Here is a 57671-nt window from a genome sequence, read left to right as displayed (position 1 = left end):
GGGAACTTCACGTACGCCTCGCACCAGGCGATGTTCGCGGGGTTCCTGCCGACCCCGGCCGCGCCCGGACCGCATGAGCGGCTGTTCGCCGCCCGGTTCGCGGGCAGCGAGTCCACGGCCCCGGCCACGTACGTCTTCGACACCCCGGACCTGGTGTCCGGCCTGGCGGCGGCCGGGTACCGCACGGTGTGCGTGGGCGGCGTCGGCTTCTTCAACAAGCAGGGGGCGCTCGGCGGGGTGCTGCCGGGGCTGTTCCAGGAGAGCCACTGGGAGCCGGAGTTCGGGGTCCCCTCCCCCCGTTCGTTCGAGGCGCAGGTCGAGTGCGCCGAGCGGGTCGTGGCCGGACTCCCCGCCGCGCGGCGGCTGTTCCTCTTCGTGAACGTGTCGGCGCTGCACCAGCCGAACTGGTTCCACACGCCCGGCGCGACCCACGAGGCGGGCGACTCGCGCGCGACGCACGCCGCCGCGCTGGAGTACGTCGACCGGCACATCGGGCGTCTCTTCGCCGCCGCGAGCAGCCGCCGGCGATGCTTCGCGATCGTCTGCTCCGACCACGGCACCGCGTACGGGGACGGCGGATACACGGGCCACCGGCTCGGCCACGAGGCCGTCTGGACCGTCCCCTACGCCCACTTCTTCCTCGAACCCCCCATCCCCGAAGAGGCCCGATGAGCACGATGGAGACCGCGGCCGCCACGGCCGTCGCGGCCGCGCCCGTACGCCCGTACCAGAGCTACGTCTACGCGTACCCGCACAAGACCGCCTACCGGCCGCTGCGCCCCCGGCCCGCGCTCGGCGAGCTGTGGGCGGGCGAGGACCAGCGGGCCCTCTCCCTCTATCTGCACATACCGTTCTGCGAGGTGCGCTGCGGCTTCTGCAATCTCTTCACGCGCATCGGCGCCCCGGGCGGCCTGACCACCGCCTATCTCGACGCCCTGGAGCGGCAGGCGGGCGCGGTGCGCGCGGCGCTGGACGGCGGGGCGCGGTTCGCCGCCGCGGCGTTCGGCGGCGGCACCCCCACCTTCCTCACCGCCGCCGAGCTGACGCGGCTGTGCGACATAGCCGAGCTGCGCATGGGCGCGGACCTGCGGGCGGCGCCGCTGTCGGTGGAGGCGTCCCCGGCGACCGCGACCGCCGACCGGCTCGCGGTGCTCGCCGAGCGCGGCGCCACCCGGCTGAGCCTCGGGGTGCAGAGCTTCGTGGACTCCGAGGCGCGGGCGGCGGTGCGCCCGCAGCGCCGCGCCGACGTGGAGGCGGCGCTCGGCCGCGTCCGGGAGGCCGGCATCCCCGTCCTGAACATCGATCTGATCTACGGCATCGACGGGCAGACCGCGGACAGCTGGCGGCGCTCGCTGGACGCCGCCCTCGCCTGGCGCCCCGAGGAGCTGTATCTGTACCCGCTGTACGTGCGTCCGCTGACCGGTCTGGGCCGCCAGGGGGACGCCGGGGCCGCGGCGGACGCGCGGTGGGACGAGCAGCGGCTGCGGCTGTACCGGCAGGGCCGCGACCAGCTGCTCGGCGAGGGGTACGAGCAGGTCTCGATGCGGATGTTCCGGCGCGCGGACGCGCCGGGGAACGAGAGCGGGCCGAGCCGGGAGGACGACTACGCCTGCCAGACCGACGGCATGGTCGGTCTCGGCTGCGGGGCCCGCTCCTACACCTCGTCCGTCCACTACTCCTTCGACTACGCCGTGGACATGCGGCAGATCCGCTCGATCATCGACGACTATGTCGCGCGGCCCGCCGAGGAGTTCGGCCGCGCCGAGGTCGGCCACCGGATGTCCGGCGACGAGCCGCGCCGACGCCACCTCCTGCAGTCGCTGCTCCAGGCCGAGGGCGCGTCCCTCGCCGACTACCGCGCCCGCTTCGGGACGGACGCGGGCGCGGACTTCCCCGCCGAGCTGGCGCGGTTCGCCGCGCGCGGCTGGCTCGACGAGTCGGCCGCCCCGGACCGGCTGCGGCTCTCGCCGGAGGGGCTGGCGCACTCGGACGCGCTGGGCCCCGAGCTGTTCTCGCCCGCGGTGCGCGCCGCGATGGCCGACTACGACCTCAAGTGAGCGGGCGTCACATGACCAGCCTTCATCCGCCGGTCGGCGGGCGGGACTTGACGCTCCTGTACCGGGGGCCGCTCGCCTCGTGCGACTACGACTGCCCGTACTGCCCCTTCGCCAAGCGCCGCGACAGCACGGCCGCGCTCAGGGCCGACCGCGCCGCGCTGGAGCGCTTCACCGGCTGGGCCGGCGAGCAGCGCGAAGACCGGTTGTCGGTGCTCTTCACGCCCTGGGGCGAGGGCCTGGTCCGGTCCTGGTACCGGCGCGCGCTGGTCGAGTTGAGCCGCCTGCCGCACGTGCGCAGGGTGGCGATCCAGACCAACCTCAGCTGCCGCACCGCATGGCTCGCCGACGCGGACACGGACACCGTCGCGCTGTGGTGCACGTACCACCCGGGCCAGACTCCGTACGGGCGGTTCCTGGACCGGACGCGGGAGTTGGCGGCGCTCGGCGTGCGCTTCAGCGTCGGGGTGGTCGGCCTCCCCGAGCATCTGGAGGAGGCCCGCAGGCTGCGCGCCGACCTCCCCGGCCATGTCTATCTGTGGGTCAACGCCGCCGAGGGCCGCGCCTACACCGACGCGGAGGCCGGGCTGTGGACGGCCCTCGACCCGCTCTTCCCGTACAGCCGCCATCCGCACACGAGCCGCGGACTGCCGTGCCGTACGGGCGAGTCGGTCGTCTCGGTGGACGGCGACGGCACGGTGCGCCGCTGCCATTTCGTCCGTGCCGAGCTGGGCAACCTCTACGACGGCTCGTACCGCGCGGCGCTGCGCCCGCGCCCCTGCCCGCTCGCCGTCTGCGACTGCCATATCGGCTATGTGCACCTGGAGTCGCTGCCGCTGTACGACGTGTTCGCGGGCGGTGTGCTGGAGCGCGTGCCGGCGGCGGCGCCGGCTGGTCAGCCCTTGCGGCCCACACCTCCGTAGAAGGCGACGCGGGAGAGCTCCTCGACGGTGGGCGGCGCGCCGTCCGGCCGCCACAGCGGCGCCTGGACGAGGCCGGGGTCGAGGAGGTCGAACCCGTCGAAGAACGGCATGATGCCCTCGAAGTCGCGCACGGTCAGCGAGGCGGTGGCGTTCTTGTACGCGTCGGCGGCGTCGCCCTCCACATGGGGGTGGAAGTCACCGGTCCCGTGGGTGAGGACGAGATAGCTGCCGTCGGGCAGCGCCTCGCCGAGGGTGGCGACGATGCCCGCCGGGTCCTCCGCGTCCGTGACGAAGTGCAGGACGGCGACCAGCAGCAGGGCCACCGGTTCGTCGAAGTCGATGAGCCGCCGGATGACGGGGTGTTCGAGGATCGTCTCCGGCTCGCGGACGTCGGCGAGCACGAAGCCCGCGTTGCCCGCGTTGGTGAGCTTCGCGCCCGCGTGGACGGAGACGATCGGGTCGTTGTCCACGTAGGCGACCCGGACGTCGGGTGCCTCCTCGCGGGCCACCTCGTGGGTGTTGGGCGAGGTGGGGATGCCGGTGCCGATGTCGATGATCTGCCGGATGCCGCCGCGTACGACCTCCCGCACGGCGCGGCGCAGGAACGCCCGGTTGGCGCGGGCGCTGGGCCGGGCATCCGGGATGATCTTGATGACCTGTTCGGCGGCCTCGCGGTCCACCTGGTAGTTGTCCCAGCCGCCGAGGTAGTAGTCGTACATCCGGGCCGGGTGAGGTCTGCTGGTGTCCAGCTCCTCGGCCGAGAAACCGCGCTCGCTCACGTGCTCTCCCTCACTCGCCGCTCATGCTCGGCACCACGAGCAGGAAGTCGGCCTCGCCGGCCTTCGCGCCCTGGATGAATGTCTGGATCTCGTGGTGGGTGTAGATCAGCGCGGGCCCGTCGGGGTCCGTCGACTGACGCAGGGCCACCCTGCCGTCGCGCAGCCGCATGGCCTCGACACAGCTGCCGCCGTTGCCGCCGCTCCACGGCTTGTGCCAGCCCTCGCTTCCGAGGTCCTTGGCGGGCATGCCGTTGTATATGCGACCCATGGTTCAGATCTCCTTACGAATGCCACCCAGGTAGGCCTCGGTGGTGTGTGCCGGCGCGGCCTGCGCGCACATGCGGTCGAGCGCCTCCAGCAGGGTGGAGACGTCGTCGCGCTGGTCGAAATAGACGGCCCCGACGAGGTTCTCGGCGTAGGCGATGTCCGGCAGTTCCTGGATGGGGAACCGGAAGATGTGGAACGGCCCGTACATCGCCGGGTGCGGTCCGGCCGCGAACGGGATGACCTGGAGCCGTACGTTGGGCATGGCGGTGGCCTCGATGAGCCGGTCGATCTGCTCGCGCATGACCTCGGGGCCGGCGATGCGCCGGCGCAGGACGGTCTCGTCCATGACGACCCAGAGCAGGGGCGCGTTCTCGCGGGTGAGGAGCGACTGGCGCTCCATGCGGACGGCGACGCCGCGGTCGATGTCGGCCTCGGCGGCGTGCGGCATCCCGGCGCGCAGCACCGCGCGGGCGTAGCCCTCGGTCTGCAGCAGTCCGGGTACGTAGTGCGGTTCGTACGCGCGGATGAGGTTGGCCTCGCCCTCCAGGCTGACGAAGGCGCTGAACCAGTCGGGGAGCACGTCGCGGAACCGGTGCCACCAGCCGGGCTGGTTGGCCTCGCGGGCCAGCGCGACGAAGTTCTCGATCTCGTCGGAGTCGACTATGCCGTAGATGCCGAGGAGCTTCTCGATGTACGGGATCTTGAGCCCGACCTCGGCCTTCTCCATCCGGCGGACGGTCGCGTGCGTGACGTCGAGAGCCTTGCCCGCCTGTTCGTAGCTGAGCCCGGCCTTCTCGCGCAGGTCCTGCAATCGCTTGCCCAGCACTACCCGAAGGACGGTCGGAGCGCCTACCGGCCGTGCGTCCGCCACTGTCCATCCCCTCCAACTGATGTCATATGCCTAGCAGTGTGTCACGCAGCTGGTTGAGCTAACAGACTGTGCTTGCGATTCTGCAATTTACAGATTGAACCTTGCCACACGTGACTCACATCGCACATAGTTGACGCGTGGCCTACTCCTATGACGCAGTCTCGTTAAGGCGCCGAGGCGGTTCGTCCGTCCAGCACCTGCAGGACGCGTTCCACCTGCCGGCCCGGAACACCTCGGTGGCCGAAGCGCGAAGACGAGTTCTCGCGCGGCTCGGCGAGTGGGGCGTGGCGCAAGTGGTGTGCGAGGACGCCGAATTGGTGGTCTCCGAGCTCTTCACCAATGCCGTGCGGCACACCGACAGCGACAAGGTGAGCTGCCGGCTGCACGTCACCGGCGACCGCCTGCACGTCGAGATCGCCGACCAGGGTTACGGTCCGGATCAGCCGCGAGCCAGGCTCAGCGGCGCGGACGAGGAGAGCGGGCGCGGCCTGCTGCTGGTCGGCGCCGTGTCGGACGCGTGGGGCGTACGCCCCGGCGAGATCGGCCGGGGACGCGTCGTGTGGGCTGTTCTGGCGGGCGCGCGCCCGGGGTGCTGAGGGCGCCGAAGGATCCGCGCTCGCGCCCGGAGCCTGTCGCGGCGCTCGGGTCCGTCCGGCCCGATAAGCCGGACAGACCCTGACGACGCCCGCGCGCTCAGCGGCGCGACGGGCGAAATCCGCAGGTCAGAGCGGCAGCAGGTCGGGGCGCTTGGGCTCGACGTGGTCGCCCGAGGACTCCCCGCGCAGCCGGCGGCCGATCCACGGCACCAGGTACTCGCGCGCCCAGTGGATGTTGTCACGGCGCACCTCGGCGGGCGAGCGCTGGTCCTCCGACGGCCATGCCTGGTCGGGGTCGGCGGGCACGTCCAGGCCGAGCACCTGCGCGGCGCGCAGCGCGACGCGGGTGTGCCCGTCGGGGGACAGGTGCAGCCGGTCGTCGCTCCAGGCGCGGCGGTCCTGCACCGAGCGCAGCGACCACAGGTCGAGCACCGGGCAGTCGTGCCGGTCGGCGATGGCCCGTACGTGCGCGGTGTACGTCGCGATCTTGCCGCGCAGGTGCCGCAGCACGGGGATGCCGCGCGTGTCGAAGCCCGTGCACAGCAGCACGGTGCCGACGGAGGACGTGAGGTCGGCGACGGCCGCCTCATAGCGCGCGGCGACGTCGTCGGGGTCGGTGCCGGGGCGCAGGATGTCGTTGCCGCCTGCGCAGAAGGTCACCAGGTCGGGCCCGAGCTCCATGGCGCGCGGCACCTGCTCGGCCACGATCTGGTCGAGGAGCCGGCCGCGGACCGCGAGGTTCGCGTAGCGGAAGCCCGCGGGGGCCTCGGCGCCCTCCTCGGCCTGCGAGTCCGCGCGCCGGTCGGAGAGGAGCACGGCGAGCCGGTCCGCCCACCCGACGAAGGTGTCGTCGGGACCGGGGTCGCCGACGCCCTCGGTGAAGCTGTCGCCGACAGCCGCGTACGACCCGATCGGGTCACTGTTGAATGTCTTCGAATCCTCTGCCACGACTCCCCATCTTTCACCCCAAGCAGTGACCTACGCCACCGTAACCAGGGGTTGACGTGCAGTGATGTATCCCACCTCGATCATTCTCCATCAATGCGGCGAAGGTGGAATACGGCGGCGGCCAGGTCACCGCTCAGCCGTGTGCGCAGGCCGCGATGGATGAGGACCGCTCCGCGGTGCGTCTCGCCGCGGTCCGGATCCGCGTAGCGGGCCGCCGGGTCGAGCCCGCGCAGCCGCAGCGGCGGCGGCCGCTCTCCGTAGCGCTGGGCGGGCAGCCAGGCGAGAACGACGCTCTCGTCGCCGCGTACGTACTGGACGGCGGCGAGACCGTCGCCGGGCGGCCGGAGCCGGTAGAGGTCGCCGCCCTGCACCAGCGGGCGGATCCGTTTGTACAGTTCGATCCACTTCCGGGCCTCGTCCAGCTCCGCGGCGCTCCACCGCGCCACGTCGCCGCCGACGCCCAGCACGCCCGCCATGGCGCTCACGAAGCGGAAGCCGAGCGGGCTGACGCGCCCGTTCATCTGATCGTTGGGGCTGTCGGTGACCCAGGCGGCCATGATCCGGACCGGGTGGAACTGACTGAATCCATGCTGGATGGCGAGCCGGTCGACGGGGTCGGTGTTGTCGGAAGTCCACATCTGGTCCGTACGGGCCGCCATCGCCAGGTCGACCCGCCCGCCGCCTCCCGAGCAGGCTTCGAGCGCCACGTGCGGGTGGGCGGCGCGGAGCCGGTCCAGGAGCCCGTACAGGCCCTCGACGTGTTCGGCCCACAGCCGCTGCGGGTACGGGTCGCCGGGCCAGCCGGCGTCCGTGAAGGAGCGGTTGAAGTCCCACTTCAGATAGTCGACGGGCGCGCCGCGCAGCAGGCCGTCGAGCCGCTCCCACAGATACGCGCGCACGTCGTCGCGGGCGAGGTTGAGCACGAGCTGATGGCGGAATTCGGTGCGCCGGCGGCCTTCGTGGTGCTGCACCCAGTCGGGGTGCGCGCGGTAGAGGTCGCTGTCGGGGTTGACCATCTCCGGTTCGACCCAGACGCCGAACTCCATGCCGAGGCGGTGCACTTCGTCGGCGAGCGGCTTCAACCCGCCGGGGAACCGGTCGGGGTTGGGGGTCCAGTCGCCGAGCCCGGCCGCGTCGTGGGTGCGCGCCCCGAACCAGCCGTCGTCCACGACGAACAGCTCGACGCCCAACCCGGCCGCGCGGCGGGCGAGTTCGCGCTGTTGTTCCTCGCCGACGTCGAATCCGGTGGTCTCCCAGGAGTTGTAGAGGACCGGCCGCGGCCGGTCGGCGGCCGGGATGACGTGTCTCCGCTGCCAGGCGTGCCAGGCGCGGCTGGCGGCGCCGAAGCCGCCGTCGGTCCACAGCCCGGCGAAGACGGGGGTGGTCCAGGAGTCGCCGGGCGCGAGCCGCAGCAGGCCGGAGTCGTCGTGTCCGGCGCCGCCGACAGCCTGCACCGCTCCGTCGAGCAGCAGCTGCACCGCGATCCGCCAGGACCCGGACCAGCCGAGCGCGCATCCGTACACCTCGCCGCTCTCCTCCCCCGCGTCGCCCGCGTCGAGGGCGATCCAGGGCAGGTGGGCGTGGCCGGTGTGGCCGCGACGGCTGCCGATCAGCTGCTCGCCCGGGGTGAGGGGGCCGCGGACCAGGCGGCTCTCGGCGCCCCAGCGGCCGTGCAGGTGGGACAGGCGCCAGGCGTCGCGCGCGGGCAGCGACCAGGCGGCGGAGTCGGCGCGCAGCAGCTCCAGGGGTACGCCGTCGTCCGCACGGGTACGGGCGTGGGTGAGGGTGGCCCAGCGCTCGACGACGTCCGAGCCGGCGCGCACCCGGTAGTGAAGGGTGAGGGCGAGATGGTGCAGCCGGTCGTGGAAGCGGAGCCGCAGTTCATCGGCGTCGGTCTCCCCTCTGCCGAAGGACCACTCGGTGCCGCGCACGCCGTCGGCGCGTACGGACAGGGCGGGGCGCGCGAAGCGCGGACCCCCCTCCACCGGGTATTCCTCGCGCCCGTCGAGCGGTGATTCGAATCCGCGCGCGGCGGGGATCTTCTCTGCGGCGAGGGCCTCGGCGTCCTCGACCGTGATCCGCGGCCCCCAGTGGAGGTGCAGCAGCTCGTCGTCGTCCGTGAGGTGCAGTGCGTAGCCGCTCCGGACGCCGGTCAGGAGCCATATCCGACCGTTTCCGCCGACCTCGATCACTGAGCCCCCAATTGAGCACCCCAATGCCGACAGGTCCGAACATCATCGGGTCGAAAGCGGTCCGGAGGCAATGCCGGTGCGGCGCGAAGCCGAACTGATTGCCCCTGGAACGCATGTCGTATGGTCGATTCAGCTGCCTCGTCGACGAGCCGCGTCGACGGACGGAACCGAGGAGCGCCCGTGACGCAACAGTCGCCGCAGATCCCGTCGACCGAGCCGGAGCTGGCCGGCGTCCGCAACTTCCGGGACGTGGGCGGGCTGCCCGCCCTCGACGGACGGCGCGTGCGACACGGCGTCCTGTTCCGCAGCGGTCACCTCGCGCACGCGACGGAGGACGACGCCCGCTACCTCGGGTCGCTCGGCCTGCACACGATCTTCGACTTCCGCAATTCCTCCGACATCCGGATCGAAGGCCCCGACGTCGCGCTCACCGGCGTCAGGAACGTGAACATACCGCTCAGCGACCCGGCCGACGGCAAGGAGTTCTGGGCGATGGTCCGCGACGGCCACCTCGACGAGCTGCGCGTCGTGCTCGGCGAGGGCCAGGCCGTCGGCCGGATGTCCAGCTCGTACCGCTCCATCATCACGGAGCGCACCGCCGAGCACAGCCGGGTGCTGCACACCCTCGCCGAGGACAGCGTGCCCGCGCTGATGCACTGCGCCGCCGGGAAGGACCGCGCGGGGCTGTCGATCGCGGTCACCCTGCTCGCCGTGGGCGTGGGGCACGACGCGATCCTCGCCGACTATCTGGAGTCCAGCGCCCCGCACCGCCGCTACAAGATCCGGCGCGGCGACAACTCGGCCGCCGCGCTGTCCCCCGAGGTCATGGAGCTGCTCGCGCCGCTCTTCGACGCGCGGGCCGAGTATCTGGCCGCCGCCTTCGAGACGATCGAGGAGCGCTGGGGCACCACCGACCGCTATCTCGAAGAGGGGCTGGGCCTCTCCTCGCACACCCGCGAGCTGCTGTGCTCGCGGCTGCTGACGGACTGAGCGCCGGGCACCACACCGGGAAGGCCGGTACGGATCCGAGAAAGAACGATCCCCTCACCGGCCGACCGGCTCGTGCGGCGGCTGCGGGGCCGCCTCAAGTACCGGCGCGTCGTCGGAGTGCTCCGCCGCCGGTACGCCGTCGGCGTGCCGCGACTGCCGGGAGAACTGCGTGCGGTACAGCTCCGCGTAGAGCCCGCCCAGCTCCAGCAGCTCCTCGTGGGTGCCGCGCTCCCGTACCCGCCCCTTGTCGATGACGAGGATCTGGTCGGCGTCGCGGATGGTGGACAGCCGGTGGGCGATCACCAGTGAGGTGCGGCCCGCCAGCGCGTTCTTCAGGGCCCGCTGAAGGGCCGCCTCCGACTCCGAGTCGAGGTGCGCGGTGGCCTCGTCCAGGACCACGATCGGCGGGGCCTTGAGCAGCAGCCGCGCCATGGCGATGCGCTGCTTCTCGCCGCCGGAGAGCCGGTAGCCGCGGTCGCCGACCATGGTGTCGAGGCCGTCGGGCAGCGACTGGATCAGGTCCCAGATCTGCGCGGCCTTGCACGCCTCGGTCAGCTCCTGGTCGGTGGCGTCCGGCCGGGAGTAGGTCAGGTTCGCGCGGATCGTCGTGTGGAAGAGGTGCGCGTCCTGGGTGACCATGCCGATCGTGTCGTTCAGCGAGCGGAGGGTCACATCGCGGAGGTCGTGCCCGCCGATGCGGACGGCGCCCTCCACCGGGTCGTAGAGCCGCGGCACCAGGTGGGTGCTGGTCGTCTTGCCCGCGCCCGAGGGGCCCACCAGCGCGGTGAGCTTCCCGGCCGGCGCGGTGAACGACACGTCGCGCAGCGTCCACGCGTCGTCGGTGCGCTCCTGCATGGGCTGGGCGACGGACTCCAGCGAGGCCAGCGAGACCTCGGACGCCTTCGGATAGCGGAACGACACATGGTCGAACTCGATGTCCGGCGCCGAGCCGCTCCCGGCGGAGACGGCGGGCAGCTCCTTCGCGTCCGGCTTCTCCGCGATCAGCGGCTTGAGGTCGAGGACCTCGAAGAGCCGGTCGAAGCTGACGAGCGCGGTCAGGACGTCCGTCTGCGCGTTGGAGAGCTGCCCGACGGGGGCCATCAGCCGGGTCAGCAGCGCGGCGAGGGCCACCAGCGAACCGAGCTGGAAGGCGCCGTTGACGACGAGGCCGCCGCCGATGCCGTACACCGCGGCGGTGGCCAGGGAGCCCACGAGCAGCGTCGTGAGGAAGAGCAGCTTCATCGCGACGGAGTGCCGCACGCCGATCTCCCGCCCCCGGCCGGCCAGCCGCGAGAACTGGGCGTTCTCCCGCTCCGGGTGACCGTAGAGCTTGACCAGCAGCGCGCCGGTCACGTTGAACCGCTCCTGCATCGTGGCGCCCATCTCGGCGTTGATCTGCATGTGCTGCCGTACGAGCCGCTGCAGCCGGCGTCCGATGAGCCGGCCGGGCAGGATGAAGAACGGGATCAGCGCCAGGGACAGCAGGGTGATCACCCAGGACAGGTACACCATGGTGATCAGCACGAACACCAGGGTGAGCCCGGCGGAGAACACCGTCGACAGGAGCTGGGTGACGGCCTGCTGGGCGCCGACCACATCGGTGTTCAGCCTGCTGACGAGCGCGCCGGTCTGCGCCCGCGTGAAGAACGCGAGGGGCTGGCGCTGCACATGGTCGAAGACCTTGGTGCGCAGATCGTAGATGAGCCCCTCGCTGACCCGCGCCGAGAACCACGCCTCGGCGAAACCGAGCCCGCCCGCCAGCAGCGCCAGCGCGGCGACCGCGAGGGCGCACCACACGACGACCGACATGTTGTCGCCGGCGACGCCGTTGTCGATGAGGTATTTGAGCAGGACGGGCGGCGCCACCACGCTGGCGGCGTTCAACGTCGTGATGATCAGAAGAAAGACGATGCTGCGGCGGTGCCTCCCGAGGTACGGGAGGATCCGCTTCGCCGTGCCGGGCGTGATCCGCTGCTTGATGATGGAGGGATCCGGCGCGTCCCCCTGAATGATTACCGGTCCGGGGCCACCCATCATGGCCACAGGTACCACCTCTGTCTCGTCGTCAGGGTTTGGGCCGGCCGGGCCGGTGGGACCGTGAGGCCGACGCGGCCGGCGTCTTGGCGTCCGGTCCGCTTTCCGTGTCCGGCGCCGGTTCCGTCCCCGGGCCGGTAGCTGTCATGGCCGCCGGGCGGCGAGGAAGTCGACGATCGCGGAGTTCACCGCCTCCGGCCTTTCCAGATATCCGTAGTGGCCGCACCCGGATATCTCCGTGTACGCGCACCCGGGGATGGACTCGGCGACCTCGCGCCCGAGATGCGGGCGGACGACCAGGTCGTCGCGGAAGGAGATGACCAGGCAGGGGCGCCGGACGCGCCGGTACGCCGGCAGCCGGTCCGGGATCGCCTGGAGGCTGAGCTGGTGGCGGACCTCGGAGGGGTCGACCGCGGACATCTCGAAGATGTCCAGCCAGCTCTGGAGCTGCCGCTCGTCGTTGAGCGTCGCGGGCGAGAGGTTCTGGATCGCCTGCACATAGGCCGCGTAGCGGGGCGGGATCTTGACGTCGCTGTCGCAGAGCTCGATATCGGCGGCGGCCATGGCGGAGACCAGCACATCGGCCCTGCCGCAGGTCGCCATCAGCACGGCCCGGTCGATGAGTTCGGGCCGGGCGAGGAGCAGTTCCTGCACGATGACCGCGCCCAGCGAGAACCCGACGACGCGGCACGGGCCGACGCCGAGGTGGTCGATGAGACCGGCCACGTCCGCCGCCATGTCGTCGAGGGTGGTGCCCTCCGCGCACGGGCCGCTCGGCGGAATGCCCCGGTTGTCGAGCGTGATCGCCCGGTACCCGGCCGCTCGCAGCGCGGGCACCTGGTGCGAACGCCAGACGCGGCCGGGGGCCGCGGTCCCGGTGACCAGCACGACCGGTTGCCCGGCGCCGTACACGTCATAGCCGAGGGTGGTTCCGTTGATCGTCGCCACCGGCACGGGATTCTCCTTTCAGCTGTCGTCGTGTCGCGGGCGGGGGCCGCAGGGGCCGTACGGACGCGGGGGCGGGGCCTGCCCGTACGAGCCCGTACCCCCGTACGCGCGGTGCGCCCCGTCGGCGGCCCCGGCCGTCATCGGCGCCCCGCGAACCGGCCGACCTTCGCGATGACGTCCTCGTCGTAGAGTCGCAGGGCCTGCTGGAGGGCGAACTCGGCCATGTAGCGCCGGAATTCGTCCGGCGACTCCTCCGCGAGGTTCAGCATTCGACGGTTGGCGACGACCGCCGGAGCGCTCAGCCGCTCGACGCCTCTGGCGACGGCCGCGTCCATCTCCTCCGGCTCCACGACCTCGTCGGCCACCAGCCGGGCGTCGGGTTCGCTCGCCCACAGCCGCCGTCCCTGGAGGATGACCTGCCGGGAGACGCGCGGTCCCGTGTGCCGGCCGAGCCGGAAGTTGCCGGCGCCCGGCACGATGCCCTCGCGGGCGGCGGGCAGCGAGAAATAGGCGTCGGCGGCGGCCACCACGTGGTCGAGGACGAGGAGGAGCTGCATGCCCCCGCCGATGGCGAAGGTGTCGACGGCGCCGATCCAGGGCTTCTCGACCGTACGCGCGTGCCACGCCCCGCCGCCGTCGGCGCGCACTCCCCGCACGAGCTTGTGGAGGTAGCCCAGTTCGCGGCGGAGCAGGAAGTCGACCAGCGAAATGTCGCCCGCGTGCAGGCTCTTGAGGTTGATGCCCGCGCTGAAGACCCGTTTGCCGCGGTAGCGGGGGTGGGTCATCTCGCCGCCGCGCACCACCCCCACGCGCACCTCCGGGTCGAGGAGCGCGAGGTCGACGGCGATCTCCATGTCGTCGACCTGTTCGACGTCCTCGGCGTTCAGGCAGTCGTCCCGACACATCGTCAGGTAGGCGGCGCCGTCCAGTCGTTGTACGGTCACCGACCGCGTCCGCGCCTCGCCGGTACGGCGGAAGGCGGGCAGCAGTTCCAGGGCGCGCGGCGTCGGCAGCAGCATGGTGTCGAGCAGATGCGGGCCCGCGACCGGGGAGCCCAGGACCGCCCGCAGGAAGATGCCCTGATCGATCTCGTGCCCCTCCTTGTCCGCCTGGCGCCGCTTCCGGTCGTCGGCGAGCCGGTCGGCCGAGGGGACGAGGGAGGGGAATTCGACGGCGGCGGCCTCGACCAGTTCGGCGAGGCGCAGCCCGACGGTGCGGCCCGCGGTGAGCCGGTCGTACACGTCGTCGGCGTGCGTCTCCAGGAAGCGGACCCGCTCGGCGCGGGCCGCGTCCTTCGCCGCGGCGGCCGCGGCCCGCTGCTCGGGCGAGCGGGAGCCGGGCTCCGGCAGCGCAGCCAGCAGCTCCTCGGCGCGGGCCGCGGCCTCGTACAGGCTCGGCCAGACGCCGCCGGCAGTCGCCGTGGAAGGCCGGACGATGGTCATGAAGCCTCCCGCGCGGCGCTGCGCAGCACGCGGTCGCAGGCGGCCAGGTGCGGGCCGAGCGCGTCCTCGAAACTCATCGTCCTGGCGTCGAGCAGGAGCTGCCGGCGGATCGCGAGATCCTTCCCCGAGAGGCCGCTGACCAGCCCGGCGGCCGCCGCGACCGCCTGTTCGGGGTCGTCGACGAGCCCGTCGACGATGCCGAGCGTGCGGGCCTCGGGCGCGTCGATCGGCAGGCCGAACAGGACGGCCCTGCGGGTCCGGGCGGCGCCCGCCAGCTGTACGAGCCGGAAGCCGGCCATGCCGGGCCAGGTGGCCGAGCCGTCGCCGTGCACCAGGAGCCGGGTGTCGAGGGCGGCCACCCGGATGTCGGCCGCGAGGAACGCGTCGAGGGCCGCCCCGCCGCACTCCCCGTGGGCGAGGGCGAGCGTCGCCATCGGGAGCCGCTCCAGCCTGCGCACGGCGCGTTCCCACTTGCTGACGAGCATGACGTCCAGGCCGCTGCTCCAGTCCCCCGCCGGAGCCCCGGTGACCTGCACGATGACGACGCCGGAGCCGCCCCGGTCCTCGGCCCGGTCGCAGAGGCCCGCCAGGGCCTTGACCGACGCGGTCGACAGCGGCTCCGCGCCGTCGATCTCCACCATGAGCGTGTGGTCCATCGCACCCTCCGGGTTCACCATCGGATCAGCGCCGTCTCTAGCGTGGAGCCGGGCCCCATGGTCATGAGCACGCCGTAGTCGCCAGGCGCCGCGACGCCTTCGTCGTGGAGCCGTTCGTAGGAGAAGAGGAACGAGCCGCTGGAGACATTGCCGTGGTCGCGCAGCACGCCGGTGGTGTGCCGCACGGCGTGGCGGGTCAGCCCGAGGTTGACGACGACGGCGTCGACGACCTTCTTGCCGCCCGAGTGGACGAGCCAGTGGCCGATGTCGCTCCGGCGCAGTCCCGTCCCCGAGAGCAGCCGGTCGACGACGATCTCCGCGTGCGCGCCGACCACGTAGGGGATCAGCGGATCGAGGTAGAAGCTGAACCGCCCCAGGTCGCGGTCCCACTCGTAGCGCATGGCGTCGACCGCGTCGGGGATGATGCAGCTCGCGAACTTGAGGATGCCGGGGCCGCCGGAAGCGGCCGCTGCGGGCTCGCCGGCCGGCGGTCCGGCCAGGGTCAGCGGGATCTCCGTAGGGTCCGTCAGCAGCGCCACGGCGCCGGCGCCGTCCCCGAACAGGCTGTTGACGACGGCGGTCCGCATCGTGGAGTCCATCGCGTACGCCGCGGAGCACGCCTCCACGCACAGGACGACGGCGAGGTCGCCCGGGTTCGCCGCGGACCAGCCCGCCACCACGTTCAGGGCGTTGAGGCCCGCGTTGCAGCCCATGCCGACGATGTCGGAGCGGCTGCAGTGCCGGTCGATGCCCAGTTCGCGGATGAGGAGCGCGCTGATGCCGGGGGTGAGGAAGCCGGTGGAGGTCACACAGCACAGATGGCGCAGGTCGGACAGGTCGGCGCCCGCCCGGCGCAGGCAGTTCAGCAGCGCCTCGGCACCCATGTCGACGGCCATGCGCTTGTGCTTGTCGAGCAGGTCGCCCTGCGGTTCCACGGGCCGCACACCGTCGTCGTCCGGGTCGGGGAGGCTGAGGTTGCGCCGTTCGATCGCGCTGTTGAGGAAGACGGAGCGGATGCGGGGATCGGTGATCCCGAAGGCTTCGAGCACCTCTTCCTGGGTGTAGGAGGTGGGGCTGGTCGCCGTGCCCACCCCGACGATCCGGGGCCGGGCCAGCACCGCCCTCGGTTCGCGGACGCCGATCGCCGGGGCCGCGGCGCCGAGCGGCGCCGGGTCCAGCAGCGCCACGGATTCCGCGCTGTCCATGCCTTGCGGCCTGTCTACGCTGACGGTCATCGGAAGGTCCATCCCCACATACGTCGTTTGGTGCGCGGCCGCTGTATGCCACGGACACTGATCACTTCGGTCGCCCTTCTCTTGGGCACCCGCCGGGCGCGAATGAAACGGGTGAAGCGGTGAAGCGGTGAAGCGGTGAAAGCTTTCAGGAGGGTGCGCTCGCCGCCTCGATGAAGCGTGCGAGCCGCGCCGTTCCCTCGGTGATCTCACTGGGCGTCACATAGCTGATGGAGAGCCGGAGTTCGCGCACTCCGCCGCCCTCGGAGCCGCCTTCGGAGCCGCCTTCGGGCCCGTCCCCATGTCGGCCTCCGAGATCGCCTCCGAGTTCGCCTCCGGGGTAGAAGTAGCTCATCGGGGTCCAGATGACGCCGAACTCCTCGGCGGACCGGACGAGCGCGGCGTTGTCCGCGCGGAACGGCACCCGCACGCCCAGGAAGAAGCCGCCCGAGGGCTCGTTCCACCGCACGCCGAGAGCCGCTCGGCGGTCGGCCGGCAGCCGCGCCTCCAGCTCCTGGAGCGTGTGCCGCAGGGCGTCGTCGTAGTGGACGGCCGCCTTCGCGTTCAGCTCCGAGAGCCGGCCGCGCGCGGCCAGCAGGGCGCCCGCCACCACCGCCTGGCTCAGCGACGGGGTGTTGACCGTCACCATGCTCTTGATCTTGGCGAGTTCGTCCGCGAGCAGCGTCCTACGGCCCGCGTCGTCCACGACCGGCTGGTCGGCGACGACGAAGCCCAGGCGGGCGCCGGGAAAGACGGTCTTGGCGAACGAGCCGATGTGCACGACCCTGCGCGCCCGGTCCAGCGACTTCAGCGTCGGCAGCGGCGGGCCGGGGCTGACCAGGCGGTACGGGCTGTCCTCCACGATGAGGAGGTCATGGCGCGCCGCCAGCTCCAGCAGTTCGGTACGGTCCCGCAGCCCCATCGTGGTGCCGGAGGGGTTGGAGTGGTCCGGGATGACGTAGAAGGCGCGCGGTCGCCGCCCCCGCGCCCGCTCCTGCTCGATCACCGCTTCCAGCGCCTCGCGGCGGAACCCGTCCGGTCCCTCCGGCACCGGGGTCACGGGGATGTCGAGCAGCCGGGCCGCGCCGGTGATGCCCATGAAGCAGGGGCTGGCGACGAGGATCGCGTCCTCGGGCCCGCCGACGAGCGCCCGCAGCACGAGCAGCATGGCCTCCTGCGCGCCGACGGTCACCACGACGGACTCGGGCGGTACGTCGATGTCCTCGTCCACGCGCAGCCAGTCGGCGACGATGTCGCGGATCTGCCCGGCGACGGGCCCGTACTGGTACATGAGGGTGCGGATGCGCTCCGGCGAACTCCCTTGCGCCTCCTCGTGATCGAGGTAGCCGCGGAGGTAGCCGAAGATCTGCTCGGTGTCGAAGAAGCCGTCGTACGGGCGGCCGGGTGCGAAGGAGATCGCGTCCGGGTAGCGGAGCGTGACCTCGTTGAGGAAAGTCATCGTGTCCAGGACCGGGTCGCTGACGCTGGAGTGCAGCTCGCCCTTGCGCAGCCGCACGCCGGGGCCGAATGAGGTCCCGGTCCTGGCCCCGGCCCCGGGACCGTCTCCAGTCCCCGCCCGGTACGCGGACGCGGTCATAAGGTCCGTACGTTCATGGTCCGGCCGTACACAGTCGTCGGCGCTCTGCCCATCCATCGAATTCCCCCCGCGACACCGGTGATCGAAAAAGACTTTTCCGGTGGCCATTTCCCCAGTTCTATTCCAGCAGCTCGCTCCGTGATCCCCGCTGCCGCCACCTCTCCCGGAAGCTCGGATCAAGCGCGGGCAGCGTCGAAGAGCCTCGAACGGAAGGAGCCTCGAACAGCATAAGCAGATACGGCCTGCCCAAGGGCCCTGTCCAACCAACCGAATTCTCCACTTGGGCAGGGCACCGAGAATTCGGAACACTCCCCCACGCCGCACCGGCCGCGAAACCCACCGGAACCCGCACCTCCTACCAGGCGACCGGCAGCGTCTCCACCCCGTACTGCGGGGCGAACGGCCGGTACCGCAGCTCCTCGGGCCGCACGCCCAGCCGCAGCTCGGGGAAACGCTCCAGCAGCCGCGCGAAGGCGATCCGCATCTCCATCCGGGCCAGCGACGCGCCGAGGCAGAAGTGGACGCCGTGGCCGAACGCCACATGGGCGGCGGTTCCGCGGGTGATGTCCAGGCGGTTCGGGTCGCCGGGCGTCTCCGCGCGGTTGGCCGCGATCAGCGAACAGCCCACGGCCTGACCGGCCTTGACCACCTTCCCCGCCATCGGCACGTCGACCACGGCCGTGCGGGGCGAGGCCGTCGAGACCACCGACACGTACCGCAGCAGCTCCTCCACCGCCCCGTCCATCAGCTCCGGCCGCTCCCTGAGCAGCGCGAGCTGGTCCGGGTGGAGCAGCAGCGCGAGCAGGCCCAGCCCCAGCATCTGGGCGGTGCTCTCCACTGCCGCCGAGACGAGGAAGGTGGCGATCCCCGCCAGCTCGTGGTCGGTCAGCTCCTCGCCGTGCTCGCGGATGAGCATGCCAAGGAGGTCGTCGCCGGGGTCGCCGCGCTTCTGGATCATGACCTTGACCAGGTACCTGTCGAGCGCCTGCACCGCCGCCGCCTGCTTCTTGGCCCGGCTGGTGGAGCGGATGTCGAGCATGCGCGCCAGGTCGGCCAGGTCGTCGCGGGGGAGGCCGAGCAGCCCGCAGACGACCTGTCCGGGCACGGGCCAGGCGAAGTGGCGCAGCAGGTCCGCCGGCTGTCCGGCCCGCTCCAGGACGTTGAGCCGGTCCGCCACGATCTCCTCGATGATGGGCTCCATCCGGCGCATTCGCCGCACGGTGAACTCGGGTGTCAGCATCTTCCGGAGCCGGGCGTGGTCCGGCCGGTCGTAATGCAGCAGGTTTCCGGTGTCGAAGGGCTGCCCGTCCATGGTGTGGGCGGGGCGCGGTTTTCCGGTGAACCGCTCCGCGTCGCTGAGAACCGCCTTGACCTCGGTGGGGCCCGTAGCGATCCAGTCGAGCACGGCGGAACCGGAGACTTCGACGAACGGCGTCTCCTCGCTCATCCGGACCAGCTCGGGCAGGGGGTCGATCCCGTTGCGACGCTGGTACACGGGAACATTCGATTCCTTGGGCATCCCTGGACTCCTCTCATTCCTCGTGTTGCGTTTCTCGTGCTGTGTTCGTCTCCGTGCCGTGCTCGTCTCGTGCTGCGTTCGTCTTGTGTTGCGTTCCGCGTGCCGTGTTTGTCTTTTCGCGCTCGTCGTGCTGCCTTCGCCGTCGTTCATTCCCAGGCGAGCGGCAGTTTCTCGATTCCGTAAATCGGCCGCGACTGCGACCGGAACCGCAGTTCCTCGCGGGGTACGGCCAGCCGCAGCCGGGGAAAGCGCTCCAGCAGCCGGGCGAAGGCGATCCGCAATTCCATCCGGGCCAGCGGAGCGCCGACGCAGAAGTGGATGCCGTGTCCGAAACCCACATGCGTGGTGCTGCCGCGGGTGATGTCGAGGTCGTCCTGCGGCGCGTCGGGGTACTGGGTGCGGTTCGCCGCGAACAGCGAACAGGCCACGACCTCGCCGGCCTTCACGGACCGGCCCGCGAACTCCACATCCACCAGCGCGGTACGGAAGTTGGCGAGCGGCACGACGGCCACGTACCGCAGCAGTTCCTCGACCGCCTGGCCCATCAGCTCCGGCCGCTCCCGGAGCAGGGCCAGCTGTTCGGGGTGGTCGAGCAGCGCCAGCGTGCCCAGCCCCAGCATCCCGGCCATGTTCTCCAGACCGGCGCCGATGGTGGCGTCGATGAGCCCCACCAGGTCCGCGTCGGTGATGCTCTCCCCGTGGTCCCGGAGCAGCATGCTGATCAGGTCGTCGCCGGACGGGTCCAGGCGCTTGCGCGCGACGAACCGGTCCAGGTAGTCGGTGAAGGCGTGCTCCGCGGCCATCACCTGCTTCCGCGGCCCGTCGCGGCGCTGGCCGAGCAGCATGTTCCGGGTCAGCTGGGGCTGGTCGTCGCGCGGAATGCCGAACAGCGCGCAGGCGACCAGGCCGGGTACGGGCCAGGCGAAGTGGCGCATCAGGTCGGCCGGCTGCCCGGCCCGCTCCAGCGCCCCCAGCCGGTCCGCCACGACCTCCTCGACGACGGGCTCCATCCGGCGCATCCGCCGCACCGTGAGTTCCGGCGTCAGCATCTTCCGGATGCGGGTGTGCTCGGGCGGGTCGTTCTGGAGAGGGTTCCCGGCCTGGGCCAGCCGCCGGGACTCCGCCGCGGTGTCGGCGACCGGGTTCGTACTGAACCGGTCCGTGTCGCCGAGGATCGCCCGGACCTCGTCGAGGCCGGTGGCGATCCAGCTGTCCCCGACCGGGCTCACGCCGCGGACGAACGGCGTCTCCGCTCTCATCCGGCGCAGCTCGGGCAGCGGGTCGAGCCCGTCCCGCCGCATGTGCACGGGTACGTCCGTCGGCTTCGGCTCATCCCGCCGCTTCCGCGGCGGCGCTTCTTGAGGCTTCGTCATACGCGGTCACCTTTCCGGTCGTACCTCTCTCGCCCGTGCCGCCCACTCCGTGGGGCGGTCGGCGCCGACGGGCGCGGCGGGCGGTGGACGACGGGCCGTACCGTCCGCCGCGCCCTTCGACTCACCTTCTCCTGCGCGCTGTTCATTAGGAATCGCTGTCGGCGCGTCAACCGCCTTTGTCTTACGTTCCGTTCGGCCTGTTCGCCCCGCGCAGCTTCTCCGCGACGATCCGCCCGATGTGCGAAAGGTTGGCCGCCTGGAGCAAGTCGTCGTGGCCGGCGTCGATTTCGTGCGTGGCGATCTCGCCGCCCGTGTACGGCCGCCAGCTCGCGACCGCGTCCGGCACGCCCATCCCTTCCGGCCGGTCCCCGGCCGCGACGAACACCGTGAGATCACCGGGGAAGAAGCGCGGCTCATGGCGCTTTCCCAGCTGGTAGGTGTGGCGCATGATCTCCTCCATGTTCGTCACCAGCGGCCCGCTCACGCCCGGCGGGTAGGCGCCCTCCGCTCCGAAGACACCGCCCGCGCCGCCGTCCTCCTGTCCCCGGTAGCCGCCCCGTTCGTCCTGGTTCTCCAGGTCGACCACGGAGACGGTGCCCATGGAGTTGGGATAGCTGTCGAGCAGCGCGAGGAGCCCGACCTTCTCCCCCAGCTCGGCCAGCCGGGCGGCGACCGCCTGGGCGAACAGCCCGCCCGCGGACCAGCCGAGGAGGTGGTACGGGCCGTACGGCTGGAGGCCCCTGATCCGGTCGGCGTAGTCGGCCGCCATCTCCTCGACGCTCCCCGGCAGGGGCTCCGGCCCCGCGAGCCCGCGCGCCTGCACGCCGTAGACCGGCTGGTCCGCCGGCAGGTGCGGGAGGATCGACGCGTACCCCCAGCCGAGGCCAGTGTTGTGGTGCACGCAGAACAGTGGCGGGCGGTCGCCCTCCGGCCGCAGCGGCAGCAGTACGCCCAGGTCGTCGCGGTTCCTGACCTTGCGGAGCGCCGTACCGGGCCGGTCGCCGTCCCGCTGCTCGTACGCCACCGTCAGCAGCCCCGTCAGGGTCCGCTTCGCCCGCTCGCCCGTACGGAACATCCGCTCGCCGCCGGGGCCGAACGGGCAGGCCACGAACCGGCCGCCGGTCAGCCCCGGGGCCTCCGCGTAGCCGCGCGCCAGCGAGGCCCCCGCGATGTACAGGTCTCCCGCGACGCCCGTCGGCACCGGCCGCAGCAGGTCGTCCAGTACGAGCGCGCGGGTGCTGCCCATCGGCCGCCCGGCGGGTGCCTGTGCCGGAAGCGACTCGTCCGGTACGGTCCGGTGGCCGAGCCACGAGCCGGCCGTCTCCGCCGTGCCGTGACCGCTCACCAGCGCCACGTCGGGGTGGCGCTCCCGCCACTCGGCCATGTCGCCGACGGTGACCTGCTCGCCGCCCACCACCATGACCTCCGCGAACGCCGGTCGCCCGGCGGCCGCGGGCTCCGCGAGAGCCGACAGCCTCTCGCGCGTGGTGGCCAGCAGCCGCGCGCCGTCGCCCCGGCCGTCCGGGGCATCCGTCGCGGCGACCGACGACAGGTCCCCCGCGGGAACGCCCAGCCGGACGCCGCCGCCCGCGCAGAGCGCGGCGAGCAGGGGCGTGACCAGCGCCGACGCGGGAGCCCGTACGTCCAGCACCGCTCCGCCGGCCATCGCGGAGTCGTCCATCCGGTGCGCCACCTGGTTGACCAGGGCACGGTGCTCCACGACGGTACCCGCGGCGGCAGCGCTCACCGCTTCGGCGGCGTCGAGCACCAGAGCCGCGTGGTCGGGCGAGGGCATGAAGCCGGGCGGAAGGGCATGGCCGGGCGAGGGTGCGAGGCCGGGCGGGGGCGCGTGGCCCGGCCCCGTACGCCCCGCGCCGTTCGCCGCCGACGCCGATGTCGACGCAGATGCAGATGCAGATGTCGACGCCGTTGCCGATGCCGTTGTCGACGCCGATGCCGTTGTCGACGCCGATGCCGATGTCGCCGCCGATGCCGACGACGGGGCGTCGGCCCGTACGTCCGGGGTCACCGTGACGACGGGCAGCGCGCTGCCCGCCGGCAGCAGGCCGGCCGCGGCCTCGGTGCAGATCAGCGCGGCGGTACGGGTCCGGCGCAGCCCGCGGACGGTCCCGCCGAGGGGCCGGGCCGGGTCGGCGAACAGGCAGGCGGCGCCCGCCTTGAACACGCCGAGCAGCGCTGCCACGAACGCGGCCCCCGGTTCCAGCGCCACGATCACGACGTCCTCCGGCCCGGTCCCCCGCCCCGCGAGCCGCCGGGCGAGCGAATCGGCCGCCGCGTCCAGCTCGCGATAGGTGAGCGCGCCGCCCGAGTCCGTGACCGCGATGGCGTCGGGGGTACGGGCCGCCTGCGCGGCGAACAGATCGACCACAGTGCCGCCTGGCGCGCGGGTCTCGGTACCGCCGTTCCCGGTCACCACCATCCGGCCGTGCTCCGTCCGGCCCAGCAGGATGTCCACCGCACTGAGGCGCACCTCGGGATCGGCCGCCGCCTGCTCCAGGACGCGGACCAGCCGGTCCGCGAGCGCCCTGGCGGTGGACGGGTCGAAGAGATCCGTGGCGTAGCGCAGCACGCCGTCGAGCCCGGCCGGGGTCCGGTCGTCCTCCAGCCGCTCCACCAGGGAGAACGCGAGGTCCATCGGGGACGTCCCGCCGTCCACGGGGAGCCGGGTGGTGTCCAGGCCCGCCAGTTCCGCCGTGTCCCACTTCTCCGCGACGTCGTCCCGCACGTCGAGCAGGACCTGGAACACGGGGTGGGCCGCCTCGGAGGCCGGCCCCGACAGCGCGGCCGCGATCCGTTCGAACGGCACGTCCCGGTGGGCCTCGGCGGGCAGGGCCGCCTCCCGGATGCGGTCGAGCAGCTCCCCGAACGTGGGGTCGCCGGAGGTGTCCGTCCGCAGCGCCACCAGTTCGGTGAAGGGGCCCATCACGCCGTTCAGGCTCTCCTCCTCATCCTGGCGGGGCAGCACCGTCCCGAGCATGATGTCGGTGCCCGAGCCGAGCCGGGTGAGCAGCAGCGCGAGTGCGGCGTGCACCGCCATGAACGTCGTCGCCCCGTGCTCCTCCGCCGCCTCCGCCAACCTGTCGTGCGTGTCGGCGTCGAGGCTCAGCTCGACGGAGTCCGCCCGGTACGACGCCCGCTGCGGGCGCGGCCGGTCGATCGGCAGCGGCATCGTCGCCGCCACGTCGGCGAGGGTGTTCTTCCAGAAGGCGAGCTGGTCGCCGACCAGGCTCTCCGGCTGCTTCTCGCCCTGGAGCAGTTCCCGCTCCCACATCGCGTAGTCGGCGAACTGGAGCGGCAGCGGGGCCCGTTCGGAGGCCCGCCCCTCGCGCCGGGCGCCGTAGGCCGCCACCAGGTCGCGTACGAGCACGTCGAGTGACGCGTCGTCAGCGGCGATGCGGTGCACGACGAGGAGCAGTACGTGCTCGGTGTCCGAGAGGGCGAACAGGTACTGCGCCCAGGGCGTCTCCCGCGTGAGGTCGAACCTGTGCCTGCCGTTCACAGCCAGCAGCCCCGACAGTCCTTCCTCCGTCGCCGGCACCACGGTGAGCCGGGGTCGCACGGTGTCGTCGGCGGGTTCCAGGACATGTTGGACGAGTTCGCCTTCGCCCGTACGGGAGAAGACCGTCCGCAGGATGTCCTGGCGGGCCGCGATGTCCCCGAGCGCCGCCTCCAGCGCCGCCCGGTCCAGCTCGCCCACCAGGCGCAGCGCGAGCGGCAGCCGCAGATCCGCGTCCTTGCCCAGCCGGGCCGACTGCCAGATGTGCGACTGGTTCGCCGAGAGGGGGATGCCGTCCGGGCGGTCGACCGGCCGCAGCACCGGGCGCGCCTTGGACTGCAGCATCCGGGCCACGCCGAGCGGGGTCGACGCGCCGAAGAACTGACGCATATTCAACTCTGCGCCGAACTCGGTCCTGATGCGTGCGGCGAGCCGCATCGCGAGCGTCGAGTTGCCGCCGACGTCGAAGAAGCTGTCGTCGACGCCGACCCGTTCGACCTCCAGCACCTCGGCGAAGAGGTCGCAGACGGCCTTCTCCATCTCGCTCTCCGGCGCCCGCCCGGAGCTCCGCTCGCCGAAGTCCGGCACCGGGAGCGCGGCGTGGTCGAGCTTGCCGTTGGCGGTCAGCGGCAGCGACTCCAGCGCGACGACCGCCGCCGGGATCATGTAGTCCGGCAGCGCCTTGCCCATGTGTTCGTGCAGCAGGAGCTGGTCGAACTCCGGTGTCGTGGGAACGATGTAGCCGATCAGCCGCTTGTCGCCCGGCCGGTCCTCGCGTGCGACGACGGCGGCCTGGGCCACATCCGGGTGCGAGGCCAGCACGGACTCGACCTCACCCGGCTCGACCCGGAACCCACGAATCTTGACCTGCTCATCCGCACGACCGGCGAACTCCAACAGACCGTCGGGCGTCCACCGGGCGAGGTCACCCGAGCGGTACATGCGAGCACCGGGGGCGAACGGGCAGGCCACGAACCGCTCCGCCGTCAGCCCCGGACGACCCACATAGCCACGTGCCAGCCCGGCCCCGGCCACGTACAGCTCACCCGTCACACCAGGCGGCACCGGCCTCAAGAAATCGTCCAGAACGAAAACCTGCACATTGCCGAGGGGACGGCCGACCGGCGGCGGCGCGTCCTGCGGGCCGATGCCTTCCGCCAGGAGCGTCGCTGTGGTGATCACGGTCGCTTCCGTCGGACCGTACGTGTTCCACACCCGCGCCCCGGCCCGCCACCGCGCCGCCAGATCGGCAGTCAGGCGCTCAGCGCCCAGCACCCAGTTCTCGACACCCGGCACCGCCGCCGGATCCAGCACACCGAGGAGGGACGGGACCACGCTCGCCACACTCACGCCCGCCGCCTCGATCATCCGAGCCAGCGCCTCCGGCTGCGTACGTTCCTCACTCGACGCGATGGCCAGCGTGCCGCCACCGCCCAAGGTGACCGCGACATCGAGCACGGCAGCGTCGAAGCTGAACGACGCGAACTGAAGCGCCGTCACACCCTCCGATACCCCCAACACGGGCCGCATGGCCTCCGCCAGGTTCGCCACACCGCCGTGCGCGACCGCCACGCCCTTCGGACGGCCCGTCGAACCGGAGGTATAGATCACGTACGCCAACTGCTGTGGGGTGGTGTTGTTTTGAGGAGCGTCTGATGCCTCGATGGCTTCCGCCGCTTCGTCCAGCACCACGAGGCGCGTGGCGGCTACCTCCCTCACATCGGTCGCTGTCTCGGCCGTCGCCAGGACCACCGACGCGTCGCTGTCGGCGATCATGTAGGCGAGCCGGTCAGCGGGGTATTCGGGGTCCAGCGGTACGTACGCGCCGCCCGCCTTCCACACCGCCAGCAGCCCCACGATCATGTCCACACCACGCGGCAGGCACAGCCCCACCCGAGACTCCCGCCCCACCCCGAGGCGGATCAGGTACCGGGCCAGCCGATTCGCCCGACCTTCCAACTCTCCGTACGACACAGCGTCGGAACCGCTGCGCACGGCGACGGCATCCGGCGCCGAGCGGACCCAGCCGGTGAAGAGGTCCAGCGCCGTTGCCGCTTCTTGCGGCCGGGCGGTGGCGTTCCACTCCCCCACGACACGGGAGCGCTCGGCCCCGTCGAGCACCTCGATGTCGCCGAGGCGGGTGTCAGGGTCGGCCGCGACCTGGGCCAGTACGCGCGCCAGACGGGCGGCGAGGGCCTGGGCGGTCTCCTCGTCGAAGAGGTCGGCGGCGTACAGGATGCCGCCGTCCAACCCCGCCGGAGCACCGTCCTCGGCACGCCGCTCGGTGAACGCCAGCGCCAGGTCGAAGCGGGTCGGTGGCGCGGAGAACGGCGGCAAGGGGCTGACCTCAAGACCTGGCAGCTCCCATTGGGCCTCCGGCACGTTCCCGGCTGACAGCATCACTTGGAACAGCGGGTTACGGGCCATCGAGCGCGTCGGGTTCAGCTCCTCCACCAGGCGCTCGAACGGGATGTCCTGATGCGCGTACGCGCCGAGGTCCCGCTCCCGCAGCCGCGCCAGCAGCTCGGCGAAGGTCGGATTCCCGCTCACGTCGGCGCGCAGCACGAGCGTGTTGACGAAGAGCCCCACCAGGGCTTCCGTCTGCGCGTCGCCACGGCCCGCGACCGGCGTGCCCAGCGGGATGTCGTCCCCGGCGCCCATCCGCGACAGCAGCGCGGACACCGCCGCGTGCATCACCATGAACATCGTCGCCCGGCCGCGCCCGGCGAGTTCCACCAGCCGCGCGTGCGTCGCCGCGTCCACGCGCACCGGCACACTGCCGCTGCGGAACGACGGCACCGCGGGCCGCGGACGGTCCAACGGAAGAGTCAACTCCTGCGGCGCGCCGGTCAACACCTCACGCCAGTAGTCGAGCTGACCGCTCACCAGGCTCTCCGGATCATCCGGGTCGCCCAGCGCGGCGCGCTGCCACAGCGCGTAGTCCGCGTACTGCACCGGCAGCGGCTCCCAGTCCGGGGCCCGTCCCGCGCGGCGTGCAGCGAAGGCCGTCTCCAGGTCGCGTGCCAGCACGCCCATCGACCAGCCGTCGGACGCGATGTGGTGCGCCACGATCAGCAGTACGGACTCCGAGGGCGTGGCCCGCAGCAGGGTCACCCGCCAGGGCAGGTCCCCGCTCATGTCGAAGCCGTGGCCGGCGTGGGCGGCGAGGGCCGCTTCCCACTCCTCCTCACGGGCTGCCGTGACGACGAGCGGCGGGCGCCCCTCCTCGCCTTCCAGCACCTGTTGGCACGGCACGCCGTCGACATCGGGGAAGACCGTCCGCAGACTCTCGTGCCGGTCCGCCACATCACCGAGCGCCGCCTCCAGCGCCGCCACGTCCACCTCGCCCGAAATCCGCAGCGCCAACGGCAAGTTGTACGCGGCTGCCGCGGCCGGGTCGTCGCCCACCCGGTTGAGGAACCACATCCGCTGCTGCGCGAACGACAACGGCAGTGCCTCGGGCCGTACTTGACGCACCAGCACGGAACCGTCCGCGCTCTGCGCCCGCTCGATCAGCCGCGCGATGCCGGCCACCGTCGGCGCGCCGAACAGTTCCCTGATGCTCACTGCCACGTCCAGCATCGACCGCACCCGCGCGATCAGCCGCATGGCCAGCAGCGAGTCACCGCCCAGCTCGAAGAATCCGTCCTCGGCGCTCACCCGCGCCACCCCCAGCACCTCGCCGAACAGGCTGCTGACCAGTACTTCGGCGGGCGTCTCGGGAACCCGTCCGGCAGCGCGGCCGGTCGTCTCCGGCACGGGCAGCGCGGCGTGGTCGAGCTTTCCGTTGACGGTCAGCGGCAGCGCCTCCAGCGCGATGACCGCCGCCGGGATCATGTAGTCCGGCAGCGCCTTGCCCATGTGTTCGTGCAGCAGGAGCTGGTCGAACTCCGGTGTCGTGGGAACGATGTAGCCGATCAGTCGCTTGTCGCCCGGCCGGTCCTCGCGTGCGACGACGGCGGCCTGGGCCACGTCCGGGTGCGCGGCCAGCACGGACTCGACCTCGCCCGGCTCGACCCGGAAGCCACGGATCTTGACCTGCTCATCCGCACGACCGGCGAACTCCAACAACCCGTCCGCCGTCCACCGCGCCAGGTCGCCCGAGCGGTACATACGGGCGCCGGGAGCGAAGGGGCACGCCACGAACCGCTCCGCCGTCCCTCCCGGCCGGCCTACGTAGCCGCGCGCCAGCCCGGCCCCGGCCACGTACAGCTCGCCGACCGCACCGACCGGGGCCGGCTTCAGGAAGTCATCGAGGACGAAGACCTGGACGTTGTCGAGGGGACGGCCGACTGATGGCGGCGCGTCCTGCGGGCCGATGCCTTCCGCCAGGAGCATCGCTGTGGTGATCACGGTCGCCTCGGTCGGACCGTACGTGTTCCACACCCGCGCCCCGGCCCGCCACCGCGCCGCCAGATCAGCGGTCAGCCGCTCCGCACCCAGGACCCAGTTCTCGACACCCGGCACCGCCGCCGGATCCAGCACGCCGAGGAGGGACGGCACGACGCTCGCCACGCTCACGCCTGCCGCCTCGATCATCCGGGCCAGCGCCTCCGGCTCCGTACGCTCCTCACTCGACGCGATGGCCAACGTGCCGCCACCGCCCAAGGTGACCGCGACATCGAGCACGGCAGCGTCGAAGCTGAACGACGCGAACTGCAACGCCGCCACGCCCTCCGACACGCCCAATACCGGCCGCATGACCTCCGCCAAGTTCGCCACACCACCATGCGCGACCGCCACGCCCTTCGGACGGCCCGTCGAACCGGAGGTGTAGATCACATACGCCAACTGGGCGGAACTGAGCACGTGTTGGATGGCGTCGGACGGCTCCGCGTCGATGTCCTTCGCCACCCGGTCCAGCTCGACAGCGGTCGCCGAACCCGCCTGCACGCCGGACAGCGTCCCGGCCATGCCCACCACCACCGACGCACCGCTGTCGGCGATCATGTAGGCGAGCCGGTCCGGCGGGTACTCCGGGTCCAGCGGTACGTACGCGCCGCCCGCCTTCCACACCGCCAGCAGCCCTACGATCATCTCCACACCACGCGGCAGGCACAGCCCCACCCGTGACTCCCTGCCCACACCCACCCGGGTCAGGTACCGGGCCAGGCGATTCGCCCGACCTTCCAACTCTCCGTACGACACAGCGTCGGAACCGCACCGCACGGCGACGGCGTCCGGCGTCGAACGGACCCAGGCACCGAACAGGTCCAGCACCGTCCCCGTGACCATCGGCCGAGCGGTGGCATTCCACTTCTCGACCACGGAGGACCGCTCCTCCGCGCCGAGGACGTCGATCTCACTGACGCGGATACGAGCGTTGTCCGCGACCTGTTCCAGCACGCGCGCCAGCCGGTCGGCGAGGGCCTGGGCGGTCTCCTCGTCGAAGAGGTCGGCGGCGTACAGGATGCCGCCGTCCAGCCCGGCCGGGGAACCGTCCGCCGCACGCCGCTCGCCCAAGGTCACCGACAGGTCGAAGTGCGCGGGCGGCGCCGCCAGCGACGGCATCGGGTCCACCTGGAGGCCCGGCAGCTCCCATCGCGTCTCCGGCACGTTCCCGGCGGTCAGCATGGCCTGGAACAGCGGGTTGCGGGCCATCGAGCGTACGGGATTCAGCTCCTCCACCAGACGCTCGAAGGGGATGTCCTGATGCGCGTACGCACCCAGGTCCCGCTCCCGCAGCCGCCCCAGCAGTTCGGCGAAGGACGGGTCACCGCTCACGTCGGCGCGCAAGACGAGCGTGTTGACGAAGAGCCCCACCAAGGCTTCCGTCTGCGCGTCGCCACGGCCCGCGACCGGCGTGCCCAGCGGAATGTCGTCCCCGGCGCCCATCCGCGACAGCAGCACCGACACCGCCGCGTGCATCACCATGAACATCGTCACGCGCCCGCGCCCGGCGAGTTCCACCAACCGCGCGTGCGTCGCCGCGTCCACGCGCACCGGCACACTGCCACTGCGGAACGACGGCACCGCGGGCCGCGGACGGTCCAACGGCAGAGCCAACTCCTGCGGCGCCCCTGCCAACACCGCACGCCAGTAGTCAAGTTGACCGCTCACCAGGCTCTCCGGGTCGCCCAGTTCGCCCAGCGCGGCCCGCTGCCACAGCGCGTAATCCGCGTACTGCACCGGCAGCGGCTCCCAGCCCGGCTCGCGCCCGGCGTGCCGGGCCGCGTAGGCCGTTTGCAGGTCCCGTCCGAGCACGCCCATCGACCAGCCGTCGGACGCGATGTGATGCGCCACGATCAGCAGCACCGACTCCGCAGGAGACAGCGTGAACAGCCTTGCGTGCCAAGGAAGTTCCGAGCTGACGTCGAACGCGTGCCGGGTGTGTTCGGTGACGACCTCTTCGAGCCGGTCCTCATCGGTCTCCACGGTGACGAGCCGGGGCCGTCCCGCCTCGCCGTGCAGCACCAGCTGGTGGGGCACGCCGTCGACATCGGGGAACACCGTCCGCAGACTCTCGTGCCGGTCCGCCACATCACCGAGCGCCGCCTCCAGCGCCGCCACGTCCAGCTCACCCGAGATCCGCAGCGCCAGGCGCATGTTGTACGCGGCAGCGGCGGCGGGTCCGTCATCCATCCGGTTGAGGAACCACATCCGCTGCTGCGCGAACGACAACGGCAGTACGTCGGGACGCGCCTGACGTTCCAGCACCGCTTCGTGCGCGCTCCGGGTCCCGTCGATCAGCCGGGCGACGCCTGCCACGGTCGGTGCGGCGAACAGCTCCTTGATGCTCACCGTCGAGTCCAGCACCGACCGCACGCGCGCGATCAGCCGCATGGCCAGCAGCGAATCGCCCCCCAATTCCAGGAAGTTGTCATCGGCGCCGACCTGTTCCAGCTCCAGTACCTCGCCGAACAGGCCGCTCAGCACCTCTTCCGTCGGCGTCGCGGGGGCGCGCCCACTCCTGACCGCGAGGTCCGGCGCCGGGAGGGCGGACTTGTCCAGCTTGCCGTTGGGTGTGAGCGGCAGCGCGTCCAGCGGCACCACCGCCGCCGGGACCATGTGCTCCGGCAGGCGTCCGCCGGCGTAGTCGCGCAGCGCGGTGCCGTCGAGCCGGTGACCGGCGGCGGGGACCGCGTATGCGACGAGGAGTTTGACGCCCGGCCGGTCCTCGCGGACCACGACCGCCGCCTGGTCGACGGTGTCGTGCGCGGCGAGTACGGCCGCGATCTCGCCGGGCTCGACCCGGAAGCCCCGGATCTTGACCTGCTCGTCCGCGCGCCCCGCGAACTCCAACTGCCCGTCAGTCGTCCATCGGGCCAGGTCGCCAGTGCGGTACATGCGAGCGCCGGGGGCGAAGGGGCAGGCCACGAACCGCTCGGCGGTCGGCCCTGGCCGGCTCGCGTAGCCGCGCGCCAGTCCGGCCCCGGCCACGTACAGCTCACCGGTCATGCCGGGCGGCAGCGGGCGCAGGAGGCCGTCCAGGACGAAGGTCCGGACGTTGCCGAGCGGGCGGCCGATCGCGGGCGGCGCGTCCTGCGGGCCGAAGCCGTCCGCGAGCAGTCCGGCCGTCGCGATGACGGTGGTCTCGGTCGGCCCGTACGCGTTCCACAGCCGCGCACCGGCCCGCCATCGGCTCGCCAGCTCAGGGGTCAGTCGCTCCCCACCCACCAGCCAGTTCTCGACCTCGGGCACGGCCTCGGGGTCGAGCATGCCGAGCAGCGACGGCACGCCGTTCGCGACCCGCACGCCGGAGCGGCGGATCATCGCCGCGAGCGCGGCGGGGTCGGTGCGCTCCTCGCCCGACGCGATGGCCAGCGTGCCGCCGCCGCCCAGGGTGACCGCCACGTCCAGCACGGAGGCGTCGAAGCTGAACGACACGAACTGAAGCGCCGTCACCCCCTCGGCCACGCCCAGCACCGGCCGTACGACCTCCGCCATGTTGAGCACGCCGCCGTGCGTCAGCGCGACGCCCTTCGGCCGTCCTGTCGAGCCGGACGTGTAGATCACGTTGGACGACTGGGCGGGGCTCGTCGGCAACTTCAGCGGCGACGCCTGCTCGGCGTCGAGCGCCCGCTCGGTCGCGGCCGCGTCCAGCAGCACCACGTGCGCGGCCTCTGCTTCCCTTCCGGTTTCTGCTTCCCTTCCGGCCTCTGTCTCGCTTCCGGCCCCTGTCTTGCTTCCGGCCGACGCCTTCTCCGCCGTCGCCGACGTGGCCAGGACGACCGTCGCGCCGCTGTCAGTGATCATGTAGGCGAGCCGGTCAGCGGGGTATTCGGGGTCCAGCGGTACGTACGCGCCGCCCGCCTTCCACACCGCCAGCAGCCCCACGACCATGTCCGCACCGCGCGGCAGGCACAGCCCCACTCGCGACTCTCGCCCCACACCGAGGCGGCGCAGATAGCGGGCCAGCCGATTCGCCCGACCTTCCAACTCTCCGTACGACAACGCGTCGGGACCGCACCGCACCGCCGCCGTGCCCGGCGACCGCGCCGCCCACTCCTCGAAGAGATCGACCAAAGTGCCCCGCGGCACCGGCCGGGCGGTGTCGTTCCACTCCCCCACCACGCGGGAGCGCTCGGCCCCGTCGAGCACGTCGACGTCGCCGACCCGCATCGTCGGATCGGCGGTCAGCTGTTCCAGCACCCGCACCAGACGGCCGACGATCGACTCGACGGCGGGGCGCTCGAAGAGATCGGGCCGGTAGTCGATCTCGCAGGTCATGCGGGCGCCAGGAGTCAGGAGCAGGGTGAGCGGATAGTGCGCGGCCTCCTGCCCGCTGATGAGCGTGATGGCGAAGGCGTCCGGGTCCGGCGCCTCGGCCGGGGGGCGGGGGTAGTTCTCGTACACCACCAGTGTGTCGAAGACCGCGCCGGGGCCGGCGGTCCGCTGGACCTCCGGCAGCCCGAGGTGCTGATGCGCCATCAGGGCCGACTGGCGTTCCTGAAGCCGCGTCAGCATGTCGATGACGGGCTGTCCGCCGTCGAGGCCCACCCGTACCGGCAGGGTGTCGATGACGAGGCCCACCATGGACTCGACGCCCGGCAGTTCGGCGGGCCGCCCTGCCGAGGTCGCGCCGAAGACGACGTCGTCGCGGCCGGTCAGCCGGGCCAGCACCAGCGCCCACGCGCCCTGCACCACCGTGTTCACGGTCAGGTCGTGGCGCTGGGCCAGCCGCGCCAGGCCCTGGGACAGGTCGGCGGGCAGGCGGGTGCTCAGGTTCGCGTACGACTCGGTCGTACGCTCCGGGGCCGCGGGCGACACGAGCGTCGGCCCGTCGACCCCCGCCAGGGACGCCCGCCACGCGCTCCGGGCCGCCTCCTTGTCCTGCCGGTTCAGCCAGGCCAGGTACTCCCGGTAGGACGTCGTCCGCGGCAGCCCGGCGGTGCTGCCGCCCGCCGCGTAGACCGAGGTCATCTCGCCGATCAGCACTGGCAGCGACCAGCCGTCCATGAGGATGTGGTGATGAGTGATCACCAGGCGGTGCCGCTCGGGACCGAACCGCACGAGCAGCAGGCGCAGCAGCGGGGGCACGCCCATGTCGAACCGTGTCGCGCGCTCGCGGGCGGAGAGCCGGTCGAGTTCGGCGAGGGCGTCGGCCTCCGCCAGGCCGGAGAGGTCCGCTTCCCGCCACGGCAAGGTCACCGCTCGCGCGACGATCTGCACCGACTCGCCGGACTTGCGCTGGCGGAAGCCCGCCCGTAGCGCGGCGTGCCGGGCCAGCAGCCCCTCCCACGTCGCCCGCAGGCGGCCCGCGTCCAGCGGCCCGGTCAACTCCATCGCTCGTTGCGCCTGGTAGACGTCCGGGGTCTCGCCGTCGAAGGTGGCGTGGAACAGCATCCCCTCCTGCAACGGCGACAGCGGCCACACATCTTCGACACGGGACTGGGTCATCGCTCTTTCTCCTTACAACGGATGATGTGCAGAAGGGTGTGCGGGACCGTCGGCGAGCCCGTCTCCGAACTCGTCCCCGAACTCGTCCTCGTCCCCGAACTCGTCCTCGAACGCGTCGACTTCGTCCTGTGCGAGATCCAGGAGGAGGAAGTCGGAGGGGGTATGGCCGCCCGCGCCGGGCGCTTCGGTGTGCGCGGCCAGCCCGGACAGCATCGCCAGCCAGCCCTGCCCGAGCCGTTCGACCGCGGGCTCGTCCAGCAGCTCGCCGGCCCAGCCCAGGGTGAGGGTCAGCTCCGGCCCCTCCGGCGTGTCCCGGATCACCGCGCCCGCCTCCAGCGCGTGGGCGACCGGCATGCCGGGGTCGGCGGAGCCGCCGACAGCCGACGCACCGGCCGGCTGCCACGCGCCTACCGTGCCCGCGTCCGCGCCTGTGTCGGTACTAGTGCCTGTGCCGGTACCGGTACCTGTCCTGGTGCCGGTACCTGTCCTGGTGCTGGTGCTGGTGTTCGTGCCGGTGCCTGTGCCCGTACGGGCAGGGAGCCCATTGGACGTACGGACGGAGAACCCGTCGGGCGTACGGGCAGGGGGCCCGCTGGGCGTACGGGCGGAGAACCGCCCCAGGTAGTTGAACGCGATCTGCGGCGACGGCAGCCCTGCCAGCACCGGGCCCGTCTCCGGGTTCAGGTGGCGCAGCATGCCGTGGCCCAACCCGTCGCCGGGTATCGCCTGCAACTGTTCCTTGACCGCCTTCAGCAGTTCCCCGGCGGCCGGGCCGCCGGTACGGGCGCCCGGCAGATCGATGCCGGCCGTCTTCAGGCGCGCCGGGTGCACGCTGGTGAACCAGCCCACGGTGCGGGAGAGATCATCGCCCGCCAGGGGCGCCCGGCCGTGCCCCTCGATGTCCAGCAGCACTCCGGCGGCGGTACTGCTGCCGGGCCGCCACTGCCCCACCGCTCCGGCCAGCGCGGCCAGCAGCACCTCGTGCACGCCGCAGTGGAAGACGGTCAGCGTGCGGCCCGCCAGGGTGGCGGCTTGTGGTGCGGGGACCTCCCATGAACGCTCCCGCCAGGTCGCGGCGGTGTCGCGCGCCGGATCGAGCGCGCGCCGCCCCAACGGCGGCTCGGACCCGCCCGCCGTCGCGATCCAGTCGCCCAGCTCGGCCCGGCGCTCCTCGCTACGGGCCTGGGCCGCCAGCCGCAGCACCCAGCGCCGGAAGGACGTACGCACCGGGTCCGGCGCCGCCTCCCGTCCCGCTGCCGCGGCTTCGCACGCCGCCTGGAGGTCCGGCAGCAGAATGCGCCAGGAGACGCCGTCCACCGCCAGGTGGTGTATGACCAGCACCACGCGGCCGGTCCGCCGGGGCCCGGCGTCCAGCCAGACGGCCTGCGCCATCACGCCGGCGGCGGGGTCCAGCCGGGCTACCGCCTGGTGGGCCGCTTCGTCGGCGAGAGCGTCCAGGTCGTCTTCTGTGAGGGGGGCGGTCGGGGTGGCGTTCGGGGCCTCGTCCTCCAATGTTGTCGCGTCGACTCGTACGACCAGTGCCGCCGCGTCCACCGAGCCCTGCGCTGCCACCTCGAAGACGGGCTCGGCGCCGTCCTCGCGCACGACACGGGCGCGCAGCATGTCGTGCGTATCCAGCAGGGCGCCCACGCCCGCCGTCAGGACATCGAGCCCCAGCGCGGGCGGCGCGCCCACCACGGACCACTGCGCGAAGCGCGGGCCGGCGGCGGCCTCGCCGAGCGCCCGCATCGCGGGGGTCCAGGGCACCTGGCCCACGCCGACGTCGCCCAGCTCCTCCGCTGTCTCCCGGACCGGTTCGGCGACCAGCGCCAGCCGCGCCACGGTCTTCTCCTCGAAGACCTGTCGGGGTGTCACCACCCAGCCGGAACGCCGGGCCCGCGACGCCAACTGCATCGACATGATCGAGTCGCCGCCCAGCTCGAAGAAGCTCTCCTCGGCGCTCACCCGCTCGACGCCCAGCACCTCGGCGTACAGCTCGCACAGCAACTCTTCGGCCGCGCCAGCGGGGGCTCGGCCCGTCGCCCCCCGGTCGGCGAAGTCCGGCGCGGGAAGGGCGACCTTGTCCAGCTTTCCGTTCACCGTGAGCGGCAGGGCGTCCAGGACCACCACGGCCGCCGGAACCATGTACTCGGGCAGCATCCCCGCTGCGTGCTCCCGCAGGGATTGCGGGAGGGCCACGGGCTGGACGGCGGGCTGGTCACCTGCGGTGTGGGGCACCACGTAGCCGATCAGCCGCTTGTCGCCCGGCCGGTCCTCGCGGACGACGACGGCGGCCTGGGCCACATCAGGGTGCGCGGCCAGCACGGACTCGACCTCACCCGGCTCGACCCGGAACCCACGAATCTTGACCTGCTCATCCGCACGGCCGGCGAACTCCAACAGACCGTCCACCGTCCAGCGGGCGAGGTCACCCGAGCGGTACATACGAGCACCGGGGGCGAACGGGCAGGCAATGAACCGCTCCGCCGTCAGCCCCGGACGACCCACATAGCCGCGCGCCAGCCCGGCCCCGGCCACGTACAGCTCACCCGTCACACCAGGCGGCACCGGCCTCAAGAAATCGTCGAGGACGAAAACCTGCACGTTGCCGAGGGGACGGCCGACCGGCGGCGGAGCGTCCTGCGGGCCGATGCCTTCGGGCAGCGGCACCGCAGTCGTGATCACGGTCGCCTCAGTCGGACCGTACGTGTTCCACACCCGCGCCCCGGCCCGCCACCGCGCCGCCAGATCAGCGGTCAGCCGCTCCGCACCCAGCACCCAGTTCTCGACACCCGGCACCGCCGCCGGATCCAGCACGCCGAGGAGGGAGGGGACCACGCTGGCCACGCTCACGCCCGCCGCCTCGATCATCCGAGCCAGCGCCTCCGGCTGCGTACGTTCCTCACTCGACGCGATCGCCAGCGTGCCGCCCCCGCCCAACGTCACCGCGACATCGAGCACGGCAGCATCGAAGCTGAACGACGCGAACTGCAACGCCGCCACGCCCTCCGACACGCCCAACACGGGCCGCATGACCTCTGCCAGGTTCGCCACACCGCCGTGCGCGACCGCCACGCCCTTCGGACGGCCCGTCGAACCGGAGGTATAGATCACATAGGCCAACTGGTCATCTAGGAGCGGCTGTTGAAATGGCTCGTCCGACTCCGCGCTGATGTCCGGCTCCGCCTCGTTCAGTAGCACGACGCGCGCGGCGGCGCTCTCAGCCACCCCGTCCGCCGTCTCGGCGACCGCCAGGACGACCGACGCACCGCTGTCCGCGATCGTGTACGCGAGCCGGTCCGCCGGGTACTCCGGGTCCAGCGGTACGTACGCGCCGCCCGCCTTCCACACCGCCAGCAGACCCACGATCATCTCCGCGCCACGCGGCAGGCACAGCCCGACCCGCGACTCCCTGCCCACGCCGAGGCGGGTCAGGTACCGGGCCAGACGATTCGCCCGACCTTCCAACTCTCCGTAGGTCAGGGCTTTTTCAGCGGAGGTCGCCACCACCGCTGCCGCATCGGGCGAGCGCTTCGCCCAGTCGGCGATCATCTCCGGCACCGACGCACGCGAGGTCTGGGCTGCGCCGGTGTCGGTGCCGGTGGCAGTGGCCATTGCGGTGGCGGTGGCAGTGGCCATGGCGGTGACGGTGGCGGTGGCGGTGGCGTTCCAGCCCGCCATCAGCTCGCGCTCCTCGGGCGCCAGCAGATCGATACGGGCCACTGGCGCGGACGGGTCAGCGACGAACTGCTCCAGCACCCGCATCAGCCGATCGGCGATCGCCTCGGCGGCGGGACGGTCGTACACGTCCGGCCGGTAGTCGAGCTGGACCTCCAGCCGGTCCCCTGGGCTCGCGATCAGCGCCAGTGGGTAGTGGCTGGCGTCCTGGGGCCGACCGGTAGGACGCATGGTCAGCGTGCCGGGCCCCTTGGGCTGCTCGGCCGGGCGGGGGTAGTTCTCGTACACGACCAGCGTGTCGAACTCCGCTCCCGGGCCCGCGAGCCGGTTGATCTCCGCCAGCCCCATGTACTGATGGCCCATCAGCCGCACCTGGCGGGCCTGCAAGTCGGCGAGCATCTCGATGACCGGCTGCCCCGCCGCGAGGCTCACCCGTACCGGAAGCGTGTTGATGAACAGGCCGATCGCCGACTGCACCCCCGGCAGGTCTGCCGGGCGCCCCGCGACCGTGCTGCCGAACACCACATCGGTACGGCCGGCCAGCCGCGCCAGCACCAGCGCCCAAGCGCCCCGCAGCACGGTCGCCACCGTGAGTCCGTGCTCGCGGGCCAGTCCCGTGAGAGAACGTGTCAGCCTTTCGTCGCACTGCCGGAACACCGGCTCGGGCTGCATCGGCGCCCGTACCGAGTCCGCGGGCGCCACGCGCGTCGGCTCGTCCGCCCCCGCCAGCTCCGCCCGCCACGCGGAGCGTGTCGCCTCCACGTCCTGGCGGCCCAGCCATGCCAGGTACTCGCGGTAGGACAGCGCCCGCGGCAGCGTGTTGCGTTCGCCGCCCGCCGCGTACGCCTCCGTCAGGTCATTGAGCATCGTCGACAACGACCAGCCGTCCAGGATGATGTGATGGGTTGTCATCACAAGGAGGTGGTGGTCCTCCCGCATCCGGACCAGCAGCAGCCGGAGCAACGGCGCCACCGTCACATCGAAGCGTTCCGCCAGCTCGCCCTCCGCAAGCCGCGCCATCGCCGCCGACGCCTCCGCCTCGGGCAGCCCCGACAGGTCGGCCTCGTGCCACGGCACCGTCACCTCATGCGCGACGGCCTGCACCGCCTCGCCCGAAGCCAGCTGATGGAAGCTCGCGCGCAGCCCCTGATGCCGTGTGAGCACCGCTCCCCAGGAGGCCCGCAGGCGGCCGACGTCCAGCGGCCCTTCCAGGGCCAGAGCCCGCTGACCTCCGTACACGTCCGTTCCGGCGTCGTCGAAGGCGGAGTGGAACAGCAATCCTTCCTGCAACGGCGACAGCGGCCATACGTCCACCAGCCCCGGCACCGCGGCCTCCAGCTCCTCCACGCCCTCCTGCGACAGGTCGACAAGGGGGAAGTCAGAGGGCGAGTAGCCGCCGACGGCGCGGCGCGTAGAGCCTGCGGAGGGTGCGGAACCCGCGGTGGTCGGGGGGTCGGCGACGTGTGCGGCGAGGCCGGTCAGCATCGCCGCCCAGCCGTCCAGGAGCGCCCGTGCCGCCCCCTCGTCCAGCAGCCGTTCCGGCCAGGAGAGGGTGAGGGCCAGTTCAGAGCCGCCGCCTCCGGCCGGGTCGCGCACCACGCCCAGGATCTCCAGAGCGTGCATGACGGGCAGCTCCGCGGCCGGACCCTGGTCGCTCGCGGCCTCACCAGATGGGAACCTTCCCGGATCGGTCTCGCCGGTCGCGCTCCAGTCGTCCGCCGACCCCGACGGCCCCGATGGCCCCGAGGTCTCGGTCTGAGCGGCAGGGACCCGGCCCAGGTAGTTGAACCCGATCTGCGCCGACGGCAGGTCGGCCAGTACAGGCGCGGTCTCGGCATTGAGGCGGCGCAGCAGGCCGTAGCCCAGCCCGTCCCTGGGCACCGCCCGCACCTGCTCCTTTACGCGCTTCAGCGCCCGACCGGCGGCAGCGCCACCAGCCCGCACCTCAGCCGCGTCGAAAACCCCCGCGCCAGGCTCCACGCCAGACCCGGCGTCGGGCCCCACGTCAGACCCGACCTCAGGTCCCGCGCCGGCCCCCGCGTCCAGCCGCACCGGCCGGACACTGGTGAACCAGCCCACCGTCCGCGACAGGTCCGCCTCCGACGCCCGCCCATGCCCCTCCACATCCACCAGGAAGCCGCCAGCCAGATCGCGGCCCTTCCACTCCCTCACCGCCACTGCCAGCGCGGTCAGGAGAACGTCATCGACCCCCGCGTGGAACGCGGCTGGGACGGTGGCGAGCAGGGCTGACGTCACTTCGGCGGGCACCGTCACCGATACACGCCGCACCGTCGCCTCGACATCACGGCTCGGGTCCACGAGATGGTCGGTCAGCAACGTGTCGGCGCCGCGCAACAGCTCGCACCACTCCGGCAGCTCCGCCGCACGGCCGGGGCTCACCGCCTCCGCCGACAGCTCGCGGGCCCAGCGTCGGAACGACACGGGAACGGCGTCGAGCACCGGCTCACGGCCGGCGGCCAACTCCTTGTAGGTATAAGCGATATCGGACAGCAGGGTCCGCCAGGACACCGTGTCCACCACCAGGTGGTTCGCGACCACCAGCAGCCGCCCCTGCCGGCCCGGGCCCGCGTCGAGCCACACCGCCTGGACCATCACACCGGCCGCCGGATCCAGCCGCCCGGTCGCCGCCCGCGCCTCTTCGGCGAGCAGCTCCGGCCACCCCGCATCCGCCGCCGACACATCCACCCGACGCACGAACCCATCGGCGGGAGCCGCGTCCGGCACCACCAGCCGTCGGTCCGGCTCCACCTCCAACCGCGCGCGCAACACCTCGTGACGGCTCATCACAGCTCGTACCGCACTGGCCAGAACCCCGAAGCCGGCATCGGAAGGCGTGACCAGCACGCTCGACTGGACCACTCGGCCCACACCCTCCGGGCCGGCCCGGTCCAGCAGTTCGTGCATCACCGGGGTCAGGGGCACTTCACCGACGCCGGGCACCTCGTCGCGGAGCTCCACGCCATCGGCCACGGCGGCCACAACCGCCAGGCCCTCGGGGGTCCGCTCCTCGAATACCTGACGGCTCGTGAACACCAGTCCCGCCCGGCGGGCGTTCGACACCAGCAGCATCGACATGATCGAGTCGCCGCCCAGCCCGAAGAAGCTGTCATCGGCCCCCACCCGCTCCACGCCCAGCACCTCGCCGAACAGCGTGCACAGCAGTTCTTCCGCCGCACCGACCGGGGCTCGGCCCGCCCCCCGCTCGGCGACGTCCGGCGCGGGCAGCGCGGCCCGGTCGAGCTTGCCGTTGGCGGTCAGCGGCAGCGCCTCCAGGAGCACGATCGTCGCCGGGACCATGTAGTCCGGCAGGCGGACTCCGGCGAACTCCCTCAGCTCCGCGCTGTTGAGCGCCCACGAGCTGCCGGACCCACCGCCGGAGGAGGAAGAGTAGGAGGAAGAGGAAGAGGAGCGGTAGGAGGAGGGGTCGGCTGGTGCGGCCGACGCAAGGGCGACCGGCACGGCATACGCGATCAGCTGCTTCTCGCCCGGCCGGTCCTCCCGCACCACCACCGCCGCCTGGGCCACACCCGGATGGGCGGCCAGCACGGATTCGACCTCGCCCGGCTCGACCCGGAAGCCACGAATCTTGACCTGCTCATCCGCACGCCCCGCGAACTCCAACAACCCGTCCGCCGTCCACCGCGCCAGGTCACCCGAGCGGTACATCCGCTCACCCGGCAGGAAGGGGCAAGCCACGAACCGCTCCGCCGTCAGATCGGCACGTCCCACGTAGCCGCGCGCCAGCCCGGCCCCGGCCACGTACAGCTCACCTGTCACACCGGCGGGGACCGGCCGCAAGAACGCGTCCAGGACGAATACCTGCGCGTTGCCGATAGGACTGCCGATCGCGGGCGGCGCGTCCTGCGGGCCGATGCCATCCGCCAGGAGCATCGCCGTCGTGATCACGGTCGCCTCCGTCGGACCGTACGTGTTCCACACCCGCGCCCCGGACCGCCACCGCGCCGCCAGATCAGCGGTCAGGCGCTCCGCGCCCAGCACCCAATTCCTGACACCCGGCACCGCCGCCGGATCCAGCACCCCCAGGAGGGAGGGGACGACGCTCGCCACGCTCACGCCCGCCGCCTCGATCATCCGGGCCAGCGCCTCCGGCTCCGTACGCTCCTCACTCGACGCGATCGCCAGCGTGCCGCCACCGCCCAAGGTGACCGCGACATCCAACACAGCAGCGTCGAAGCTGAACGACGCGAACTGCAACGCCGTCACACCCTCCGACACCCCCAACACCGGCCGCATCGCCTCGGCCAGATTCGCCACGCCACCGTGCGCGACCGCCACGCCCTTCGGACGCCCCGTCGAACCAGAGGTGTAGATCACATACGCCAACTGGTCTGGAATGAAGTGTCGTTGAAGGGGTTCGGACGATTCGAGCTTCACGGCTTCCGCCGCTTCGTCCAGAACCAGCATCCTCGGCCCGGAGGGCGCCTCGGCCACTGTCCGTGTGGTCGCCACCACGACGGTCGCGCCGCTGTCGGCGGCCATGTAGGCGAGCCGGTCCGCCGGATACTCCGGGTCCAGCGGTACGTACGCGCCGCCTGCCTTCCACACCGCCAGCAACCCCACGACCATGTCCACACCACGCGGCAGGCACAGCCCCACCCGCGACTCCCGACGCACCCCCAACCGCACCAGATACCGAGCCAGCCGGTTCGAGCGGTGCGCCAACTCCTCGTACGACAAGGCGTCCGCGCCACAGCGCACCGCCACCGCGTCCGGAGTCGAGCGGGCCCAGTCGGAGAAGAGATCCAGGACCGTCCCCGCCGCCACCGGCCGCGCGGTGCCGTTCCACTCCCCCACCACGCGGGAGCGCTCCTCGGGGCCGAGTACGTCGATGTCGCTCATCCGGGCCTCGGGGTCGGCGGCCATCTGTTCCAGCACCCGCACCAGCCGCGCGGCCACGGCCCGTACGCTCTCCTCGTCGAACAGGTCGGGTCGGTAGTCCAGCCAGAGTCCGAGGTCATCGGCGGGGTTCACGCTCAGGGTCAGCGCGAAGTTGGTCGACTCGCGGATCTCGGTGTCCGTGAGCGTCAGCCCCTCGGCGGACGGCGGCACCGCGGGGTCGCCCGGATAGTTCTCGAACGCGAGCAGGGTGTCGAAGGTCGCTCCGGGCCCGGCAAGTCGCTGAATCGCGCTCAGACCCAAGTGCTGGTGATCGAGCAGGGCTGATTGCTGTACTTGCAACCCGGTCAGTGTCTCCGCGACGGTACGCCCCGGCTCCAACACCACCCGCACCGGAACGGTGTTGATGAACAACCCCAGCATCTCCGCCATACCCGGCAGATCCGCCGGCCGCCCGGCGACCGTCGCGCCGAACACCACATCACTACGGCCCGCCAACTGCCCGACCACCACGGCCCAAGCAGCCTGCACCACCGTATTCAGCGTCACACCACACGCACGGGACACCCCGTTCAACGCGGCAGCCAGCTCCCGACCGGTTTGCGCCGTCACCCGCCCCGGCGCATCCGACCGCCCCTCGGCGGCCACCGGGGCGACGAGCGTCGGCTCCTCCGCCCCCGCGAGGGCCGCCCGCCACGCCTCGTTCGCCGCCGGCACGTCCTGTCGGGCCAGCCACGCGACATGTTCGCGGTGCTGAGCCACCGGGGGCAGTCCGCTCGCGGTGCCGCCCGCCGCATAGCAGGCCCACAGTTCATTCAGCAGAATCGGCAATGACCAGCCATCGAGCACGAGGTGATGGAGCGTCACCAACATGCGGTACCGATCCGCACCGACCTTGACCAACAGCACCCGCAACAGCGGCGGCTCACCGAGATCGAAGCGACGCGCCCGCTCCTCCGCCGACCACCGCTCCGACCGCGCCCACGCGACCTCCGCACCCAGCCCCGACACATCCTCCACACGCCACGGCAGCACCACATCCCGCACCACCGTCTGAACCGGCCGCCCCAACCCCGGCACCACACGGAAACCCACCCGCAAAGCCGCATGCCGCTCCAACAACACCCGCCACGACGCACGCAGGACATCGGCATCGAGCCGGCCGTCGAGATCGACGACCAGCTGCTCCATGTAGGTGTCGTCGCCCTGCTCGTCGAACAGCGAGTGGAAGAGCAGGCCCTCCTGCAAGGGCGAGACGGGCAGTACCTCGGCCAGACCGGGGACGCCTGCCTCCAGTTCCTCCACCTGATTCTGCGAAAGCGCCAGGAGGGGGAAGTCGGAGGGCGTGTATCCACCCTTTCCGGCCTCATCCGCGTGGGCGGCCAGGCCGCCGAGCGCCGCCGCCCAGCCCTCCAGCAGCGCTCGCGCCGCGCTCTCTTCGAGCACCGCCTCCGGCCATGCCAGAGTCAGCGTCAGTTCAGGGCCTCCGTCGGTGTCGCGTACCGCTCCCAGGACCTCCAGGGGGTGCATCACGGGGAACGCCCCCGCCACGCTGCCGTCGAGTTCGGTCGCCGGGAGCGGCTGCCAGTCCCCTTCGCGGCCGGCGATGCGGCCCAGGTAGTTGAACCCGATCTGCGCCGACGGCAGGTCGGCCAGTACAGGCGCGGTCTCGGCGTTGAGGCGGCGCAGCAGGCCGTAGCCCAGCCCGTCCCCAGGCACCGCCCGCACCTGCTCCTTTACGCGCTTCAGCACCCGACCGGCGGCAACGCCACCAGCCCGCACCTCAGCCGCATCAAAAGCCCCCACGCCAGACCCGGCATCGGGCCCCACGTCAGACCCAGCGTCAGATCCCGCGCCGGCCCCCGCGTCCAGCCGCACCGGCCGGACACTGGTGAACCAGCCCACCGTCCGCGACAGGTCCGCCTCCGACGCCCGCCCATGCCCCTCCACATCCGCCAGGAAGCCGCCACCCGCACCACGGCCCGACCAATCACGTACCGCCACCGCCAGGCCGGCCAGCAGAACGTCGTCGACGCCCGCGTGAAAGGCCGCCGGAACCCGTGCCAGCACGGCCGAAGCCACCTCGGCGGGCATCGTCACCGATACACGCCGCACCGTCGCCTCGACATCACGAGTCGGATCCACGGGCCGGTCGGTCAGCAACGCGTCGGCGCCGCGCAACACCTCGGACCACCCCGGCAGCTCCGCTGCCCGGTCCGCGCTCGTCGCGTCCGCCGCCGTCTCGCTCGCCCAGCGCCGGAACGACACCGGTACCGCGTCGAGTACAGGCTGACGGCCGGACGCCAACTCCTCGTAGGCGTAGGCGAGATCGGGCAACAGCACCTGCCAGGACACCGTGTCCACCACGAGGTGGTTCGCGACCACCAGCAGCCGCCCCTGCCGGCCCGGACCCGCGTCGAGCCACACCGCCTGCACCATCACACCGGCCGCCGGATCCAGCCGCCTCGCCGCCGCTCGCACCTGTTCTCCCGCGAGGGCCGCGAAGTCCGACGAGTCCCCCGCGGCCGCAGCCGCGTCCACTCGACGTACCAACCCGTCGGAATCAACCGCGTCCGGCACCACCAGCCGCCGCTCCGGGTCCACCTCCAACCGTGCCCGCAGCACATCATGACGGGCCATCACAGCGCGTACAGCATTCGTCAGAGCGACGAAGTCGAGGTCAGCCGGTGTCATCACCAGTGCCTGCTGGACGACTTGGCCCACGTTCTCCGGGCCGACCCGGTCCAGCAGTTCGTGCATCACCGGGGTGAGGGGTACGCCGCCGACGCCGGGCACCTCATCGCGGAAGTCGACGCCGTCCGCCGCGACGGCCACCGTCGCCAGGCCGGCCGGGGTCCGGTGCTCGAATACCTGACGGCTCGTGATCAGCAGGCCCGCACGGCGGGCGTGCGACACCAGCAGCATCGACATGATCGAGTCGCCGCCCAGCCCGAAGAAGCTGTCATCGGCCCCCACCTGCTCCAGTCCGAGCGCGTCGCCGAACAGCCCGCACAGCACGCCTTCGACCGCCGTCTCGGGCGCGCGGCCGTCCATCGTCGTGGTCTCGGGAGCGGGCAGAGCTGCCCTGTCGAGCTTCCCGTTCACCGTGAGCGGCAGGGCGTCCAGGACCATGAGGGCGCTCGGCACCATGTATTCCGGCAGGGCGCCGGCCGCGTACTCGCGCAGCGGCCGCACGTCGATGTCCTGCGCCGTGGGCACGACGTAACCGACCAACCGCTTCTCACCGGGCCGGTCCTCCCGTACCACCACGGCGGCGCGCGCCACGTCCGGATGGCCCGTCAGGACGGCCTCGACCTCGCCAGGTTCGACGCGGAAGCCGCGGATCTTGACCTGTTCGTCGGACCGGCCGACGAACTCCGCCTGTCCGTCGGCAGTCCACCGCGCCAGGTCGCCCGAGCGGTACATCCGCACACCGGGCAGGAAGGGCGAGGCCACGAACCGCTCCGCCGTCAGCCCCGGCCGGCCCACGTAGCCGCGTGCCAGCCCGGCCCCGGCCACGTACAGCTCACCCGTCACGCCGGCGGGCACCGGGCGCAGGAAGGTGTCCAGCACGAAGACCTGGACGTTGCCGATGGGGCGGCCGACCGCCGGCGGCGCGTCCTGCGCGCCGATGCCCTCCGCGAGCAGCGCGGACGTCGTGATCACGCTCGCCTCGGTCGGGCCGTACGCGACCCACACCCGCGACTCGGCACGCCACCGCGCGGCCAGGTCCGCGGTCACGCGCTCCGCGCCCACCACCCAGTTCTCGACGCCGGAGACGGCGGCCGGGTCCAGCACGCCCAGGAGCGAAGGGACGACGCTCGCCACTTTCACGCCCGTCGCGTGGATCATCCGCGCCAGGGCTTCCGGCTCCGTACGTTCGTCGCTCGACGCGATCGCCAGCGTGCCGCCGGCCCCGAGGGTGACCGCGACATCCAGCACCGCGGCGTCGAAGCTGAAGGACGCGAACTGAAGCGCCGTCACACCTTGGGTCACGCCCAGTACGGGCCGCATGGCCTCCGCCAGGTTCGCCACACCGCCGTGCGCGACCGCCACGCCCTTCGGACGGCCCGTCGAACCGGACGTATAGATCACATACGCCAACTGGCCTGGCTCCACTGTGACTTCGAGAGGGTCGGCGGACTCGGCGCCAATGGCTTCGGCCGCCTCGTCCAGGGCCACTACGCGCGCCGAACCGTCCGTCACCTCGTCCGCTGTCCCGGTGGTCGCCAGCACGACCGCCGCGCCGCTGTCGGCGACCATGTAGGCGAGCCGCTCCGCCGGGTACTCCGGGTCCAGCGGTACGTACGCGCCGCCCGCCTTCCATACCGCCAGCAACCCCACGACCATGTCCACGCCGCGCGGCAGGCACAGCCCCACGCGCGATTCCCGGCCCACGCCGAGGCGGACGAGGTGCCGGGCCAGACGGTTCGCCCGCGCCTCCAGCTCTTCGTACGTCAGCGCATCGGAGCCGCAGCGGACGGCCACCACATGCGGTGTCCGCTCGGGCCACCGTGCGAAGAGGTCGACGACAGTGCGTGCCGAGACGGGCAGCCCGGTGTCGTTCCACCGTTCGACCACCTGTGTGCGCTCGGCCTCGCCGAGCACGTCGAGGTCGCCGATGCGCGTCTCGGGGTCCGCCGCCATCTGCCCCAGCACCCGCAGCAGGCGACGCCCCATCTGCATCGCCTGCTGCCGGTCGGCCCGGTCCGGCTGGTAGTCCAAGTGCAGGTGAAGGACGTCGCCGGGCGTGACGCCGAGCGCCACCGCGAAGTTGGTCGAGCCGCGTACTTCGGTGTTCGTCACCGTCGGCCCGTCGAGGAGCGGAGTGCCCGTCAGGTCACCGCCTGGATAGTTCTCGAACGCCATCAGGGTGTCGAAGGTCGCTCCGGGCCCGGCAAGTCGCTGAATCGCGCTCAGGCCCAAGTGCTGGTGATCGAGCAGGGCCGACTGCTGCACCTGCAACCCGGTCAGTGTCTCCGCGACGGTATGCCCCGGCTCCAACACCACCCGTACCGGAACGGTGTTGATGAAGAGCCCCAGCATCTCCGCCATACCCGGCAGATCCGCCGGCCGCCCCGCGACCGTCGCACCGAACACCACATCACTACGGCCCGCCAACTGCCCGACCACCACGGCCCAAGCAGCCTGCACCACCGTATTCACCGTCACACCACACGCACGGGACACCCCGTTCAACGCGGCAGCCAGGTCGCTGTCCGACTGAACCGTCACCCGACCGGGCGCGCCGGCCTGTCCCGCGCCGACCGCCGGAGCGACCAGCGTGGGTTCCTCCAGCCCCGCCAACGCCGCCCGCCACGCCTCACCGGCCGCCGCCGCGTCCTGTCGGGCGAGCCAGGCGACGTGCTCACGGTGCTGGGCCACCGCGGGCAGCCCGCTCGCGGTGCCGCCCGCCGCATAGCAGTCCCACAGCTCACGCATCAGGACTGGCAATGACCAGCCGTCGAGCACGAGGTGATGGAGCGTCACCAGCATGCGATACCGATCCGCACCGACCTTGACCAACAGCACCCGCAACAGCGGCGGCTCGCCGAGATCGAAGCGACGCGCCCGCTCCTCCGCCGCCCACCGCTCCGACCGCGCCCACGCGGCCTCCGCACCGAGCCCCGACACATCCTCCACACGCCACGGCAGCACCACATCCCGCACCACCGTCTGAACCGGCCGCCCCAACCCCGGCACCACACGGAAACCCACCCGCAAAGCCGCATGCCGCTCCAACAACACCCGCCACGACGCACGCAACACGTCCATGTCGACATCGCCGTCGAGGTCGACGACCAACTGCTCCGCGTAGACGTCCTCGTCCTGCTCGTCGAATTGCGAGTGGAAGAGCAAGCCCTCCTGTAGAGGCGAGACCGGCAGCACTTCGACCAGTCCGGGGACCTCAGCCTCCAGTTCCGCCAGCTGACTCCGCGAAAGCTCCAGGAGGGGCGCGCCGGACGGCGGGTGTTCAGCGCTGCTGTCCCGCGTGGCGTCCACCGCTTCCCGACGGACGGCCACGGTCGCCAGGCCGGCCGGGGTGCGGTGCTCGAAGACCTGACGGGTGGTGAGGGACAGTCCGGCGCGCCGGGCGCCCGACACCAGCAGCATGGCGAGAATGGAATCCCCGCCCAGCCCGATGAAGCTGTCGTCGGCGCTCACCCGCTCCAGGCCCAGCACTTCGGAGAACAGACGGCACAGCGCCGCTTCGAGAGGTGTCCGCGCCTCGCGCCCAGCGGGGCGTTCCTCCGTTCGGGGAGCGGGCAGCGCCGCCTTGTCCAACTTGCCGTTCACTGTGAGCGGCAGTGCGTCGAGCAGCACCACGGCGCCGGGAACCATGTGCTCCGGCAGCGCCCCGGCCGTGTACTCGCGCACCGACGCCGGGTCGACGTCCGCCTCCGGCGCCTCGGGTACGACGTAGCCGACCAACCGCCTTTCGCCGGGCCGGTCCTCCCGTACCACCACCGCTGCCTGGGCGATGTCCGGATGCCCCGTCAGAACAGCCTCGACCTCACCGGGTTCGACCCGGAAGCCCCGGATCTTGACCTGCTCGTCGGCTCGTCCCGCGAACTCCAACAGGCCGTCCGCCGTCCACCGCGCCAGGTCACCCGAGCGGTACATCCGCTCGCCCGGCAGGAAGGGGCAGGCCACGAACCGCTCCGCCGTCAGATCGGCACGACCCACGTAGCCGCGCGCCAGCCCGGCCCCGGCCACGTACAGCTCACCGACCATGCCGACAGGCACCGGCCGCAGGAACGCGTCCAAGACGAAGACCTGGGCGTTGCCGATAGGACTGCCGATCGCGGGCGGCGCGTCCTGCGGGCCGATGCCATCCGCAAGGAGCGTCGCCGTCGTGATCACGGTCGCCTCCGTCGGACCGTATGTGTTCCACACCCGCGCACCGGCCCGCCACCGCGCCGCCAAGTCGGCACTCAGCCGCTCCGCGCCCAGCACCCAATTCCCGACACCCGGCACCGCAGCCGGATCCAGCACACCGAGGAGCGACGGCACGACGCTCGCCACGCTCACACCCGACGCCTCGATCATCCGGGCCAGCGCCTCCGGCTCCCTACGCTCCTCACTCGACGCGATCGCCAGCGTCCCGCCCCCACCCAAGGTGACCGCCACGTCCAGCACAGCAGCATCGAAGCTGAACGACGCGAACTGCAACGCCGTCACACCCTCCGACACCCCCAACACCGGCCGCATGACCTCCGCCAGGTTCGCCACACCGCCGTGCGCGACCGCCACGCCCTTCGGACGGCCCGTCGAACCGGAGGTGTAGATCACATACGCCAACTGGTCCTTCCTGGGCGCAGTTTCGAGTTCCGCAGCGTCCTCGGCTCCGGCGGCTTCCTCCGCGATGTCCTCCAATGCCACGACGCGCGCGGCGTCGGTCGGCGCCTTCGCCATCGTCTCGGCGGTCGCCAGGACGACCGCGGCGCCGCTGTCGGCGACCATGTAGGCGAGCCGCTCCGCCGGGTACTCCGGGTCCAGCGGTACGTACGCGCCGCCCGCCTTCCACACCGCCAGCAACCCCACGACCATGTCCACGCCGCGCGGCAGGCACAGCCCCACCCGCGACTCCCGACGCACCCCCAACCGCACCAGATACCGAGCCAGCCCATTCGCCCGGCCCGCCAATTCCCCATACGTCAACGCGTCCGCGCCACAGCGCACCGCCACCGCGTCCGGATCAGCAGCGACCCGTGCCGTGAACAGCTCCAGAGCGGAATCCGCCGCCCGGTGTCGACCGGTTTCGTTCCATTCCCCCGCGATCAGCGAGCGTTCCGAGTCGTCTGCCATGTCTATTCGGCACACCGGAAGGGAAGGGGATGCCGTCGCTCCTTCCAGAATCCGGAGGATTGATCGGTGTGCGCCCTTCACCCAGGCGCGGTCGTACTGGGCGGAACTGGCCTCCAGGGTGACCCGAAGTGCCTCGCCGTCCGGTGATTCGGACACCAGGACGCCGAATTCAGCGGTCAGTCGATGCGACAGGTGCGATAGGTGCGATAGGTATGAGAACAGGTCGTGGGCAGTTCCCTGGCACGATCCGAATCGCAGTTCCGCATTCGCCGGGACGATACGCACGTACGGTCCGAAGTTCCGGTGGTCGCCCTCCGGGCGGCCCAGTTCACGACGGAGGCGCCCTCCTCGGAACTGCTGGTGTTCCAGCAGTTCGGCGATTTCGCGATCCGCCTCGCCCGCGATCTCCGTCAGGCCCGCCCCGGCCCGCACCGGGAATCGGAGGGGCAGTGTGTCGGCCATCGCGCACAGCGTTCGCCGGTCCTCGTCTCCCACCCGGCCCGCGATCGGCAGGCTCAGTACCGCCTCGTCCGCCCCGGTCATCCGGGCGACGAAGGCACCGACCGCCGCGATCGTCCATCGTGTCCAGCTGACGCCGCCGTGGGAAGCCTCAGCGCGCAAGCGGGCCGTGGCGGCCGGCGTCAGCGTCCCCGACTCCCGCCAAGTGCCCTCCCTGGCCCCGCCGTCGGCCTCCTCCTCGGCGCCGCCTGCCCGGTAGCCCGGAATGCCGGCCGGCTCCTGGCGGTCGGCGCAACGGCCGAGCCAGTACGCCCGGTCGCGTGCGTACCGCTCCGACTCCAGGTAGGCCGCCTCCCGCTCCACGGCCGCGCTCAGCGGCGCGTAGCCCGGTTCGGCGACGGCGTCGCCCCGCGAGAGAGCCGTGTACACCTCGGCGACGCGCCGCTCGATCAGCTCGCACGCGAAGTCGTCCACCAGTTGGGGGCTGTAGCAGTGCGACCAGAGATGGCGGTCGGCGGTGAGCCGGTAGACCGCGTGGGAGAACGGCCGGCCCCCGGTGGCGCCGGCGTCCCGGACGCGGAGCGCTTCCGCCCGCATCAGTTCCTCCGCCGCGCGTCGCGGGTCGCGCTCGCCGCTCAGATCGACGACGGACAGCCCCTCCGTTTCTCGGGCCGCCGTGACGGGCCGGGCAGTTCCTTCGCCGTCCGTCGCGCTGGGCGTGCGCAGGATCTCCGTCTCCTCGGCGACCAGCTTCAGCGCGCGGTCGAAGGTGTCGAGGTCGAGAGCGCCGGTCATGTCGACGTACCGGTGGATCGCGTCGAGCACGCGGGAATTCCCCATTTCTCGCGTGGGCCGTGTGTCCTGCCGGTCAAGGTTCTGCCCGTGAGAGTCCTGCTCGGGAAAGTCCTGTCGGTGAGAGTCCTGCCGGTATTCGGACAGGGGCAGCGCGTCGCCATTCCGGCCGTTCATCTTTTCCCCCTCAACGGGCAGTCCCGTGCCCGAAGTACCTGCTGTTGTCCAGCCGGGTTCTGTGCCGGCTGATCACCCTGCACTCATCCATTCATCAGGCGGTATGGACCACCGCCGGCCCGTGCGACGCCTCGGGGGAAAGGCGGCACGGATTCGCGCACGTACGGACATTTCCTGTCCAGCGGCGTCATGGGCGACGCCGCTGATGGGCCGCCTGGGCGGCCCGCCCCCGTCCGACAGTCCAGCCGCCTCCGTACGTGAGCGGCGGTAGGTACCTGTGGTCGCTGTGTTGCCGCGCACCGCTGCATGAGTGGTGCGCCATCCCCGTATCCAACTCCTTGGAATTGGACAGCCTCGTCCCAGGGATGTCAACGAATGTGTTTGCGACGCAGTTGGACGCCTGTGGATTCGCTATGAATCCGCCCGGGCGGACGTCTCCCGCTGTCCAATCAGAAATTTCGCATCACTTGGACACAGGATCACACGGACACAGGTCACACGGATACAGGATCACACCGGCGCAGGATCACACGGGCCCAGGATCACACCGGCGCACAGGCTCCGGGCCCCATCCGCCGAAGCCGCCGACCGCACATCAATAGTTAGGCAAGGCAACCCTAAGGACAGTTACGATCTTCCCACGGACCGGCGCCCTCCTGCCCACCGACCGCTGGTGCGGGACGTGGCACGCGGCGACGGCCCGCACGCGACGGCGATCGACGAGAGGACGGCCGGAAATGGGCCAGCTGCACGATCTCACCGCTCTGGAGCAGGGCGACGCGATACGGACAGGGGATCTGTCCCCCGTCGAGCTGACGAACCATTACCTGGAGCGCATCGAGCGTCTCGACGCCACAGTCGGGGCGTTCATCACGGTGACGCCCGAGGTCGCGCGGAAGCAGGCGGCCGAGGCGGAACAGGTTGCCGCCGAAGCGCGCCGCGAGGGCAGGGAGTTGCCGCCGCTGCACGGTGTCCCGGTACCGGTGAAGGACGTCACCTCCGTTGCCGGCGTGCGCTGCACGATGGGTTCGGCGGCGCTCGTGGATCATGTGCCGACCGTGGACGACCATGTCGCCACGAAGCTCCGCGCGGCCGGCACCATCCTGCTCGGCAAGACCAACACCCCCGAGTTCGCCCTGCCGCCGTACACCGAGAACCGGGTGGCGCCGCCCGCTCGCACCCCGTGGGCACTCGACCGCTCGGCCGGCGGGTCGAGCGGCGGCGCCGCAACGGCCGTGGCCTCCGGGCTGGCGCCCGTCGCCCACGGCACCGACAGCGGCGGCTCGATCCGCATCCCTTCCTCGGCCTGCGGGCTCTTCGGCCTCAAGCCGAGCCGTGGCCGGGTCGGCGACGGCCCCACGCTGCGCGACGTCAGCGGTATGACCACCTCGGGGCCGCTGGCCCGTACGGTCGCCGACGCGGCGGCGCTCCTCGACGTCCTCGCCGCGCCGATGCTCGGCGACCCGTTCACCGCGCCCGCGCTGCCGCCCGGTGAGACCTTCGTGCAGCAGGCGCGCCGCCGCCCGAGGGCGCTGCGCGTCGCCTGCATGCCCGAACCGTCCGTGCCGGGCGTGTCGCTCCACCCCGACTGCCGCAAGGCCGTGGACGAGGCCGCCGATCTGCTGCGCGAACTCGACCACACCGTCGAGGAGATGGCGCCGCCCGCGATGAGCGCCGAGGCCGGCGCCGCCCTCCTGGACATATGGAAGGTGATGGCCGCGACCAGCCCGGTGCCGCCGGGCGCCGAGGAATTGCTGACGCCGCTGACGCGCTACCTGCGCGCGGAGGCCCCAGGGGTGTCCGGGGTGACATACGTCCAGGGCCTTCAGGAGTTGCGGAAGTTGGGCCAGATGATCGCCGACACCATCCAGCCGGCCGGCACCGGCTACGACATCATCCTCACCCCGACTCTTGCCCAACCTCCGGTCCCAGTGAGCTCGTTGCACGATGACGCGAACCCGGCGAACGGCTTCGAGCTGATGAGCGCGTTCACTCCGTACACCATGCTCTACAACGCGACCGGCCAGCCCGCCGCCAGCGTCCCGCTGCACTGGACCGCCGACAACGTCCCCATCGGCGTCATGCTGGCCGCCCGCTACGGCGACGAGGCCACCCTCATCTCCCTCTCCGCCCAACTGGAGGAGGCCCGCCCCTGGGCGGCCCGCGTCCCTTCACTGCGGTAGGAGCCGCCCTTGTTCTCGTAGGCGCCGGCGGCTGCAAGGGCTGCAAGGCGATCGCTTGAGTCACAGGCGGTCAGGCCCTGGAGAGCCGTCGATTCTCCAGGGCCCGGCGCCAGACGTATCCACGCGCTGTCAGGTCCTCACCGGCCCCGAAACCGGGCATAGTCAGCCGGTGCCCTCCGAGGCCGGCAGGTGGTCATGCGGACGAGGCCGCTCCCGACGACGAACCGGGGCGGAGCGTGCTTTTGATCAGCGTGCGGCCGAAGTCCCACATCAGGCTGCTGTCCCCGTTGCCGTGCGCGTCGTCCATGACGGCGGTGAAGGCGTCGACGAAGCGGTCCACGTCCGCTTCGTCGATGACCAGCGGCGGGATCAGCTTGATGACTTCCAGGTGGTCGCCGGAGACCTGGGTGAGGATGCGGTGCTTCTGGAGCAGCGGCACGACGACCATCTGCGCGAACAGGCCCTTGCGCGCGGCCTGGAGCATAGCCCAACGGCTGCGCAGGCCCAGCGACTTGGGCTTGCCGAACTCGATGCCGATCATCAGGCCCCGGCCGCGCACGTCATGCAGCAGCTCGTACTTGCCGATCAGCGCCGAGAGCCTAGAGCGCAGCAGTTCCCCGGTGTGCCGGGCGCGCGCGACGATCTGCTCGTCCTCCATGACGCTGAGGACCGCGAGCCCCGCCGTCATGGCCTGGGCGTTGGAGCCGAAGCTCGCGGAGTGGACGAGCACCCGGTCCATGGAGGAGTAGACCTTCTTGAAGATCCAGTCCTTGCCGAGGGTCGCGCCGACCGGCACGTAGCCGCCCGAGAGCGACTTCGCGACGCACACCAGGTCGGGTTCCACGCCTTCCTCGTGCTGGTAGGCGAAGAAGTCGCCGGTCCGGCCGATGCCCGTCTGCACCTCGTCGGCGATCAGCAGCGCCTTGTGCCGGTGCAGCAACTCCTGTGCTGCGCGCAGGAATCCGGGCGGCGTCTCGTGCACGCCCTTGCCCTGGATCGGTTCGACGACGAATCCGGCCACGTCGCCGCGCGCCAACTCCCGTTCCAGCGCCGCCAGGTCGCCCATCTCGATGGCGGTGTCGGGCAGCAGGGGCGCGAAGCCGTCACGGAATCCGTCCTCGCCGTTGACGGAGAGCGAACCGGTCGTCAGCCCGTGGAAAGCGTGCGTGCAGTAGAGGATCCTCGTCTTGCCGGTCGCGTACCGCGCGAACTTCAGCGCGGTCTCCACGGCTTCCGTGCCACTGTTGCCGAAGAAGACGCGGTCGAGGTGGGGGGCGTACGACAGGAGCTTCTCCGCGAACAGGCCGGGGAGCGGCTGGCAGTCGAAGCGGGTGAGGTCCGCGAGCTGGGCGTCGAGCACGTCGTGCAGCGCCTTGCGTACGACGGGGTGGTGCCGGCCGACGCCCATGACGCCGAATCCGGCGAGCATGTCCAGGTAGTCGTTGCCGTCCGCGTCCCAGAAGTGCGCGCCCTCGGCCCGCTCGTACACCTTGTCGAAGCCGATGGTGTGCAGCATGCGCGGCAGTTGGTGGTTCACGTACTTCGCGTGCAGTTCATACCGCTCACCGCCGCGCTCCGCGAGGAGCTTCCCGAGGTCGAAGCCCTGCGGTCCGTCGGCTGTCATAGGTGGTTCTCCTCGCTGATCTCAGATGACCCCGCCGCTGCGGGGGCTGTGGTACGGGCCAGAGCGGCGCTGATGCGCCCGGCCATCTCGGCGGGGGTGAGCCCGATGTCGGCCAGCACCTCGCCGCGCTTGGCGTGCGCCAGGAACTGCGGCGGGATGCCGAAGGTGCGCACCGGCAGGTCCACCCCCGCGTCGCCGAGCGCCTGCGCGACGGCCGAACCGACGCCGCCGGTGCGGCTGTTGTCCTCCACGACCGCCACGACCCGGTGGCCGGCGGCGAGCGCGGGCAGCGCCTCGTCGACGGGTTTGACCCAGCGCGGGTCCACCACGGTGCAGCCGGTGCCGCGCGCGTGGAGCAACTCGGCTATTTCCAGGCCGACTTGGGCCATGGTTCCTACGGTGACGAGCAGTACGTCCGTACGCCCGTCCGCGCCGCGTCCCGTACGTCCTGCCGCTTCCCCTTCGGCCGGCTCCGGATGGGCCAGCACATCCATCCCCCCGACCCGGCCGACCGCCGGTATCGGCTCGCCCACGGTCTCCTTGGGGTAGCGGATGACGGTCGGCGCGTCATCGACGTCCACCGCCTCGCGCAGTTGCGCGCGGAGCTGGTCGGCGTCGCGCGGCGCGGCGATCCGCAGGCCGGGGACGACCTGGAGGATCGACATGTCCCACATGCCGTTGTGCGACGCGCCGTCGGTCCCGGTGACCCCGGCCCGGTCCAGGACGAAGGTGACGCCGCACTTGTGCAGCGCCACATCCATCAGGACCTGGTCGAAGGCGCGGTTGAGGAAGGTCGCGTACACCGCGAAGACCGGGTGCAGCCCGCCCGTGGCCAGCCCCGCCGCGGAGACGGCGGCGTGCTGCTCGGCGATGCCGACGTCCCAGACCCGGTCGGGGAAGGCCGCGGCGAACTTCGTCAGCCCCACGGGGTGCAGCATCGCGGCCGTGATCGCCACGACGTCGGGCCGCTCGGCCCCGATCCGCGCCATCTCGTCCCCGAACACCGAGGTCCAGGACTGCCCGCTCGACGGCGCGAGCGGCTCGCAGGTGAGCGGGTCCATCGCGCCGACCGTATGAAAGCGGTCGGCCTCGTCCTCCAGGGCGGGCTGGTAGCCGCGCCCCTTCTCGGTGAGGCAGTGCACGACTACGGGGCCGTGGAAGCGTTTGGCGCGGCGTAGCGCCGATTCGACCGCGGCGATGTCGTGCCCGTCGATGGGGCCGACGTACTTCAGGCCGAGGTCCTCGAACATGCCCTGCGGGGCGAAGGCGTCCTTGAACCCCTTCTTGGCGCCGTGCAGGGACTCGTACAGCGGCTGCCCGACGACGGGTGTGCGCTGGAGGACCTCTTTGCCCCAGGACAGAACGCGTTCGTAGCCGTCGGTCGTGCGGAGCGTGGCGAGGTGGTTGGCCAGGCCGCCGATGGTCGGCGCGTATGAGCGTTCGTTGTCGTTGACGACGATGATCAGCGGGCGGTCTCTGGCCGCGGCGATGTTGTTGAGGGCTTCCCAGGCCATGCCGCCGGTGAGCGCGCCGTCGCCGATGACGGCCGCCACATGGCGGTCCGTGCGCCCCAGCACCTGGTTGGCCTTGGCGAGGCCGTCGGCCCAGCCGAGGACCGTGGAGGCGTGGCTGTTCTCGATGACGTCGTGCTCGGACTCGGCGCGCGAGGGGTAGCCGGAGAGGCCGCCCTTGCCGCGCAGCTTGGAGAAGTCCTGCCGTCCGGTGAGCAGTTTGTGTACGTAGCTCTGGTGCCCGGTGTCCCACAGGACGCGGTCGGCGGGCGATTCGAAGACGCGGTGGAGGGCGACGGAGAGCTCCACCACGCCGAGGTTGGGACCGAGATGGCCGCCGGTCGCGGCCACGGCGTGCACGAGGAACTGGCGTATCTCCTCGGTGAGTTGGCCGAGGCTCTCCGCGGGCAGCGCCTTCAGGTCGTGCGGGTTCTTGATGTTCTCCAACAGCGACACCGACATCCCCCTCCTCGTATGGTTCAGCCCACGGTGACGTCGGGCGTCCCGGAGCGGGCCCCCGCTGCCTCCATGTGCTCGGCGATTTTCATGGCTTCTTCGATGAGGGTCTCGACGATCTTCGATTCGGGGACGGTCTTGATGACCTCGCCCTTCACGAAGATCTGGCCCTTGCCGTTGCCGGAGGCCACCCCGAGATCCGCCTCACGCGCCTCACCCGGACCGTTGACCACACAGCCCATCACCGCGACGCGCAGCGGCACCTCCATGCCCTCCAGCCCCGCCGTGACCTCCTCGGCGAGCTTGTACACATCCACCTGCGCCCG

General features: G+C 71.8%; 24 protein-coding genes (1 of these 24 running past the window's edge). 6 read left to right on the top strand and 18 right to left on the bottom strand.

Annotation, left to right across the window (positions count from 1 at the left end):
• The 3 genes in view from AB0I49_RS19105 to AB0I49_RS19095 are tightly spaced (at most 11 nt apart) and all read left to right on the top strand, a layout consistent with a single transcriptional unit that may run on beyond the window.
• On the top strand, positions 1 to 672 hold the 3' portion of the coding sequence (locus AB0I49_RS19105; protein ID WP_363228155.1) for an STM4013/SEN3800 family hydrolase. Its footprint begins 150 nt before the window's first position; the window shows 672 of its 822 coding nt (coding positions 151–822); its start codon lies off the left edge, out of view; its stop codon occupies positions 670 to 672.
• On the top strand, positions 669 to 2057 hold the full coding sequence (locus AB0I49_RS19100; RefSeq protein WP_363228154.1) for an STM4012 family radical SAM protein: 1389 nt from the start codon (positions 669 to 671) through the stop codon (positions 2055 to 2057). The genes AB0I49_RS19105 and AB0I49_RS19100 overlap by 4 nt, the downstream gene beginning before the upstream one ends.
• 11 nt (positions 2058 to 2068) lie before the next feature.
• Positions 2069 to 2977 (top strand): STM4011 family radical SAM protein, encoded by a 909-nt coding sequence (locus AB0I49_RS19095; RefSeq protein WP_363228153.1) that lies wholly within the window; start codon positions 2069 to 2071, stop codon positions 2975 to 2977.
• On the opposite strand, the gene AB0I49_RS19090 is transcribed toward AB0I49_RS19095, so the two are convergent.
• From AB0I49_RS19090 to AB0I49_RS19080, 3 genes are read right to left on the bottom strand one after another with little or no spacing between them, the layout of a single operon-like run.
• Positions 2950 to 3756: an SAM-dependent methyltransferase gene (locus tag AB0I49_RS19090; protein ID WP_363228152.1), complete on the bottom strand. Its 807-nt coding sequence runs from the start codon at positions 3754 to 3756 to the stop codon at positions 2950 to 2952. The genes AB0I49_RS19095 and AB0I49_RS19090 overlap by 28 nt on opposite strands.
• A gap of 10 nt (positions 3757 to 3766) precedes the next feature.
• A complete protein-coding gene (locus AB0I49_RS19085) occupies positions 3767 to 4024 on the bottom strand; it encodes a DUF397 domain-containing protein (protein ID WP_363228151.1) in 258 nt (85 codons plus the stop codon).
• Between the two features lie 3 nt (positions 4025 to 4027).
• A complete protein-coding gene (locus AB0I49_RS19080) occupies positions 4028 to 4894 on the bottom strand; it encodes a helix-turn-helix transcriptional regulator (protein WP_363134193.1) in 867 nt (288 codons plus the stop codon).
• 137 nt (positions 4895 to 5031) lie between these two features.
• On the opposite strand from AB0I49_RS19080, the gene AB0I49_RS19075 reads away from it, so the two are divergent.
• Positions 5032 to 5490 carry an ATP-binding protein gene (locus AB0I49_RS19075; protein WP_363228150.1) on the top strand — a complete coding sequence of 153 codons (459 nt, stop codon included), beginning with the start codon at positions 5032 to 5034 and terminating at the stop codon, positions 5488 to 5490.
• Positions 5491 to 5616: 126 nt separating this feature from the next.
• Here AB0I49_RS19075 and AB0I49_RS19070 read toward each other — a convergent pair whose 3' ends face one another.
• Together AB0I49_RS19070 and AB0I49_RS19065 are read right to left on the bottom strand one after the other, a co-directional pair.
• Positions 5617 to 6438, bottom strand: coding sequence for an SGNH/GDSL hydrolase family protein (locus AB0I49_RS19070; RefSeq protein ID WP_363228149.1), 822 nt, complete (start codon positions 6436 to 6438; stop codon positions 5617 to 5619).
• Between the two features lie 80 nt (positions 6439 to 6518).
• Positions 6519 to 8630: an alpha-galactosidase gene (locus AB0I49_RS19065; protein ID WP_363228148.1), complete on the bottom strand. Its 2112-nt coding sequence runs from the start codon at positions 8628 to 8630 to the stop codon at positions 6519 to 6521.
• A 180-nt stretch (positions 8631 to 8810) separates the two neighbouring features.
• Here AB0I49_RS19065 and AB0I49_RS19060 point away from each other — a divergent pair, with 180 nt between their 5' ends.
• Positions 8811 to 9620, top strand: coding sequence for a tyrosine-protein phosphatase (locus AB0I49_RS19060; RefSeq protein ID WP_363228147.1), 810 nt, complete (start codon positions 8811 to 8813; stop codon positions 9618 to 9620).
• 54 nt (positions 9621 to 9674) lie between these two features.
• On the opposite strand, the gene AB0I49_RS19055 is transcribed toward AB0I49_RS19060, so the two are convergent.
• The 10 genes from AB0I49_RS19055 to AB0I49_RS19010 form a co-directional block, all read right to left on the bottom strand.
• The gene (locus AB0I49_RS19055; protein WP_363228225.1) at positions 9675 to 11657 is read right to left on the bottom strand and encodes an ABC transporter ATP-binding protein; all 1983 of its coding nucleotides are present in this window, start codon (positions 11655 to 11657) and stop codon (positions 9675 to 9677) included.
• A gap of 141 nt (positions 11658 to 11798) precedes the next feature.
• Positions 11799 to 12608, bottom strand: coding sequence for an alpha/beta hydrolase (locus tag AB0I49_RS19050; RefSeq protein ID WP_363228146.1), 810 nt, complete (start codon positions 12606 to 12608; stop codon positions 11799 to 11801).
• Between the two features lie 131 nt (positions 12609 to 12739).
• Positions 12740 to 14044 carry a (3,5-dihydroxyphenyl)acetyl-CoA 1,2-dioxygenase DpgC gene (gene dpgC / locus AB0I49_RS19045; protein ID WP_363228145.1) on the bottom strand — a complete coding sequence of 435 codons (1305 nt, stop codon included), beginning with the start codon at positions 14042 to 14044 and terminating at the stop codon, positions 12740 to 12742.
• Positions 14041 to 14700 carry an enoyl-CoA-hydratase DpgB gene (gene dpgB, locus AB0I49_RS19040; protein ID WP_363228144.1) on the bottom strand — a complete coding sequence of 220 codons (660 nt, stop codon included), beginning with the start codon at positions 14698 to 14700 and terminating at the stop codon, positions 14041 to 14043. The genes dpgC and dpgB overlap by 4 nt, the downstream gene beginning before the upstream one ends.
• A 14-nt stretch (positions 14701 to 14714) precedes the next feature.
• Positions 14715 to 15935, bottom strand: coding sequence for a 3,5-dihydroxyphenylacetyl-CoA synthase DpgA (gene dpgA / locus AB0I49_RS19035; RefSeq protein ID WP_363228143.1), 1221 nt, complete (start codon positions 15933 to 15935; stop codon positions 14715 to 14717).
• Positions 15936 to 16080: 145 nt separating this feature from the next.
• Positions 16081 to 17391 (bottom strand): PLP-dependent aminotransferase family protein, encoded by a 1311-nt coding sequence (locus AB0I49_RS19030; RefSeq protein WP_363228224.1) that lies wholly within the window; start codon positions 17389 to 17391, stop codon positions 16081 to 16083.
• A gap of 493 nt (positions 17392 to 17884) precedes the next feature.
• Positions 17885 to 19048, bottom strand: a complete 1164-nt coding sequence (locus AB0I49_RS19025; protein WP_363228142.1) for a cytochrome P450 — start codon at positions 19046 to 19048, stop codon at positions 17885 to 17887.
• 146 nt (positions 19049 to 19194) lie between these two features.
• The gene (locus tag AB0I49_RS19020) at positions 19195 to 20421 is read right to left on the bottom strand and encodes a cytochrome P450 (RefSeq protein WP_363228140.1); all 1227 of its coding nucleotides are present in this window, start codon (positions 20419 to 20421) and stop codon (positions 19195 to 19197) included.
• A gap of 181 nt (positions 20422 to 20602) precedes the next feature.
• Positions 20603 to 33778: an amino acid adenylation domain-containing protein gene (locus tag AB0I49_RS19015; RefSeq protein WP_363228139.1), complete on the bottom strand. Its 13176-nt coding sequence runs from the start codon at positions 33776 to 33778 to the stop codon at positions 20603 to 20605.
• Positions 33779 to 33790: 12 nt separating this feature from the next.
• Positions 33791 to 51427 carry an amino acid adenylation domain-containing protein gene (locus tag AB0I49_RS19010; RefSeq protein ID WP_363228137.1) on the bottom strand — a complete coding sequence of 5879 codons (17637 nt, stop codon included), beginning with the start codon at positions 51425 to 51427 and terminating at the stop codon, positions 33791 to 33793.
• An 881-nt stretch (positions 51428 to 52308) separates the two neighbouring features.
• Here AB0I49_RS19010 and AB0I49_RS19005 point away from each other — a divergent pair.
• Entirely contained in the window at positions 52309 to 53754 is a 1446-nt protein-coding gene (locus AB0I49_RS19005) for an amidase (RefSeq protein WP_363228136.1), read from the top strand.
• Between the two features lie 193 nt (positions 53755 to 53947).
• Here the strand turns inward: AB0I49_RS19005 and AB0I49_RS19000 are convergent, their stop codons facing one another.
• From AB0I49_RS19000 to AB0I49_RS18990, 3 genes are all read right to left on the bottom strand, one after another.
• Positions 53948 to 55378 (bottom strand): aspartate aminotransferase family protein, encoded by a 1431-nt coding sequence (locus tag AB0I49_RS19000; RefSeq protein ID WP_363228135.1) that lies wholly within the window; start codon positions 55376 to 55378, stop codon positions 53948 to 53950.
• On the bottom strand, positions 55375 to 57345 hold the full coding sequence (dxs, locus tag AB0I49_RS18995) for a 1-deoxy-D-xylulose-5-phosphate synthase (protein WP_363228223.1): 1971 nt from the start codon (positions 57343 to 57345) through the stop codon (positions 55375 to 55377). The genes AB0I49_RS19000 and dxs overlap by 4 nt, the downstream gene beginning before the upstream one ends.
• Positions 57346 to 57368: 23 nt before the next feature.
• Positions 57369 to 57671, bottom strand: a 303-nt coding sequence (locus AB0I49_RS18990; protein ID WP_363228133.1) for a flavodoxin-dependent (E)-4-hydroxy-3-methylbut-2-enyl-diphosphate synthase, incomplete at its 5' end; no start/stop codon positions are given.

The organism is Streptomyces sp. NPDC050617, from assembly GCF_040654795.1.
GTDB lineage: Bacteria > Actinomycetota > Actinomycetes > Streptomycetales > Streptomycetaceae > Streptomyces.
The sequence above is the reverse complement of the archived record's forward strand: the minus strand, read 5'-3'. Positions and strand labels throughout refer to the sequence as shown.

What these genes read in the sequence shown, in the direction of transcription:
- AB0I49_RS19100 (WP_363228154.1), top strand. Translation starts at nt 669, where the DNA reads ATGAGCACGATGGAGACCGCGGCCGCCACGGCCGTCGCGGCCGCGCCC.
- AB0I49_RS19095 (WP_363228153.1), top strand. Translation starts at nt 2,069, where the DNA reads ATGACCAGCCTTCATCCGCCGGTCGGCGGGCGGGACTTGACGCTCCTG.
- AB0I49_RS19085 (WP_363228151.1), bottom strand. Translation starts at nt 4,024, where the DNA reads ATGGGTCGCATATACAACGGCATGCCCGCCAAGGACCTCGGAAGCGAG.
- AB0I49_RS19055 (WP_363228225.1), bottom strand. Translation starts at nt 11,657, where the DNA reads ATGATGGGTGGCCCCGGACCGGTAATCATTCAGGGGGACGCGCCGGAT.
- dpgC (WP_363228145.1), bottom strand. Translation starts at nt 14,044, where the DNA reads ATGACCATCGTCCGGCCTTCCACGGCGACTGCCGGCGGCGTCTGGCCG.
- dpgB (WP_363228144.1), bottom strand. Translation starts at nt 14,700, where the DNA reads ATGGACCACACGCTCATGGTGGAGATCGACGGCGCGGAGCCGCTGTCG.
- dpgA (WP_363228143.1), bottom strand. Translation starts at nt 15,935, where the DNA reads ATGACCGTCAGCGTAGACAGGCCGCAAGGCATGGACAGCGCGGAATCC.
- AB0I49_RS19030 (WP_363228224.1), bottom strand. Translation starts at nt 17,391, where the DNA reads ATGACTTTCCTCAACGAGGTCACGCTCCGCTACCCGGACGCGATCTCC.
- AB0I49_RS19025 (WP_363228142.1), bottom strand. Translation starts at nt 19,048, where the DNA reads ATGCCCAAGGAATCGAATGTTCCCGTGTACCAGCGTCGCAACGGGATC.
- AB0I49_RS19020 (WP_363228140.1), bottom strand. Translation starts at nt 20,421, where the DNA reads ATGACGAAGCCTCAAGAAGCGCCGCCGCGGAAGCGGCGGGATGAGCCG.
- AB0I49_RS19015 (WP_363228139.1), bottom strand. Translation starts at nt 33,778, where the DNA reads ATGACCCAGTCCCGTGTCGAAGATGTGTGGCCGCTGTCGCCGTTGCAG.
- AB0I49_RS19005 (WP_363228136.1), top strand. Translation starts at nt 52,309, where the DNA reads ATGGGCCAGCTGCACGATCTCACCGCTCTGGAGCAGGGCGACGCGATA.
- AB0I49_RS19000 (WP_363228135.1), bottom strand. Translation starts at nt 55,378, where the DNA reads ATGACAGCCGACGGACCGCAGGGCTTCGACCTCGGGAAGCTCCTCGCG.